The organism is Natronohydrobacter thiooxidans (assembly GCF_001884735.1).
Taxonomy (GTDB): domain Bacteria; phylum Pseudomonadota; class Alphaproteobacteria; order Rhodobacterales; family Rhodobacteraceae; genus Roseinatronobacter; species Roseinatronobacter thiooxidans_A.
In genome coordinates, this window is record NZ_MJAP01000010.1 from 108263 (window position 1) to 153931 (window position 45669).

Below are 45669 nucleotides of genomic sequence, written 5' to 3' on the forward strand. Positions count from 1 at the left end.
CATCGCCGCGATCACCTCGGCCCAGGTCTGATCGGCAAGGCGTGTGTCCAGATGCCGCAGCAGCGGCGAGGTCGTGGCGAGGGGCGGCAGATCCGGTTCCATAGGCCCACAGTAGCGCAGTTGCCTGGGCCAAACCACTGGCTTGTCATGTCTGTGGCCCCTCTCAGCCATGGCGATGCCGGTGCCCGGCGCCGTGATGGGGCGTCAGGGAATGGGGGACTTCCTGCCCATGCGCCTCCATCAGCCGCGCATTGCCCAGCACCTCGGGGGCGGGGCCATCAGCGCAGATTCGGCCCTGATCGATCACGATCACGCGCGGGCAGAGTTCCAGCACCAGTTCCAGATCATGGCTGGCGATCAGCATCGCCTGATCCATCCCTGCCAGAAGCGCGATCAACCGCCGCCGCTGGCGCATATCCAGCGCGGCAGAGGGCTCATCCAGCAGCAGCAGATTGGGCTGCATGACCAGCGCGCCCGCGATACAGGCCCGCCGCTTCTCGCCGCCCGAGAGGTGATGCACTGGGCGGTCCTCCAGTCCGGTCAGCCCGCAGACATCCAGCGCGTCACGCGCCCGTGCGGTGATCTCGGCCTCGGCCAGCCCCAGATTGCGCGGGCCGAAGCTGACATCCTCGATCAGCGTGGGGCAGAAAAGCTGGTCCTCGGCCTGTTGGAACACCAGCGCGGTTTCAGAGCGGAACTGCCCCGGCACTACGGCACGGCCCATGACCTGCACCGCGCCCTGCTGCGCGGGCAGCACCCCGGCGATGGTGTGAAACAGCGTTGTCTTGCCCGCGCCATTCGGCCCGACCAGCCCGACATGCGCCCCACGCGGCAGGGCGAAGGACAGACCCTTCAGCACCGGCGCATGTCCCGGCCAGCCGACCGAGAGGCTATGGAGATCCAGCGCGTTCACAGGATCCGGTCCAGCCATATCACCCCGCAGGCAAGGATTGCCGCCCCAGTGATTGCCGCCCAGTCGCGCGCCTGCAAGGGGGCAAGGGGCGGCGCCAGCCCCGCGCCATAGCCGCGCAGCCGCATCGCGGCCCAGAGCCGTTCCGACCGTGCCTGCGCGCGGATCAGGCTTGTCGCGAGCAGGCGGGCATGATCGGGCAGGGCATGCCAGCCCCCGCGCCCGCCGCGCAATTGTCGCGCCAGCTGCGCGCGGCGCAGGTCAGTTCGCACCTCATCGAGATAGCGCAGGGTCAGCAGCGCCAGATCGCTCATCAGCGCAGGCAGGCGCAAGCCCCGCAGACCCGCCACCAGTTGCAGTGGGGTAAGCGGGGCCAGCAGCGCCAGTGTGACCGCGACAATCGCCAGCAAGCGCCCCGCGATCAGGGCTGCGGCCTGCAAACCTTCGAGCCGCAGGGTGAGCGGGCCAAGCTGCGCCAACACCGCCCCGCCCGAAATCAGCGGCAGGACCAGTGCCAGCCCCAGCGCCAGAGCCGCAGGGCCGCGCATCCGGCGCAGCACCAGCCGCGAGTGACCGCAGGCCAGCACAACCGCGACCGCAAGCGCGATGACCCAGGGCAGCACCGCCAGACCCTGCACGGAGGCAATGCCAAAGGCCAGCAGCAGCGCGATCACCAGCCGCGCGCGGGGCGAAGCCTCAGCCATGCGGCACCAGCCGCGGCTCGACCCGGCGCAGCACGCGCAAGAGCGTCATCACGATCACGCCTTCGGCCAGTGCGAGCGGCAGATGCGCAGCGATCAGGACCAGAAGTGCCATCCGCTCGGCACCGGCGTCGATGACCGCAGGCAGCCCCGCCAGCACGATGGCAGCAAACAGCGCCAAGGCCGCCAGAACCGCGCCGCTGCCCGCGAGGAAGGCGGCGACGTCCGGCCAGCGCCCGCCGATCTGACGCCAGAGGCCAAAGGCCAGCAGCGCAGGCGCCCCGAGAATCAGGCCGTTCAGCCCCAGCGCCGTGATCCCGCCATGGCCGAACAACATCGCCTGCAGGAAGAGCCCGACCATGATGGCGGGGAGCGCGAACCAGCCCAGCATCACCCCCATCAGCCCCGCCAACATCAGATGCACGCTGGCAGGCGGCACCGGCACCGCGATCAGCGAGGCCGCGAAGAAGACCGTCGTCAGCATGGCCACGCGCGGGATCTCGGCCTGCGGGTCGGGCAGCGCCTTGATCCGGTGCAGCGCGAGCGCCACCAACCCCGCGCTGGCCGCATAGCCCGCCAGCGCCATGTCCACCGGCACGATCCCGTCAGGCAGATGCATTGCGGCCCCCTTTGCGGCGATAGACGAAAGCCGCCGTTCCCAAAGCCCCCCATGCGACCAGCGCCACCATCAGCAGACGCTGGCCCCAGCCCTGCGCGCTGCTTGCGGTCATGATCACAGGAGCATCCGCGCCAATCTCCATATGCACCATCGCGCCATGCCCGGACTGGCGGACCTGAAAGCTCCAGCGCCCCGGCTCGTTCCCCAGCACAAACTCCAGCCGCCCGTCGCGATCCGTAACCCCCTGACCCCAGGGGGTCGAGGGGTCGTCCGGCGCATAGATGATCACCTGCGCATGCGACATCGGCTCGCCGGTATCGTAGAGGGCATGCAGGCGGATGGCCTGTGCGGTCTCGGCCTCGATCAGCGCGGCATGGGAAAACGCGGAAAGCGGGGCACAAAGCCCCGCCGCGAATGCCGTTGCTGCAACACGCCTAAAGCATTGAGACATGGCAATGCCCTTCGCCGACATGACCGAGATGCAGCCCGTCCAGCGTAAACTCATGCACGCCCCCCGCCGCGAAAGGCTCAAACCCGAAAGCGGCAAGGTTCATCTCATCCGCGTCATCCTTGTCTGCGCGGCCGAAGAGGTGATCGAGATGCAGGGTGATTTCCAGATCGGCCCCGGTCGTGTCGGTCACGAAACCCTTGCGGGTGTCGCCCAGATATTCACTGCAGGCATGGGCCACGCTGTCGGCGCTGCGCAGGGTGAAAGGCACTTCCCGCACGTCCTTGCGCGCGATCCCCTCCAGCACCAGTGAAAAGCCATCGGCATCCGGGACCAGTGCCCATGACAGCGCATTGTAGTGACCGGGCGCGGCCTCGACGCGCAGCAGCGCCACGCGGTCATCCTCATCGGCATCGGTCAGATCCACCGTGAAGGGGCCTGCAATGAGCAGCGCCGTGCCGGTGATCGCGGGGCCATCGGCCATGAAGGGGGGATCGGTCTGCCACGCGGTGATCTGGTCGAAAGTGGCTGTGATGCGGGTGAATTCCAGCGCCCAGCCATCCTTGGTCAGTTGCGGGGCGGTAAAGCCCTCGGTCGCCAGATCCTCGCCACTGGCAAAGAGCGTCAGGCTGCCCGCATGAACGGAAAAACTGGCGCATATGGCCATTGTGGCAAGCGCGAAAACGCGGGTCATGGGCAGGATCTTTCCTTCGGTATGAAGAACTACAGCATTTGTCATACGCCCCTTGCGCCATCCGTCAAGCGCCCCGACGAGCGGCTGCATGCGGCGGCACACAGCGCTGTGGAAAGCCTGTTTCCGCTGCAAAATCATACTGGAAACCCCCTCACCGGGGCCGGGCCGGAGCTCTGCGTGCAAAGCTGCATCTTTTCAGCGCCTTATGCGACTGCACAGCAAACGGGCGTTTTTCCTGCCATGCCGCCCAAGGCTGAGGCATTTTTTTCAGGAATTTCGCAGTGCAGACCGGAGGAGGCCCGAAGACCCATGCCCGACACGCCAAATGACCGAATCGAAACCTTTTACGAGGTGATGCGCGCGCAGGGCATCTCGCGGCGCAGTTTCATGAAATACTGCACCCTGACCGCGACCGCGCTGGGGCTTGGTCCCGCTTTTGTGCCGAAAATCGCCCATGCGATGGAAACCAAGCCCCGCACCCCGGTCATCTGGCTGCACGGGCTGGAATGCACCTGCTGCTCCGAAAGCTTCATCCGCTCGGGCCACCCATTGGCCAAGGATGTGATCCTGTCCATGATCAGTCTCGACTATGATGAACTCCTGATGGCCCCGTCCGGGCTGGCCGCGCAGGCGGTGCTGGAAGAGACCATCGCCAAATACAAGGGCAACTACATTCTGGCGGTCGAGGGCAACCCGCCGCTGAATGAAGACGGGATGTTCTGCATCTCGGGCGGCAAGCCCTTCGTGGACAAGCTGAAACGCGTGGCCAAGGATGCGAAGGCGATCATCGCCTGGGGGGCCTGCGCGTCCTATGGCTGTGTGCAGGCCGCAAGCCCCAACCCGACGCAGGCCACGCCCATCCACAAGGTCATTACCGACAAGCCCATCATCAAGGTGCCGGGTTGCCCGCCGATTGCCGAGGTGATGACCGGCGTGATCACCTATATGGTAACCTTCGACCGCATGCCCGCGCTGGACCGGCAGGGCCGCCCGCTGATGTTCTATTCGCAGCGCATCCATGACAAATGCTACCGCCGCCCGCATTTCGACGCAGGCCAGTTCGTCGAGAACTGGGATGATGAGGGCGCGCGCAAGGGCTATTGCCTGTATAAAGTCGGCTGCAAGGGGCCGACCACCTATAACGCCTGCTCGACCGTGCGCTGGAACGAAGGTGTCAGCTTCCCCATCCAGTCCGGCCATGGCTGTATCGGCTGTTCCGAGGACGGGTTCTGGGATCAGGGCAGTTTCTACGACCGTGTGACCGATATCACCAAATTCGGGGTCGAGGCCAATGCCGACCGGGTGGGGCTTGCGGCGGCGGGCGTGGTCGGGGGCGCGGTGGCGGCCCATGCGGCCCTCTCGGCGCTCCGGCGCGCGCAGCAAAAGGCCGTGGGCCAGTCCAATGCGGCCAAAGCCGCCAAAGAGGAGGCATAATCCATGCTGGAAACACCGAATGGCTACATGATGGACAAATCCGGCCGCCGCATCGTCATCGACCCGGTGACGCGGATCGAGGGCCATATGCGCTGCGAGATCAATGTCGATGAGGATGGTGTGATCCGCAACGCAGTCAGCACGGGGACCATGTGGCGCGGGCTTGAGGTGATCCTCAAGGGGCGTGACCCGCGCGATGCATGGGCCTTTACCGAGCGTATCTGCGGGGTCTGCACCGGGACGCATGCGCTGACATCAGTCCGCGCGGTCGAGGATGCGCTGGGCATCGCGATCCCCGAGAATGCCAATTCGATCCGCAACATCATGCAGCTGAACCTGCAGATCCATGATCATATCGTGCATTTCTATCACCTGCACGCGCTGGATTGGGTCAATCCTGTCAATGCCTTGCGTGCCGATCCTAAAGCAACCTCTGAGCTGCAGCAGATGGTCAGCCCGGCGCATCCGCTCTCCTCTCCGGGCTATTTCCGCGACGTGCAGAACCGGCTGAAGAAATTCGTCGAATCCGGCCAGTTGGGGATTTTCAAGAACGGCTATTGGGACAACCCGGCCTATAGATTGCCGCCCGAAGCCGATCTGATGGCGACGACGCATTATCTTGAGGCGCTGGATCTGCAGCGTGAAGTGGCCAAGATCCACACCATCTTTGGCGGCAAGAACCCGCATCCGAACTGGCTGGTGGGCGGTGTGCCGTGCCCGATCAATATGGATGGCGTGGGCGCGACCGGCGCGATCAATATGGAGCGGCTGAATCTGGCCAGTTCCATCATCGACAAATGCATCGAGTTCAACAACAACGTCTATATCCCTGATGTCATCGCCATCGGCAATTTCTACCGCACATGGCTGCATGGTGGGGGGCTTTCGTCGCAAGCCTGTCTGGCCTATGGCGATATCCCGGAGAATGCCAATGATTTCAGCGCCGGTCAGTTGCACCTGCCGCGCGGGGCGATCATCAATGGCGACCTGTCGCAAGTGCATGATGTCGATCCGCGCGACCCCGAACAGGTGCAGGAATTCGTTGATCATAGCTGGTACACCTATGGCCAGCCGGGCCGGGGCCTGCACCCATGGGACGGGATATCCGAGGCGCAATATGTGCTTGGCCCCAATGCCAAGGGCACGCGCACCGATATCAAGGAACTGGACGAGGCCGCGAAATACAGCTGGATCAAGGCCCCGCGCTGGCGTGGTCACGCGATGGAGGTGGGACCGCTGGCCCGCTATGTCGTGGGTTATGCAAAAGGCCACGAGGATATCAAGGATCAGGTGGACGGGCTCTTGCGCACCATGAACCTGCCGCTGGAGGCGGTATTCTCGACGCTGGGCCGCACCGCGGCGCGGGCGCTGGAATCGGAATATTGCGGGCGCTTGCAGAAATATTTCTTCGACAAGCTGGTCGCCAATATCCGCAATGGCGACACGCATACGGCCAATGTGGAAAAATGGGATCCCAAGACCTGGCCCAAGGAAGCCAAGGGCGTCGGCATGACCGAAGCCCCGCGCGGCGCTTTGGGGCATTGGATCCGGATCAAGGACGGGCGCATCGAGAATTATCAATGCGTGGTGCCGACAACATGGAACGGCTCGCCCCGCGATCTGCAAGGCAATATCGGCGCGTTTGAAGCAAGCCTGATGAACACGCCGATGGAACGGCCCGACGAGCCGGTCGAGGTGCTGCGCACGCTGCACAGTTTCGATCCCTGCCTTGCCTGTTCCACGCATGTCATGTCGCCCGATGGCGACGAGTTGACCACTGTGCGCGTGCGCTGAAAGGGGGTGCGAGATGAATGTTCATTCCGATCCCGAACCCGGCGGGGATCTGGCGACCCCCTTCCACAAGGCGGGCACGCATAAGCAGACCTCGGTCTATGTCTATGAGGCGCCGGTGCGCATCTGGCATTGGATCAACGCTTTCGCAATCCTTGTCCTATGCGTCACCGGCTATTTCATCGGCAGGCCGCTACCCAGTTTCACGGGCGCCGAGGCCACCTATCAGTTCTTCTTCGGCTATCTGCGCTTCGTGCATTTCGCCGCCGGGATGGTGCTGACCGTGGGCTTCTTCGGCAGGCTATATTGGGCCTTTGTCGGCAACCATCATGCGCGGCAATTGTTCACCTTCCCCTTTTGGTCACGTCCTTTCTGGACCGAGGTCTGGTTTGAAATCCGCTGGTATCTGTTCATGGCGAAAGAGCCCAGGAAATATGAGGGCCATAACCCGCTGGCGCAGCTTGCGATGTTCTTCTTCATCACAGTGGCGACGGTCTTCATGATCATCACCGGTTTCGCGCTCTATGCCGAAGGGCAGGGGCAGGGCCATTGGATGTATCGGGCCTTTGGCTGGGTCATCCCGCTGGCCGGAAACAGCCTTGATGTGCATATGCTGCACCGGATGGGTATGTGGGCGATCGTGGTCTTTGTGATCGTGCATATCTATGTCGCGGTGCGCGAGGATATCATGTCGCGCCAGTCGATCATCTCGACCATGGTCTCGGGGCACCGCACCTTCAAGGATGATCGCCCGGACTGACGCGCCGGTGAATCACTGCGCCTGAGAACGGCCCTGCGGGGCCGTTTTTCATGGCGGATGCTGCAAGGCTTGTGATCGGTTTTTGCAATACTGGAAACCAGATGACCACCGCGCCGCGATGCGGTATGCCGCAGAATGCCCGTTTTATACATATCTTTCAGATGATTACGTTTTTCGTCCGGGAAGCGAAAAACCTGCATCCCCCTCGCATGGAAAGTTATACTCTGCCATCAGTCGCGGCTGCAAAGCTTGCGACCAGCCAGCCCGGCAAGAGGGAGGAACCCGTGGCCAGCGACAACACCCCCGCCCGCATTCTGGTGCTGGGCATCGGCAATCTGCTCTGGGCCGATGAAGGTTTCGGCGTGCGCTGCATCGAGTATCTGGCCGAGAACTGGGCCTTGCCCGAATGCGTGCATTTGATGGATGGCGGCACGCAGGGCCTCTATCTGCTGCCCTTTCTGGAACAGGCCGATGCGCTGATCGTCTTCGATGCGGTCGATTACGGGCTGGCCCCCGGCAGCATGAAGATCGTCGAGAATGACGAAGTGCCTGCATTCATGGGGGCGAAGAAGATGAGCCTGCACCAGACCGGGTTTCAGGACGTCATCGCCACCGCGCAACTGATGGGCTATTGCCCGGGCCAGATGCTGCTGATCGGCGTGCAGCCGGTCGAGCTGGAAGATTACGGCGGCGGATTGCGCCCGCTGACCGCCGCACAGATCGAACCGGCGGTGCAAATCGCGCTCCAACGGCTGCGCCATTGGGGCGTGGAGGTCCGACCGGGCCGCACCGCGACCGGTGATCTGGCCGACCCGTCCATCGCGCGCGACGCCTATGAGGCCGGGCGCCCCTCGGAAGATGCGGCCTGCCGGATCGGCGATGACCGTTTCTTTCCTGTGAAAGCCTGATCCGCATGTGTGTCGGAACCCCCATGCAGGTCATCGCGGTCAACGGGATCGCCGCCGATTGCTCGGATGGCGCGCGGCGCGAGACCGTGGATCTGTCGCTCGTGGGCGATGTCTCCCCCGGCACATGGCTGCTGACGCATCTGGGCTGCGCGCGCGAGGTCATCACCGAGGCGGAAGCGCGGCAGATCATGGCCGCGCTCGATGGTTTGCGCGCGCTGATGGCGGGCGATGCGCTGGGCGATGCCTTTGCCGATCTGGACGCCCGCGCGCCCAGCCTTCCCCCCCATCTTCAGGCCGCGCTTGATGCGGGCTGTTCCACTGGCTGAGGAGGCCCCATGTCCCACCCGCTTCTGACCCGCCTGACGACGGAATTCGGCTGGCCCTTGCTCGACAGCCCCGACGCGCTGGCCGCCCATCTGGCCCAACCCGGCCTGCATTGCCTGTTCATCCCCGGTGATCCGGCGCGCAATCTCGAAACAGCGGATGCCGCCGTGATCCTGCCGGAACTGCGGCAGGCGTTTCAGGGCCGCTTCGATTGCGCGCTGGTGGGAGATGCGATCGAGGCGGGGTTGCGCGAGGAAACCCGCGTGCTGAAAACCCCGTCCTTCCTGTTCTATGACGAGGATCAGTTCCTTGGCGGCATCGCCAAGATCCGCGACTGGGACGATTACCTGACCCGAATTCCCCAGATCCTGACCGCCAAAGCCGAGGTGTAGCCCATGCAAAGCCCCTTCACCCTGCCGCCCGCCGGTTTCGGCCCCGGCTCGCAATCGACTGACGAGGCACTGGAATATATCGCGCTGCCCTCGGGCATGCGTACCTATGTGCCCCATATGCCCGAGATCGAGGATCCCGACAGTCTGGCCCCGGCGCTGGCGGTGCTGGATCAGGTCGCGCAAGCCTGCGATCTGGTGGCGCGCGAGGGGGGGCGGGCGCAGATCGCGCTTGCGGGCCTTGCGGCCCCGGCGCGCAGGCTCTTGGCCGAAACGCTTGGTCATGGCGAGGTGTCTATGAGGCTGCGCGGGGTGCCTGCGGTGGCGGTGCAGGAAAGTGTCTTTGCGGGCGTCTGGGTGCTGCAAGGCGCGGACATTGATCTGATCGAGGTCGCGCCGGTGCCCGAACTGGCCGTCACCCGCGCCCATCAGCCCCACCGCGCCACGACCCCCGATGCGCCCCGCGCGCCCGGTGTGGTCAATGCGCCTGCGCTGCTGGCAGAACTTGGCGACAAGTCAGCGAGTTACCGGCCCGGCGCGGAAATCCATGTCGTGAACCTGACGCTCTTGCCGCATACGCCCGAGGATCTGGACCATATGGCGCGGGTGCTGGGCGAGGGTGCGGTCACGATCCTGTCGCGCGGCTATGGCAATTGCCGCATCACCGCGAGCGCCATGCCGCATGTCTGGCGGGTGCAGTTCTTCAATTCCTCGGACACGCTGATCCTCGATACATGGGAGGTCACGCAGATGCCCGAAGTCGCGATTGCCGGGCCAGAGGATATTGCCGACAGTGCAGACCGCATCCGCGAAGTCCGGAGGGCGATGGCATGACTACTCCGCGTTTCGAGGGCTCCTACCTTGGCGCAGGCGCGAAAATCTCTGCCGCCGCCGTGCTGGAATGCAAGATCTGCTGGCATGTCTATGACCCTGCGCTGGGCGATGAAACCCGCCAGATCAGCCCCGGCACGCCCTTCACCGCGCTGCCCCATGACTGGACCTGCCCCGGCTGCGGGGCTGCGGCCGAGCAATTCATGGTCCTGCGCGACGCAGGCGCGGCACCGGATGCGATGGAAGCCGCCGTCGCCCGGCTGGAAGCCGATTTCCGCGAGATCTATCACGGCAAGATGCGCGATGTGCCGCTCTGCAACCAATCGCTGCATGTGCAGGCCGTGGGCTTCCAGCCCTGGGGCGGGCATTTCTTAGGCGTGCTGATCGCGCCGTGGTTCATGAATCTGGTGCTGCTGGCGGGGCCGCAGGATAACTGGACAGCATTGCAGCCGGGCGCAAAGGAGTTGATCGGCTTTCCCTCTGGCCAGTATGAGTTCATCCATAACGCCCGCGAACAGGTGGGCGGCTACAAGGCCTGCTCGCTGTTTTCGCCGATGACTGAGTTCAACAGCCAGATGCAGGCCGTGGATGTGGCGCGCGCGGTCATGGTGGGGCTGTTCGACCCGAGCGCGCTGGAACGGCTGGAAGATGCCGCGCAACCCTTGCCGAAGTCTGACGTCCCGCAGATCGCGCCCCCGAAACTGGCGAAAGCGCGCCCGCTGGAGCGCCGCGCCTTCATCACCGGGCAGGTCTGACGCGATGGACGGGGCGCTGCAGATCACCTTTGACGGGCTGGGCTGGTCGTTTGACCTGCCCGACCCGCCTGCGCTGGGGGTGCTCTTGCATGGCAAACCCGCGGCGCAGGCCGCCGAGCTGTTGCCGCGCCTGTTCAACCTGTGCAGCGCCGCGCAGGGCATGGCCGCGCGCCTGTCGCTGGGCCTGCCCACTGCGCCCGATGCGCAAGAGAGCCTTGCGCGCGAGGTGCTGCGCGATCATCTGCTCGCGCTTTTCATCACTCTGCCGCGCGCTGCGGGTCTGCCCGCGCTGCCCTTGCCCCAGGGCTGGCAGAAAAGCCCCGATATCGCCTCTGCGCTCTGGGGTGGTGCGCGCCCGGTGCTGCTGGCGCAATGGCTGGCGTCAACGCAGGGGCTTGCGCCCTTGGTCGCGCGCATTTCGGCCCGCTTCGGGCAACAGGCGCAGGTTGATCCCTTGCCCTTTGTCACCGCCGAGAATGCCGACAGCATGGCCCCGCTCGAAAACAGCCCCGCCGCCCGACATGCCGGGAACGCCCTCCTGCGGCAGGCCGAGACACTGGCGGGGCGCGGGCCGCTCTGGCGTCTGCTGGGCCGCATCCTTGATGCCGAAGCCGCCGCCTGCAGCGCATTGCCCCCGCCCGCGATGCGCGCCGATGGCATGGCGCTGGTGCCCGCCGCGCGCGGCGTCTATGCGCTGCGGCTGGACATGGATCAGGGCCGGATCACGCGGATCTGCCGCATCACCCCCACGGATCACATGCTCGCCCCCGGTGGCAGCTTGCGCCGCACGCTCAGCGCGCTCGATCAGCCCGCGCTTGCGCCCTTGCTGGTCGCGCTGCATGATCCCTGCCTGCCGGTGAAACTGCCCGAGGTGGGCCATGCATGAAATGTCGCTCGCCGAAGGCATCCGCCAGATCATCGACGCGCAGGCCGCCGCGCATGGGTTCGAGCGCGTGACGACCCTGCGGCTGGAAATCGGGCGCTTCGCGGGGGTCGAGAAACCGGCGCTGGAATTTGCTCTGGACGTGGTGCTGCGCGGCTCCAGCGCCGAAGGGGCCGGGATCGAGATGATCGACCTGCCGGGCCGGGCGCTCTGCTACGATTGCGGCGAGACGGTCGAGATTGCCGACCGGCTGGACCCGTGCCCGCTTTGCGGCAGCGGCAAGATCATGCCGCAGGGCGGGGATGAGATGCGGATCAAGGATATGGAGGTGATCTGATGTGCACTGTTTGCGGATGCAGTTCCGGGCCGAAGATCGGTGGCAAGGCCCATGCCCATAGCCATGCACATGCGCATGACCATGGTGATCTGACCCATGCCCGCACGCATGAGCACAGCCACAGCCATGCCCATGACCACGCGCATGGCGATCATGACCACAACCATAGCCATGGCGCGGACCATGACCACCACCATTACGGGCAAGGCGCCGCCGGGGTCTCGGTGCCGGGCATGTCGCAGTCGCGCCTGATCCAGATCGAGACCGATATTCTGGCCAGGAACAACAGCTATGCCGCCTCGAACCGGCGCGTGCTGGCCGCGCTCCAAGCATTCGCCGTGAACCTCGTCTCCTCGCCCGGCTCCGGCAAGACGACGCTTCTGTGCAAGACCATCGAAGCGCTGGGCGATCAACCTTTGGCGGTGATCGAGGGCGACCAGCAGACCAGCCATGACGCCGAGCGCATCCGCGCGACCGGGGCGCGGGCGGTGCAGGTCAATACCGGCAAGGGCTGCCATCTCGACGGGCATATGGTGGGCCATGCGATGGATGATCTGCATCTTGCGCCACAAAGCCTGCTTTTCATCGAGAATGTCGGCAATCTGGTCTGCCCGGCGGCTTTTGATCTGGGCGAGGATGCCAAGGTCGCGATCCTGTCGGTCACTGAGGGCGAGGACAAGCCGCTGAAATACCCCGATATGTTCACCGTCGCGAAACTCGCGATCCTGAACAAGACCGACCTTGCGCCCCATTGCGATGCCGATCTGGACGCCTATGAGGCGAACCTCAGGCGCATCAATCCCGATATCACGGTGCTGCGCGTCTCGGCCCGCACCGGCGAGGGGTTGGCGGCCTGGCTGGAGTGGCTGCGTGCGGGGCTGCGCGTGAAAGCGCGGTCATGACCCGCTCGGCCCGCCCCGCGATCCTGCTTGTGGATGATGAGCCGCATTCGCTGGCCTCGATGCGCATGGCGCTGGAAGATGATTTCGACATCCTGACCGCGGACAGCGCCGATCAGGCGATGACGCTCCTGCGCGAGGAATGGGTACAGGTCATATTCTGTGACCAGCGCATGCCGGGGCGCACCGGCGTGCAATTTCTGACCGAGGTGCGCGAAAGCTGGCCCGAAATCGTGCGCATCATCGTGACCGGTTATACCGATCCCGGCGATATGGCCGAGGCGATCAACGCCGCGGGCATCTATCAGTTCCTGACCAAGCCCTGGCATCCGGACCAGCTATTGATGGCCGCGCGCAATGCCGCCGATCTGTTCGCAATGACGCGCGAACATGAACGCCTGTCGCTGGAAATGAAGCATCTGGGCACCACAGCCGAGACCAAACTGGAAAAGCGCCGCCGCGACCTGCGCGAACGGCAGGGGTTTGACGCGATCCTGCGCAGCCCGCAATCGCGCATGAATGCGGTGGTCGAGATGGCCCGGCAATATGCCAGTTTCGACATTTCGGTGCTGCTCTCGGGCGAGGCTGGCACGGGCAAACAGGAGCTTGCCCGCGCGATGCATCATGCGAGCTTGCGGGCGGAAAAGCCGTTTCTGGCGCTCAATTGCGCGGGACTGCCGGATGAGTTGCTGGAACTGGAACTGTTCGGCGCGCGGCGGGGCGCGGTGCCGGGGCTGGCCACGAACCGCATCGGGCTGTTGCAGAAGGCCGATCGCGGCACGCTTTATCTGGGGGGCGTGGAAAGCCTGAGCGCGAAAATGCAGATGGCGCTGATGCGGGTTCTGCGCGAGGGCGCATTTCTTCCCCTTGGCGGGCATGAAGCGATACGCAGCAATCTGCGCCTGATCTGCGGGCTGACCGGCGATCTGCGCGCGCTGATGGCCGAAGGGCGGCTGCGCACCGATCTGGGCTATGCGATTTCGGCGGGGGAAATCACCGTCCCGCCCTTGCGCGGGCGGCGTGGTGATGTCGCGATCCTTGCCACCGCCTGCCTGTTTGACGCCGCCAGCCTGCACGGCAAACAGGTTCGCGGCTTTGACGATGTGGCGCTGGGATTTCTGGAAAATTACGACTGGCCCGGCAATCTGCGCGAGCTGGAAAACGAGGTCACGCGCATGCTGATCTTCGCGCAGGATCCGCTTCTGGGGGCCGATCTGATCTCGCGCCATATCCTGCAGGCCGATCCCGGCGAGGATGGCGCCGACCGCGCGCTGGACCCGATCCTGACCCGCGAGGGCACGCTGAAGGACCGTGTGGAACTGGTGGAAATGCGCATCCTGCGCGAAACCCTGACCCGCCATCGCTGGAACAAAAGCCGCGCCGCCGCCGAACTGGGCCTCAGCCGCGTCGGCCTGCGCGCCAAGATCGAGCGTTACGGCATTGATGATCCCAGCGGCGCCAACGCAACCGAAGAGGAGGACTGACCCATGTGCCTTGGTATTCCCGGCCAGATCACGGCCATCACTGATGCGGCGCGCCTGATGGCCATGGCCGATGTCTCGGGCGTGCGGCGCGAGATCTCGCTTGCCCCTGTCGCCGACCGCCCGCTGGCGGAACTGGTCGGGCAATGGGCGCTGATCCATGTCGGTTTCGCCATGGCGATCATCGACGAGGAGGAAGCTGCGCGCACCTTGGAGGCGCTGCGCGATCTGGGCGAGGCGCAGGAAACGCTGGAGGCCATGGCCGAGGGCCAGAAGGCGCTGGAGGGAAGCCAATGAAACATGTCACCGAATTTCGCGATCCGGCCTTGGCGAAGGGTCTCTTGGCCGAGATTGCGCGGCTTTGCGAGCATATCGGGGCCACGCGCGAGAAGCCCGTCCATATCATGGAAATCTGCGGCGGCCATACCCATGCGATCTTCCGCTTCGGCCTCGACAAGCTGGTGCATGAGGGGATCGAATTCATCCACGGCCCCGGCTGCCCGGTCTGCGTGCTGCCCATGGCGCGGGTGGATGAATGTATCGAGATCGCCGAGCGACCCGGCGTGATCTTCACCACATTCGGCGATGCGATGCGCGTTCCCGGCACACGCGGATCGCTGATGCAGGCCAAGGCGCGCGGGGCCGATATTCGTATGGTCTATTCGCCGCTCGACGCTTTGGAAATCGCGCGGCGCAACCCGGAACATGAGGTCGTGTTCTTCGGGCTGGGGTTTGAAACCACCACCCCCTCGACCGCCTTCGCCATTCAGGCCGCTGCCCGGGAGGGGCTGGCGAATTTCAGTGTCTTCTGCAATCATATCACCGTGCCCGAGCCGATCCGCGCGCTGCTGGGGGATCCGCATATGAAACTCGACGGTTTCATCGGGCCGGGCCATGTCAGCATGGTGATCGGCACGCATCCCTATGATTTCATTGCGGCAGAGTTTGGAAAACCCATCGTGGTGGCCGGGTTTGAACCGATTGATCTCCTGCAATCCGTGGCGATGGTGCTGCGGCAGGTGTCTGATGGTCGGGCCGAGGTCGAAAACCAATATGCCCGCGTCGTGCCGGAATATGGCAATCCGGCCTCGCTGGCGGCCATCGCCGATGTCTACGCGCGCCGCCCGTCGTTTGAGTGGCGGGGACTGGGCGAGATCGATGCGAGCGGGCTGCGCATCCGGCCTGAATATGCCGGTTTTGACGCGGAAGAGAAATTCGGCGTGGGCTACGGGGCGGCGGGCCCGCGCAATGTGCCCGAACCCGAAGGCTGCGCCTGCGGGGCGGTGATGACGGGGCGGATGAAACCCACCTCCTGCCCGCAATACGGGCTGGGCTGCACGCCCGAGACGCCCCTGGGCGCGCTGATGGTCAGTTCTGAAGGGGCCTGTGCGGCCTATTGGCAATATGGCGGCGCGCGCGGGGGCGCGGCGGCGTGAGGGCCGACAGGTTGCATTGAGTATTTTTGGCAAGAAAATGAGGCAGGGATGGCATTGCGCGACAGCCATGTGACCATGGCCCATGGGGGCGGCGGGCGCGCCATGCGCGATCTGATCGAGGGGGTGTTCACATCCGTCTTTCAGCCCCCCGGCATGGAAGATCAGGCGCGGCTGATGGAGGCCGCGCTGCAGGAACCGGGCGCGCGGCTGGCCTTCACCACGGATGGCTATGTCGTGGCACCTCTGGAATTTCCGGGCGGCGATATCGGCAAGCTGGCGGTCTGCGGCACGATCAATGATCTGGCGGTGGGCGGCGCGCGGCCCCTGTGGCTCTCGGCTGCGTTCATCATCGAGGAAGGCTGCGACATCGCGCTTCTGCGCCGGATCGTCGCCAGCATGGCGCGCGAGGCCGAGGCTGCAGGCGTGCGCATCGTCACCGGCGATACCAAAGTGGTCGGGCGCGGCGCGGCGGATGGGGTGTTCATCACCACCTCGGGGATCGGGGTGATTCCGCCGGGGCGCGATCTGGGCGCGGCGCGGATCCGCGCGGGCGATGCGGTGATCGTGAATGGCAGCCTTGGCGATCATGGCGCGGTGATCCTGGCCGCGCGCGGAGAGTTTGCCCTTGAAACAAGGCTGGAAACCGATTGCGCGGCGTTGCATGGGGTGATGGCGGCGGCTCTCGCGGCCGCGCCCGGTCTGCGCGCGGCGCGTGACTGCACGCGGGGCGGGCTGGCATCCGCGCTGAACGAGATGGCGCTGGAGGCCGGTCTGGGGGTGATGCTGGAGGAAGACCGTATCCCCCTGCGCGCCGAAGTGCGGGGTCTCTGCGAGATCCTCGGGCTCGATCCGCTCTATCTGGCCAATGAGGGGCGGCTGGTGCTCTTCGTGCCCGAAGCGCAGGCGCAGGCCGTCCTTGCGGCGCTGCAGACGCTGCCCGAAGGGCAGGGGGCGGCCGTGATCGGTCATGCCGTCGCCGCCCATCCCGGTCAGGTGCGCATGCAAACCAGTTTCGGCGGAAGCCGCATCGTGGATATGCTGATCGGGGATCAACTGCCCCGCATCTGCTAGAGTATGTTGCGCAAAACTGGTCTCCGGTTTTGCGCATCAAAACATGCGACCACAATAAGTTATAGCGGGGTGCAGGAATGCCAATGAATGCAACCCGCTATAGCAGCTGCTGTGGGCAATGACCCCTGTGGTCAAGGATATCCGCGCCACAAGCCTTGAGGTCGCGCAGGCCCGCTGGCCGGGGGGCGACCACACCGCCCGCGTGCCCTTTGATCATCGGGTTTCATCCTGCCCCAAATACTCCGGGGCGGGCATCGCCGCAGGTGACGGGGGCAGTGCCCCCGCGCTCCTGCAAAATCTGTGCTGCGGCGCGGCTCCGGCCCCTCGTCAGGCGCAGGGCAGAACCGCGTCGAAACTCGCCCCTTCACCCGGCGACGAGCGGATGATCAGCCGCCCGCGATGGCGGCTCAGGATATGCTTGACGATGGCCAGCCCCAGCCCGGTGCCGCCACTGTCGCGCGAGCGGGCCTTGTCGATGCGGTAAAAACGCTCGGTCAGACGGGGAATGAAGATCGGGTCGATCCCCTCGCCATAATCCCGGATGCTGACCCGGATCGCGGGGCCGTCAAATCCGGGCAGGGCGGGCAGATGCCGCGCCGCGACATCCAGTCGTCCCCCGCCGGCACCATATTTCACGCCATTCTCGATCAGGTTCTGAAACACCTGCACAAGCTGGTCATAATCGCCGGGCACATCCGGCAGGCCCTCGGGCACATCATATTCCAGCCGGATCGCGGCCGCATCGATCTGCGGGCGCAGCGCGGCCAGCGTGGCCTTGAGCACCATCTCGATGGCGACGGGCGTGCGCGGACGGATCTTCTCCACCGCCTCGACCCGGCTGAGCGACAGCAGATCCGCGACCAGCCCGCTCATCCGCGCGGCCTGTCCGGCCATGATCTCCAGAAATTCCCGGCGCGTCTCGCCATCTTCGCCCGCGGGCCCCTGCAATGTCTCGACAAAACCCGACAGCACGGTCAGGGGCGAGCGCAATTCATGGCTGACATTGGCGACGAAATCGCGCCGCTGGGCCTCTGCTGCCTCAAGATCCGACACATCACTGAGCGACAGCACGAGAAGCCCTGCCTCGCTGCGCCGGGCAATGACTCTCCAGATCGTTTCACGACTGCCCGAATGCAGCACGAAACTCGAACTGTCCTCAGCCTTGCCCGCCAGCACACGCTCCAGCATGGCCGACACTTCGGGCTGGCGCAAATGTGCGCGGAGCTGCGCGCCGATGATGCGCTGTCCGAACAGATCCAGCGCCGCCGGGCTTGCGGCCTGCACGAAGCCATCGGGTTCCAGCACCAGAACCGGCTGCGGGAGCGCTTCAATCAGAGCAGAAATGGCCGTGTCCTGCATGGGTATCCGATCCGGTCCGATGTCTTTTTGTCTTCCCGCGCGGGTGGGGGCGCCGCACGAGCCTCGCGCCTGCCACAGGGCTAGCGCGGGGATGTGACAGTTTTATGACATGTCTGACCGATGAAATGAAACGCCCTCTTTCGAGGGCGCCTGATGTCACTGATCCAGAAAACTCCGCAGCTTGCGCGAGCGCGAGGGATGCTTGAGCTTCCTGAGCGCCTTGGCCTCGATCTGCCGGATCCGTTCGCGCGTCACGCTGAATTGCTGGCCGACCTCTTCCAGCGTGTGATCGGTGTTCATCCCGATCCCGAAGCGCATCCGCAAGACACGCTCTTCGCGCGGCGTCAGCGAGGACAGAACCCGCGTCGTGGTTTCGCGCAGATTGTCCTGAATGGCGCTGTCCAGCGGCAGGAGCGCGTTCTTGTCCTCGATGAAATCGCCAAGCTGGCTGTCTTCCTCGTCGCCGATGGGCGTTTCCAGCGAAATCGGCTCCTTGGCGATCTTCATCACCTTGCGCACTTTATCCAGCGGCATCTGCAGCTTTTCGGCCAGCTCTTCCGAGGTGGGCTCGCGCCCGATCTCATGCAGCATCTGCCGACCCGTGCGCACCAGCTTGTTGATCGTCTCGATCATATGCACCGGAATACGGATCGTGCGCGCCTGATCAGCAATCGAGCGGGTGATCGCCTGCCGGATCCACCATGTCGCATAGGTCGAGAACTTGTAGCCGCGCCGGTATTCGAACTTGTCCACGGCCTTCATCAGGCCGATATTGCCTTCCTGAATAAGGTCAAGGAATTGCAGCCCGCGATTCGTGTATTTCTTGGCAATCGAAATCACCAGCCGCAGGTTCGCCTCGACCATTTCCTTCTTGGCCTGACGGGCTTCCTTCTCGCCCTTCTGGACCTGACCGACGAAGCGGCGGAATTCCTCGATATCGACGCCGATATACTGGCCGACCTGCGCCATATCCGAGCGCAGATCCTCAACCTTGTCGCGCGAGCGCTCCATCAGCGCCTGCCAGCCGCGCCCCGGCTTCTCGGCCATGCGGTCGCACCAGGTCGGGTCCAGTTCAGCCCCGCGATATTCGTCGATGAATTCGCGCCGGTTGATGCGGGCCTGATCGGCCAGCTTCACCATAGCGCTGTCAATCGACATGATGCGCTTGTTGATCCCGTAAAGCTGATCAACCAGCGCTTCGATCCGGTTGTTATGCAGATGCAGCGAATTGACCAGTTCGACAATCTCGGCGCGCAGCTTCTGATATTGCGATTCCTGCGCGGCCGAGAAACGGCCCTCTTCCTGCATGGTCGCATGCATCCGCGCTTCCTGCATTTCCGACAGCAGGTCGAAATCATGCGCGATCCGGTCCAGCGTTTCCAGCACGCGCGGCTTCAGCGCGGTTTCCATTGCCGCAAGCGAGAGGTTTGACTGTTCGTCATCCTCATCTTCTTCCTCAGCCTTCATGATCGGGTTGCCATCGGCATCCAGTTCCGGCTCTGCGGAAGCGCTCTCGCGCTTGGCCGCGCCGCCGCTCTGTTCCGCCAGCCCCTCGCTCAGGGGCACGCCGTCATCTTCGTCCAGCGCATTGCCAAAGGTCGCTTCGAGATCGATCACATCGCGCAGCAGCACGTCTTCATTCAGAAGCTCGTCGCGCCAGATGGTGATGGCCTGAAAGGTGAGCGGGCTTTCGCAGAGCCCGGCGATCATCGTGTTGCGCCCGGCCTCGATGCGCTTGGCAATCGCAATCTCGCCCTCGCGTGACAGAAGCTCGACCGAGCCCATCTCGCGCAGATACATCCGCACCGGGTCATCCGTACGGTCAAGTTTCTCTTCGCCCGAGCCGGTGGAAATCGCCACCTCACGCGAGCCTGCGGTCTCGACCAGCTCGCCGCCCTTGGCCTCGGTCTCGTCACCCTCGTCATCATCCTCGATGATGTTGATGCCCATTTCCGAGAGCATCGACATCACATCCTCGATCTGCTCGGACGCGACCTGATCGGGCGGCAGCGCCTGATTGAGCTGCTCATAAGTGATGAATCCGCGCTCCTTGGCCTGGGCGATCATCTTCTTGATCGAGGCCTGAGAGACGGTTGCACCGCCATCCATGTCCTGATCGTCGTTTGGGGTGGTGTCAGTATCTTTCGCGGCCATGGGTGCTCCCGGTGCTGCATGGGCAGGGCTGGTGCGACTCAGCAGGCCGAATCACTCTGGGCTGCCGGATCAATGGCCCCTATCTAGGAAAGAAAAGCCGGGTTTTCCAGTTCCACAGCGCATTTTTCCCGTGTCTCTCGCGCGCTCCTGTTACGAATCAGTCACTTTTTGCGCTTCACCCAGACCTCTGATTCGATCAGACGCTGCAATGCCCCCGAGAGTGCGGCGCGATCCTCGCCCAGATCCGCCGAATCAGACAGGCGCGAGCGCTCCGCCCGGTTGCGCGACTCGCTGGCCTGCCGCAGCCGCCATGTCAGCCCCTCGTCACTGACATGGGCGACATCCTCTGCCGCTTCGCGCAATTCCTGCGCCACGCCCCGCCGTGCGAAGAGTTTCGCGAATTCCTCGGCCAGACAGGCGCGGGCGAAATCGGGGTCATCGGCCTGCCGCACCGGCGGCGCGATCCGCACATGCCCCAGATCCAGCAGCCGCGCCGCTTCCTGCCGCGCCGGTTCGGGCAGGGCATCGGGCTGCGCCCCGTTCATCAGCGCCAGACGCAGCGCCTCGGTGCCGGGCTCGCGCATCTCGGCGCGCTCCAGATCGGGCAGGAAAGCGGGCATGAGGCCCGGATGCGTCAAGAGGATCGCCAGAATGATCTCCTCGCGCATCCGTTCGGCCACATCCTCGCCCCCGCTTGCGGCCAGCAATGTGGCACGGGTGGCGGGCAGCGAGGTCGCCGGGGCATCGCGGCGCGGCCAGACCCCCTTGCCACCTGCGGCGCGTTTGGGCTGGAAGAAGGCCGCGCGCAGGCTGCGCAAGTCTTCCGCATAATGCCCGCGCAGCCCCGGATCCGCGATCTTCGCCAGTGCCGCGCGCAGCCGCTGGTCCAGAGCCGCGCGCCGCTCCGGGCTGTCAAAGATCTGACCTTCGGTCTCGCGCTGCCACAAAATCTGCACCAGCGGCAGTGCCCCCTCGATCAGCTTGCGCATCGCGCCCGCGCCCCCTGTGCGCAGCACATCATCGGGGTCCATCTTCTCGGGCAAAAGGCAGAAGCGCAGTGATTGTTCCGGCCCCAGATGCGGCAGCGCCAGATCCATCAGCCGGGTGCCCGCGCGCAAGCCCGCCGCATCGCCATCGAGCGCGATCACCGGCTCGGGCGAAAGCCGCCAGATCAGCCGCAACTGCTCTTCCGTGATCGCTGTGCCCAGGGGCGCCACCGCCGCCTCGAACCCCGCCATCACCAGCGCGATCACATCCATATAGCCCTCGGCCACGATCAGCGGCCCGGATTTGCCCGCCGCTCCGCGCGCAGGCCCGATATTGTAAAGCGACCGCCCCTTGTCGAACAAAGGCGTTTCAGGCGAATTCAGATATTTGGCGCGGTCATTCGGGTCCATCGCGCGGCCCCCGAACGCGATGCAGCGCCCGCGCCCGTCGCGGATCGGGAACATGATGCGCCCCCGGAACCGGTCAAAGGGCTGGCCGCCATCATCGGGCGCAATCGCGAGCCCCGCCTCGACGATCTTCGCCCCCGCCACCCCGGCCCCCGTCAGATGCTCCCAGAGCGCGCGGCGGGCAGCGGGCGCAAAGCCGATCTCGAAGCGTTCCAATGCATCGCCCTGCAGGCCGCGCCCGGTCAGATAGTCCCGCGCCGCATGGGCCGCGCCGCCACTGAGCTGCATCCGGTAGAAGCGGACCGCCGCCTCCATCACTGCGGCCAGTTCACTCAGGTGATCCGCCTTCTCGGCCGCGCGCGGATCGCGGGCGGGCATGGTCATGCCAGCCTCGCGCGCCAGCATCTCGACGGCTTCCATGAAACCGATATTCTCGGTCTCCTGCACGAATCTCAGCGCATCGCCCTTGGCATGACAGCCGAAGCAATAGTAAAATCCCTTGCGGTCATCTACATGAAAAGACGCGCTTTTTTCCTGATGGAGCGGGCAGGGGGCCCAGAAATCGCCCTTCGCCTGATTGGATTTGCGCATATCCCATACGACCTTGCGCCCGACCACGGAACTGATCGGGACACGGTTGCGCAATTCATCCAGAAAACCGGGGGGCAGACTCATGCCCGCCACAATGCCAGATTGCGCGCGCGGCGTGAAGCCGTGACCGCAGCCCCGGCGATAAATACGGTCGCGAAAAGGTGATGGCGCGGTTTTGAAACAAATCGCGCGAGATCACCCTATATCATTCCGTAAGCAACGGAGGTGGATGTGATGCAGAGACGTTCCTTTCTGGCCGCAGCAGGGCTGGCCATGTTCGGCACGCGCGCACTCGCGAGCGAGACGGGTTTTCCCTTTACCCTGACCGAGGCCGAATGGCGTGCCCGCCTGACGCCCGCGCAATTCGCCGTGCTGCGCGAACACGCGACCGAACGCGCGTTCTCCAACAGCCTCAAGGGGGAACGCTCGCCGCTGCTGGAAGAGGCGCGCGCAGGCACCTATAACTGTGCGGGCTGCGGGCAGGGCCTGTACCGGTCGGAAACCAAATATGACAGCCGCACTGGCTGGCCCAGCTTCTGGGAGGCGATTGAAGGGGCCGTGGGCACGCAATCCGACCGCCGCTTCTTCATGACCCGCACGGAAGTGCATTGCGCCAATTGCGGCGGTCATCAGGGCCATATCTTCGATGATGGCCCCGCGCCTACCGGCAAGCGCCATTGCATCAACGGGCTGGCGCTGACCTTCACCCCTGATGAGACCGGCGTGGTCGAGGGGCTTCCGGTCGGCGCATGATCTGGAAGCTGTTTCAAAGCCCCGCCCCGGTCGAGCCCCGCCCCGAGGGCGATCTCGCGCTGGCCATGCTCCTGGTACGCGCGGCCCGCATCGACGGCGATTATGACCCTGCAGAGGTGGATCTGATCCGCGCCACCCTGATCCGCCGTTTCGGGGCCACGCGCGGCGCTGCCCTCATGGCCGAGGCCGAGGCGAAAGAAGCGCAGGCAGGCGACACTGTGCATCTGACCCGCCCGATCAAGGAGCTCGTGCCGCTGGAAGAGCGCGGCGCGGTGTTGCAGGATCTGTGGCGGATCGTGCTGTCCGACAACCGCCGCGACCCCTATGAGGACGGGCTGATGCGGCTGGTCAGCAACCTTCTGGGCCTGTCGGATCGCGACTCGGCCTTGGCGCGGCAGGACGTGCAGCGCGAGGTGGGGTAGGGGGCAGGTCATGTTGGCGATGCGGGCTTGGGGGACACTCAAGATCGCGCGCGCAATCTATGCCTAAAGCCTCAGGTTGTTCGGGTTGGCGTCTTGACCTGGGTTCACCGGACCGCTACCTGATGCGCCTTTCGCAAAGCATGGAGGACGACATGACCGGGCAACTCCCTTCGGCGGAAGTATTCATCGCCACCAGCCTGGACGGTTTCATCGCGCGGGCCGATGGCGACATCGAGTGGCTTGTCGGTCGTCCGACGCCGGAAGGCGAAGATTTCGGCTATGCTGCTTTCATCGCGGGGATCGGGGCGATAGTGATGGGGCGGCAGAGCTTCGACAAGGTGTCTGGCTTTCCGGAATGGCCCTATCCGGTGCCGGTTGTCGTCATGAGCCGGTCGCCCGACGCGGTGAAGGTGCCGGAGGCGTTGCGGAACAAGGTCCGCGTCACCTCGGCCACGCCGCTGAACCTTCTGCGCGAACTGGACCAGCAGGGGGTTCGGCGAGTCTATGTTGACGGTGGCCAGGTCGTGCGCGCCTTCCTGGATAACGGACTGATCCGGCGGATCATTGTCACGTTGATCCCCGTCTTGTTGGGCCAAGGTCGCCCACTCTGGGGCCATGACGCGAGGGAAGTCGAACTGGATTTGGTCAAGGTACAGCATTTTTCGAACGGGTTCGTCGGGATCGAATACAGGGCCTGAGAAAAAGGCCGGAGGTCTCCCCGTTGCCCTGCCCGATGCGTAGGGCGGGCAATCTGCCTTCGTGTCGGTCACGCGGAAACCGAGCTCAACCCTCCACTATAGACTCAGACCGCCCCCAAAAACCAACAGGGCGCACCCAAAGGCGCACCCTGCCGCGCGTCGCTTACAACCCTTTCGCCCGGTAACTCGCCGCCACCCGTTCGATGGCCACGATAAAGGCCGCCGTGCGCAGATCCGTCACGTCATCGCGGGCATGCCAGACTTCCGAGATGTTCTGATAGGCATTGCGCATCGTGTCATCGAGGCCCGAGCGCACCAGCTGCAGCTCATCCGCCCCCTGCAGGTAGCGTTTCTTGAAATCGGGCGACAATTCCCAGCCCAGATCCTTGTCGGCCGAGAGCCGCTCCAGCTCGCTGACAAGGGCCAGCGCATGGGCTTCCTCATTGCGCCGCTGCATCCGGCCAAAGCGGATATGGCTCAGGTTCTTGACCCATTCGAAATAAGAGACTGTCACACCGCCCGCATTGGCATAGAGATCGGGGATGACGACAATACCCTTCTCGCGCAGGATCTCGTCAGCGCCCGCCGTGATCGGGCCATTCGCGGCCTCGATGATCAGGGGCGCGCGAATCTCGGCCGCATTGCCCATATGGATCACCCCTTCCAGCGCCGCCGGGATCAGGATGTCGCATTCGGCTTCCAGCACGGATGCGCCCTCGGCCACATACTCACCGCCCGGAAACCCTTTCACGCCGCCATTCTGCCCGATCCAGTCGCGCAGCGCGTCGGGGTCCATCCCGTCGGTATTCACCACCGCACCATCGCGCTCGATCACCCCGATGATGCGCGCATCATCCTCGTCGCGCAGGAATTTGGCCGCGTGATAGCCCACATTCCCCAGCCCCTGCACAATGATCCGCTTGCCTGCGAGGCTGCCTTTCAGCCCGGTCTTGGCCACATCCTGAGGGTGGCGGAAGAACTCGCGCAGCGCATATTGCACCCCGCGCCCGGTGGCCTCGACCCGGCCCTTGATCCCGCCCGCATTCAGCGGCTTGCCGGTCACGCAGGCGCGCGCGTTGATATCGGTCGTGTTCATCCGCGCGTACTGATCCGCGATCCAGGCCATCTCGCGCTCGCCCGTGCCCATATCCGGGGCGGGGACGTTCTGCGCCGGGTTGATCAGGTCGCGCTTGGCCAGCTCATAGGCGAACCGGCGGGTGATCTGTTCCAGCTCATGCTCTTCATATTTGCGCGGGTCGATGCACAAGCCTCCCTTGGAGCCGCCAAAGGGGGTTTCCACCAGCGCGCATTTATAGGTCATGAGCGCGGCGAGCGCCTCGACCTCGTTCTGATCAACCTCGGGGGCATAGCGGATGCCACCCTTCACCGGTTCCATATGTTCCGAATGGACCGCCCGGTAGCCCACGAAGGTTTCGATCTTGCCGCGCAGGCGCACGCCGAAACGCACCGTATAGGTCGAGTTGCAGATCTGAATCTTCTCGGCCAGCCCCGGCGGCAGATCCAGATGCGCCACCGCGCGCCGGAACATCAGATCCACATTCTCGCGAAATCCCGGTTCCTTGATGTCAAGCATGATCCTTGTCCCCTCCCTGTTTTCGCGGCGCTTTTGCACCTTATGCCTGTATTTCAGACTAGCAGGTAAATTATGTGCGGAAATCCCCCTTTTTTCGCGAAGCAGCGACATTGCTCTGCTCTGCCGGACCGATCCCTGCGCCCTGGCGGCAATCCCTCCTGATTTCCGCCACAATTCCGGGGGGTTTCGCCCAAATGCTGCCACAGGACAGCGGTAGCGTGATTTCCGAATTCCGTGCTGCGTGCCGTGGCACGGCGATACTGTGTCGGTTTGATGAAAATGGTGATCCTGATGGCCCGGTCCTGCGTGAAGACCCTGAAAGCTGATATCTGCGGCGCGCTGCAGCGCTATCGGCGCGAAGAGGACGGAGCGATTCTGATCTTCGGCCTGATCGCCTTTGTCCTCATCCTCATGGTCGGCGGGATCGCGGTCGACATGATGCGCTATGAAAGCGAGCGTGTGCGCCTGCAAGGCACCGCCGACCGCGCCGTGCTGGCGGCTGCCATGATGCGCGAAAACCCGGCGAACCCGGAAGCCGAGGATGTGGTGCGCTCGTATTTCGCCGCCGAAGGGCTGCAGGCCTATATCTCCGATCCGGACTCCATTGCGGTGATCTCGCATGATGGGGTGCGCGAGGTGCGTGTGGCGCCGCGGGCGCGGATGGACACGACTTTCATGCGGCTCAGCGGCGTCGATCAGTTGCAGATGAACCTGCTGGCGGCGGCAAGCGAATCCCTTGCCGAGATCCAGTTCGAGATCGTCATGGTCCTTGATGTGTCATGGTCGATGGATTCCAACAACCGGATGGCCAACCTGCGTCAGGCCGCCATCGATTTCGTCCAGACAATGCTGCCCGAAGACAATGACGGGCGTGTCGCGATCACCTTCGTGCCCTACAGCACCGAGGTCATCTTGCCGCCGGGGGTGCTGAACTATTTCCACAATCTGACGGATCCGCTCTCGGGCAACACCAACAACGCCTTCTGCCTGGATTTCGAGAACTGGACCGATATTACCAACAGCATTGCCACGCCCATGTTCCGCCGCACATGCTCGCTCGGGGTGGCCGAGCGCGGGCACCTGCCGCAATTCGTGTCGCTCGAAGATACCCCGGTCCGGCCCTATGTGCGCTCGCGCACCGAGGCGATCAACTATATCAACTCGCTGGGGCCAAGCTGGGGCACCTCGATCGATCTGGGCGTGCGCGTCGGCGGGCTGTTCTTCGACCCGACCCTGAACCCGGTGATCGGGCATCTGATCGACAACAATCAGGTCGCCCCGGTCTTCAGCAACCGCCCGTACGGCTGGAATCAGCCGATGGTCTATCGCGCCATGATCATCATGACCGATGGCGAAAACTGCTGCTTCCCGCCCGCTGTTCCCAGCTCTCATCCGGCGGTCCGCAAGCCCTCGCTTGCCGTTCAGGACGCCGATACGCTCAGCACCTGCAACGCGCTCAAGGCGCAGAGCGTGAACATCTATGCAGTGGCCTTCGAGGCCCCTCCGGCGGGTGAGGCCCTGATGGAAGCCTGTGCCTCGGCCCCGTCCTTCTATTTCAACAGCTCGGGCGAGGAACTCGTGGCCGCTTTCCAGAATATCGCGACCCATATCCAGACCCAGGCGCTGAGGCTGACACAATGACCCGCCTGAGTCAGATCGTGCAGGCCCTGACCCGCCGCTGGCGCCAGGAGGATGGCGCGGTCACTGTGGAATTCGTGATCGTCTTTCCCTTCGTGCTGTCCATCCTTCTGATGGCGATTGACGCGGGCGTCACGACCTTGCGTCAGACCTTTCTGAACCGCGCCGTCGATATCGTCATGCGCGATGTCCGTCTGGGCCGTCAGAACCAGTCGGACAGTATCAAGGAACTGATCTGCGCGCGCACATCGATGCTGCCCAACTGCCTGCAGAACATCACGGTCGAGATGCAACCCATAGACACGGTCAATTTCACCGGTCTGGACGACCCCATCCGCTGCATCAACCGCGAAGAGGATCTGATCCCGCAGGTCACATTCAACACCGGTGTGGCGGGCGGGCAGGAACTCATGCTGGTCAAGGTTTGTGTGGTTGCGGATCCGTTCATCCGTATCACCGGCTTTGTCAGCCACCTGCCGATCAATGCCGATGGCGACTACGTTCTGGTCGCCACCAGTATTTTTGTCAAAGAACCTTGAGTTAGCGACATGTCTCACCAGTCCCCAATACGCTTTCTGCTGAACCGGCTGCGCCGCTACCGCGACGACGCGCGCGGCTCCCTGAGCGTGGAAATGGTGCTGGTGCTGCCGATCCTGCTCTGGGCCTATTTCGCCATGATCATCTTCTTCGATGCCTATCGGGCGCGCATGGAGGCCCAGACCGCTGCGCTCACGGTCGCTGACCTGATCTCGCGGCAGACCGACATGATCAGAACTGATTATCTTGAGGGGATGAATGACGTCTACGATTTCCTGACCACGCGCGCGCAGGAGACCCGGTTGCGGATTTCCTCGGTCATGTGGGATCTGGACCTTCAGCAACCCGTGATCGCCTGGTCCTATGGTACGCGCGGGCTGCCGTCACTGCTGGATCTGTCCGATATGGTGTCCGACGTCGGCTATATCGGCGACGAGGGCGGAGGCGAGGGCGATGCGGGCGGCCTGCCCGACGGACCGGGCTTCGGCAATTTCGCGAACATGATCCCGCGCGAGGATCTCGCGCAGCGCATTCCCGCAGTACTGCCCGGCGAGGCGCTGATCCTCGTCGAGGCCTTCACGCTCTGGGAAAGCCCGATCCGAAGCTTGTTGGGCTTTCGGTTCCTCAATGACACGCGCCTTACGCCGATTGCGGTGACCCGCCCGCGTTTTTCACCCTTCATCCGTTCGGAATTCGACAATAACGTGTTTCCCGAAGGACCGCCCGAATATCTGCCACCTGTGGGCAACCCTCAGGGTCCGTCCGAACCCGAGCCCGAGCCTGAACCGGAACCGCCGGTCCCCACGACCGCGACCATTGTCGATACCAGTTTCAGCAATGGCGTGCCCCCCGGCTGGACGCGCACCACGGTCAATACCAGCGGCGCGAATGCCTTCCTCGGGCCTTTCGGTCGCGAAACCTGGCAGACCCCGCTGAACTATTCCGTCAATCTGGGCGAGACCTCGCAAACTGCGCTGATCGAGTTCGACCTCTTCGTGATCGACAGCTGGGACGGTTACGGCCCCCAATGGGCGCATCCCGAAGGCGAGTTCATGAGCATTCTGGTCAATGGCACATCCATTTCGCTGGAGGCGTTTCAGGCCGATCTTCCCGGCATGATGCGGCTTGAGCGCCGCACGGTCGCTTCGCGCGCCGAGGGGCGTTTCACCACCACCATGCAACTGATCCAGAGCGGTACCAACCTCTATGGCGCAGGCTGGAACGATCAGGTCTGGCGCGTGCGTATCGAGGTCGAGAACCCCGCGACCCAGTTCACGCTTGGCTTTGCCGCGCGCCTGGACGAGGATCTGAACAATGAATCCTTCGGCCTGCTGAATTTCCGCGTCACCGCAGAGCGCGGCAGCCATGGACCCGCGCATTTCGTGCCCAATGCCGCAAGCCTGATGGGAACCGACCCGCTGACGCGATTCTCGGCCTATGCCGGCTGCCCCAATCGCGACATTGCCGCGCATGCGATGTCGCTGAACAATTCCCATCTGGCCGCGCCAGTGCGGATGTGGCGCGCGGCGGGGGGGACGCAATGGGCCGGAAACTGCGGCATTTCAGGCGCGACGCGTTATATCCGCGCCTCTCCGACCATGGTGCTGCATTACACCAATGACACGAGTGACATAACGGGAAACCGGTTGCGCATCAGGACGCAGGACAACAATGCGGGCCGCAATTGTGACGCGTCGCTGCTGATCCGCGATCCCTTTGGCCAATGGTCCTATAATGACACTATCTCGACCTCGCTGCTCAGCCCCGATTACAATGCGCGGATCAATCTCGGCCATGCCGCAACCGGAGAATATCTTATCTGGATCGGCTCCTATAACAGTGGCACATGCCAGACGGATCTGCGCTTCGAGCGCTACTGACGGTCTCGCGTCTCAGGCCCCCACGGCCTTTCGCACCATGTCCCAGTAGATATCTTCGACCCGCTCCAGGCTGAGCCGCCCGCCCTCGCGATACCATGTATTGACGCCTGTCAGCATGGCAATCAGCGCAAATCCCGCCAGCTTGGCATCAGGCAGTGTGAACTGCCCCGCCGCCACCCCGCGTTGCAATATCCCCTCCAGATGCGCCTCATAGCTGCGGCGCATTTCCTCGATCCGGGCGAAATTTTCGGGCTCCAGATTGCGCAATTCCATATAGGCGATGAACACCGCCTTTTCGCGCGCCCGGTGAAAGCGGATATGAAAGCGCGTGAATTGCTCCAGCGCCGCGCATGCGTCAGGGCAGGGTGGCAATTCTGCCAGCGCGGCATGCAACTCGGCCAGATGCGCCTGCATCAGATCGAACAGCAAGGATTGCTTGTCGGGCGTATAGAGATAGAGCGCGCCTGCCTGCACGCCCACGCCTTGCGCGATCTGGCGCATGGACACCGCCGCATAGCCATGCTGCGCAAAAAGATCGAGCGCGACCGCGCGGATGCGCGGGCCGGTAATCTCGCCCGAGGAGTTCTTCTTGCGTGCCATCCCCTCTAATGCCCGCGAAAGGCACAGCGGCGCAAGCCTGCTTGCGCGCGCGCGCCCTGCATTCTAGACTTGCGCAAACCACGGATCGAGGGATGCCGAGTGCACGCGACTGTCACGCCTCAACGCTGCCTGCGCGCGCTTTTCCTCTGCGCGCCGCTGCTGCTGACCGGCTGCCTTGCGCCCCGGGATCTGCCGCCCCGCAGCGCGGCTGCGACCACCGCGCAAAGCCCCGGCCTGCTGCCGCTGTCGCAGATCGTCGCGCGCGCGGCTGACACGCCCGACACCCCGCGCCTGACCGCCGCCCCAGAGGCGCGCGTGGCAGCGCTTCAGGCCCGCGCCGCCCGCCTGCGTGGCCCGATCATCCCGGAAGCCGAGCGCACGCGCATGCTCAGCGCCCCGGACCGGCTACGCTGATCCGTCAATTTCGGCCAGCGCCTGTTGCTGCGCCTGCGTCAGATCCCCGCGCCGCACCTGCGCGGTATGGATCGAGAAGACCACCGCGCCGGTGCGTGGCAGCTTGAGCAGGCATTGCCGCTCCGAGCGGATGTACTCGCCATCTCCGGATTTGTCCTTGGGCGCGAATTCCGCGCGCGGCTGATAGAGGGCAGGGTTGGTGTAGCGCAGCAGATTGGCCCGCCAGAGCGGCTGCTCAGGCCGCATCAGATCGAACATGCGCTGCACCCGCGCGCCCAGGCCCGCATCATAGCTTGCCACTGGCACATGAATCCGCATCAGCGGTCGGCCCAGCTTCTCGCGCAAGGTCCAGCTAGAGGGAAAGCACAGCACCGCGCCCGTCAGCACATGCTCGCTGCCCTGTTTCTGCAGGATGCAGAAATCTTCCTGCAAGAGATGCCCCAGCGTCCAGAGCGGGCGTGAGGGATCGGGCGTGACGCAGATCCCATCGGGTCGCTTCACCTGCGCGCCGATCACCTCGAACCCATGCGCAGGCAGATCGCGCAGCACTTCCTCCAGCAATTCCCCCGCCGCCTCCGCCGCCTCGGGCAGCAGTGCCACCACCTCCTGCGGGCGCTCGTCCAGCAGTCGCGCGCGCTCGCGCATCTGAGGCGCATAGGCGTCATCGACCAATAGCCAATCGGCGCGCGGAAGCGGCATCACGCCGGGCAGGCGGCGCTGCGCGGGGTAGACCCAAGGGGCAAAGGGCAGGGTGGTGTTCAGGATCTCCATGACGCATCGCTACGCCGCGCCCGCGCCTGCGTCAATTATCTCTTGCGGGATGATCAGGCGGCGCTACTCTGGACGGATGGAATGCGCATATACCCTTGGCATCGAGGAAGAATATCTGCTGGTCGATATCGAGACCGGCAGCCTGACCGATGTGCCCGACGCGCTGATGCATGACTGCGTGGCGGCGCTCGGCGATCAGGTCTCGCCCGAATTTCTGGCCTGCCAGATCGAGGTCGGCACCGGGGTCTGCGCCAATCTTGATGAAGCGCGCCGCGATCTGGGCAATCTGCGCCGCGCCATCGCGCGCTGCGCCGGGGAATACGGGCTCGCGCCGCTGGCTGTCTCCTGCCATCCCTTTGCCGACTGGCAATCGCGCAAACATACCGAGAAAGACCGCTACAATGACCTCGCCCGCGATCTGGGCGGGGTGGCGCGGCGTATGCTGATCTGCGGCACGCATGTCCATGTCGGCCTGCCCGATGATGACCTGCGCATCGATATCATGCGCCAGTTTACCTATTTCCTGCCGCATCTGCTGGCGCTTTCGACCTCCTCACCCTTCTGGGGCGGGCAGGATACCGGGCTCAACAGCTACCGCCTGTCGGTCTTCGACAATCTGCCCCGCACCGGTCTGCCGCCTGATTTCATCAGCTATAGTGAATACCGCCGCTCCGTCGATATGCTCATTCAGGCGGGGTTGATCGAGGACACGACCAAGATCTGGTGGGATATCCGCCCCTCGGCCCGGTTTCCGACGCTGGAAGCGCGGATCTGCGATGTCATGCCGGTCATGGAACATACACTGACCATCGCCGCGCTGGTGCAGTCGATCACCCGGATGCTGGTCGAGTTGCGCCGCCGCAACCAGCGCTGGCGCATCTATGACCGTTTCCTGATCGCCGAGAACCGCTGGCGCGCGCAGCGCTATGGCCCGCGCGAGGGCCTGCTCGATATCGGCAAGGGTGCGCTCGTGCCGGTGCCCGAGCTTGTCGCCGAGCTGATCGAATTGCTGCAGGCCGATGCGATGGTGCTGGGCTGTCTCAATGAATTGCGCGGGGCGCAGGATATCCTTGCCTCAGGCACCAGCGCCGAGCGCCAGCGCGCGGTTTTTGCCCAAGTTCAGGCCGAAGGCGCATCGCGGGACGAGGCGCTGCGCGCAGTGGTCCACAGCCTGCGCCGCGAGTTTCTGCAGGGGCTCTGACTCCGCCCTCCGTAGGGTGCGTGCGGAGCCACGCACCCTACGCGAAGCGCCTCCCCGAGGCGCAGACAGATGCCTGCGCCGCGAGCACCATCTGCCGCGTGGCCAGCCGGTCCGCCTCGTCCTGCGCATGGGTGACAAAGACGGTTGCGGGGCGCTGTTCGGCGATCACGCTTTCGGTGAGTGCCAGCATCTCGCCCACCAGCGCGGCATCGAGCGAGACGAAAGGTTCATCCAGCAGAAGGATATCGGGCCGTGCCGCATAGGCACGCGCCAGCGACAGCCGCCGCTGCTGGCCCAGCGACAACTGACCGGGATAGAGCGCGCCCTTGCCCGCAAGCCCCACCCGCGCCAGCGCGGCGTCGGCCTGCGCCCGGTCCACCCCGGTCGTCAGCCGCAGATTGTCGCGCGCCGAACGCCAGGGCATCAGGGTGGGTTCCTGAAACACCATCGCGACCCGGCCTGCGCGCCGGACCTGCCCGTCGAAATCGCGGTCCAGCCCGGCGATGATGCGCAGCAGCGTCGATTTGCCGACCCCCGAGGGGCCAAGCACCGCCAGCACCTCGCCCGGCGCGACCTGAAAGACCAGATCGCGCAGCACCTCTGATGGGCCGAACCGTTTGGAGCGGAGCGCGACCTGCAGGCTCATGCCTCCCTCCAGCGGCGGGCGCGGGCCTCCAGCGGTTGCAGGATCAGCGTCTCGATGGCCAGCATCACCGCGATGAAACTCAGCGCATAGACCATCACCATGGTCACATCGAACATCTGGAAATGCAGATGGATCTTGAAGCCGACCCCCTGTCCGCGCCCCAGAAACTCGACCACCAGCACGATTTTCCAGATCAGGCTCAGCCCCGCCCGCGCCGTTGCCGCCAGATGCGGCGCAAGCTGCGGCAGCAGGATATGGCGCAGCCGGGCAAGGGGCGACATGCCGAAAACCTGCGCCATATCCGAGAGCGGCCCGCTCAGCGCCCGCGCCCCTTCGCGCATCATCGCTGTCACCAGCGGGATCTTGTTGATCGCGACCGCGACAATGGCGGCAGTCTCATTCAACCCGATCCACAGGAAGCAGAGCACGATCACCACCAGCGCGGGCAGGTTCAGGAAAAACACCAGCCAGGGGTCCAGCCAGCGGTTCAGCCGGGGCAGAAGCCCCATCAGCACCCCCAGCACCAACCCCAGCGACATGGCCGCAGCGAAAGCCTGCGCCACCCGCCCCAGCGTCGCGCCCAGATGCAGCCAGAGCGCGCCCGAGACTGCCTCGGACCACAGTCGCGGCAGCACCGCCTGCGGTCCGGGCAGCACCATCGGATCGGCCTTGAGCAAGGCCAGACCCCACCAGAAGGTCAGAAGGCCCAAGAGCGAGAGCACCCGCACCGCCCAGCCGGGCAGCGGGCGCGGCACCAAGGCGGTGCCGCGCCGCGCGATTGGTCCTGTCTCTTCGCTCACCGACATGCCGCTCAGGATCCGAGCGGCACGAAGACCCCGTCGGGCAATTCGGTCGCACTGCCCACCAGTTCCTCGCCGCCAAGCTCGCCCATCAGCCGGAACATCGCGCGGGCAGAGGCTTCGTCAACCGGCCCGTCGCCCGGAATACCGGCCCGGAACCCGGCCTTGAGGGCCGCGAATTCCGCGTCATCGGCGGCATTCATCATCGGGCGCAGCCGGTTCCATTCCGCGTCGCTGGAGCCCAGCAGCGCCTTGGCATCGCGCGAGGCGCTGGCAAAAGCCGCAACCAGTTCCGGCTGCTCCGCGACCATCGCCGATTGCACCACATAGCCCAGCAGCGGCATATCCGGGTCCATGCCCAGTGCTGTTGCGGCCTCTGCCACCGAAATCAGATGGCGCATGCCTGCCGCTTCCTGCTTGGCCATGAAATGCCAGAAATTGATCGCGCCGCCCAATTCGCCCGAACGGGCGGTCTGAAAGATCAGGGGGGGGGCGCCATAGACCTGTTCGGTTTCTGCCAGCAGGTCGAAACCCTGTTGCGCGGCATAGGCGCGCAGGATCAGCCAGCTTTTGTCATTCGGCCCGCCCGCGATGCCGATCTGCTGGCCTGCAAGATCCTGCAGCGTCTGCGCAGCGCTCTCTGCCGGCACCATGACCCCGCCGACGGCGCGGCTATAGGGGATGAAGGCGATATCCTGCCCCGCCGCGCGCTGGCGGGCGACCCAGATCCAGTCATCGACGATCACATCCGCCTCGCCGCCCTGAAAGGCGATCTGTCCCGCCGATTTGCCCGCAACCTCCAGGATCTCCAGCCGGAAGCCATTGGCCTCGTCCAGCCCGTGATGGCGGATCGTGTCCAGTTCCCAGGCGACAGTGCCCCCGGCCTGACTGGCCAGCGTCAGCACCGGCAGATCGGCAAGGGCAGGGGCCGCCGCAATGCTCAGCGCAAGGGCTGCGTGTCTGATAGATGTGAAAATACTCATGCGCTCTCCTCCCGGCATATGCGGAACAGCCTATGCCGGGAGCCCCGCGCAGCCTATTCGACCAAAGGCCAAATCAGGCGGTTTTGCCTTTGCACAAAGGTCGTAAGACGAATGGCCAATTTCGCGCCCCGCAGCCTTTCGCAATACTTCCCGGCACTGATCTTGCCGCGCCTTGCCGATGTCCGGCCAAGCCCGGCCTTTTGGGAGGAAGAAGGATGAACAGATTTCTGCTGGCCGTTTGCGCCGGGCTCATGGCCGCACCCATGGCTGTCGCGCAGGTCACTGAAGCCGATCTTGCCAGCGATGACGTGGTGACGACCAGCGTGCTGACCAATGGCATGGGCCGCCATATGCAGCGCTACAGCCCGCTCGATCAGATCAACAAGGACAGCGTGCAGAACCTGTTTCCTTCATGGTCCTTCAGCTTCGGCGGCGAGCGCCAGCGCGGTCAGGAAAGTCAGGCGCTGGTCTATGACGGGGTGATGTATGTGACCGGCTCTTACAGCCGTGTTTTCGCGCTGGATGTGAAAACCGGGGCGAAGCTCTGGCAATATGACGCGCGCCTGCCCGAAGGGATCCTGCCCTGCTGCGACGTGATCAACCGGGGCGCTGCGATCTATGGCGACAATATCTATTTCGGCACGCTGGATGCGCGGATCGTTGCCCTGAACCGCCACACGGGCGCTGTGGTCTGGAACCAGCGCTTTGCCGATTACCGCGAGGGCTATAGCTATACCGCAGCCCCCCTGATCGTGAATGGTCTGGTGATCACCGGCAACTCGGGCGGTGAATTCGGCATCGTGGGCGCGGTCGAGGCGCGCAATGCCGAGAATGGCGAACTGGTCTGGCGTCGTCCGGTGATCGAGGGCCATATGGGCATGCTCGATGGCGAGGAAACCACCATGACCGGCGAGCTGAACGCAAGCTGGCCGGGCGATATGTGGCAGACCGGTGGCGGCGCGACCTGGCTGGGCGGCACTTATGACGCCGAGACGGACACGCTGATTTTCGGCACCGGCAACCCCGCGCCCTGGAACAGCCATCTGCGCGAAGGCGACAACCTCTATGCCGCCTCGCGGATCGGGCTGGACCCTGCGACCGGCGAGATCAAATGGTATTTCCAGACAACCCCTTGGGAAGGCTGGGATTATGACGGCGTGAACGAAGTCATCCCCTTCACCGATGCCGAAGGCAACGGGCGTCTGGCCACGGCTGACCGGAACGGCTTCTTCTACATCCTGAACCGCGAGGATGGCAGCTTTGTCGATGCCATGCCCTTTGTCGAGGAAATCAGCTGGGCCAGCGGCATTGACGAGACCGGCCGCCCGATCTTCAACCCCGATAACCGCCCCGGCAACCCGGCGGAGTCGGCGGATGGCCAGCGCGGCGAAGTGGTCTGGGCGGTGCCCGGCTTCCTTGGCGGCAAGAACTGGCAGCACATGGCCTATTCGCACAACACGGGCTATTTCTATGTGCCCGCGAATGAATGGGGCATGGATATCTGGAACGAGCCGATCACCTATCGTCAGGGTGCGGCCTATCTCGGTGCGGGCTTCACCATCAAGCCCTTGTTCGAGGACCATATCGGCGCGCTGAAGGCGATTGACCCGAACACGATGGAAATCAAGTTCCAGGTCAATAATGCCGCGCCGCTCTGGGGCTCGGCCATGGCGACCGCAGGCGGGCTTGTCTTCTACGGCACGCCCGAGGGCTATATCAATGCCATTGACGACGAGACCGGCGAGATCCTCTGGCAGTTCCAGACCGGCTCGGGCGTGGTCGGCCAGCCGATCACATGGGAAGACGAGGATGGCGTGCAATATCTCTCGGTCGTCTCGGGCTGGGGCGGGGCCGTGCCGCTCTGGGGCGGCGAGGTCGCGCAGCAGGTGGCCTATCTCAATCAGGGCGGTTCGGTCTGGACCTTCCGTATTCCCGACGCGCTGCTGGCCTCGGCCCAGTAATCCGCGCGCGATATCCTAAGCTTGCAGGAACCCGGCCCCGTGCCGGGTTCTTCATTTGCGTGCGGGACTTGGGCGAAAGTCGCATATCCGCAGGCGCTGGCCTTCAGTATCGTGCCCTGCATGATCCCGATTCTGCGCCTGTTTCTGCTGTGTGTCCTGCTGGCCTTGCCCGCCCGCGGGCAGGTGCTTTCCCCGCAGGAAATGCTGGCCTATGTGCCCCCGCCTTTTGGCTTGGGCGCGGCATTGAATGACAAGGGCCTCTATCAGGTCGTCAATTCGGGCGGGGCGCCCGCCGGGTTTGTCTTCACCACCCAGCCCTATGCGCCCTTGCCGGGATTCGCCGGCGCCCCGGTCAATGCGCTGGTGGTGCTGGACCGGGATGGCACCTTCGTCACCGTGCGCCTTGTGCATCATAACGAGCCGATCTTCATTTCCGGCATGGGCGAGGCCCCGTTTCTCGCGTTTTTCGAGCAATATGCCGGGAAATCCATCTGGTCGCCCATGCGTATCGGCACGCCCTATGGCGGCGCGGATGCCGGATCCTCGCTCATCCATCTCGACGGGATCACCAAGGCCACGGCCTCGGTCCGCATCGCGCATGAGTCGATCATGGCCGCCGCCCATGCGGTCGCGCGCGAACATATGCAGGGCCGTGTCGCCGCGCCTGCCGCGCGCCCGGACCCTGACCATGACGAGGCGCTCACATGGGCCGATCTGGTCGATCAGGGGCTGGCCAGTCATCTGCGCGTCAGCAATGCGGAGATCGATGCTGCTTTTCAGGGCACGCGCTGGGCCTATGCGGACCCGGAAGCGCAGGCAGACCCGGACGGGGCCTATCTCGACCTCTGGCTTCTCGATGTGTCCCCGCCCGCACTGGCCCGCGCGGCGCTTGCGCCGTCCACCATCGCGCAGATGGCGCGGTTTCAGGGTGTTGCACCCACCGATGAGTTTCTGCTGCTGATCGAGGCCGGGCGGCACGGGCTGGTCAGCGAGAGCTTCGTGCGCAATACCGCGCCCGATCTGATCAAGGCCGAACAGGGCGGCTTTCCCATCGCGCTGCGCGATGCCGATTTTCAGGTGGATCTCGCCCCCGATGCGCCCGAAGGCACCGCGATGATCCTGCGCACGGATCGACGGTTGGGTTTCAACCCTGCCGAACCTTTCACCCTGATCATCGAGGCCCTGCGCGAACATGGTTTCATCACCCCTGAAATCGGGCGCGTGGAGCTGCAACTCGCGCATCAGACCGATGAACGCTTCTTCCTGCGCGAGCGCGTCATCACCCCGCCGCCGCCATGGCTGGAAGCGCTGCAAAACCGCCAGATTGACCTGATCCTGCTGGCGCTTGGTCTGGCCGCGCTGGTCTGGGCGCTTGGCGCAAGGATGAACCGGTTTGCAGGCTGGCGGCATTTCACCCCCGCGCGGTTGCTGATCCTTGCCGTGATGACCGGCTTTGTCGGCTTCTGGGGGCAGGGGCAATTGTCCATCGTCACACCCCTGGGTGTCTTGCGCACAGCGCTTGAAGGCGGCTCTTACCTTTTCCTGCTCTATGACCCGTTCTCGCTGATCCTCTGGGCCGCTGCGATTCTGGGCTTTGTGCTCTGGGGCAGGGGGCTCTTCTGTGGCTGGCTGTGTCCCTTCGGTGCGCTGCAGGAATTCGCGCATCATCTGGGGCGCCTGCTGCGCCTGCCGCAGATCGAGCCATCCGCAGCTTGGGACAAGCGGCTGAAATCGCTGAAATATATCGCACTTGGTGGGCTGGTGGCGCTGGTGGCTTTCGCGCCCCAGCATGTCGATACCGCCGCCGAGATCGAGCCCTTCAAGACCGCGATAACCATGTTCTTCATCCGCGACTGGCTCTATGTCGCCTATGCCGCATTCTGGCTTCTCTTGGGCATGGTGCTCTTCAAGGGCTTCTGCCGCTATCTCTGCCCATTGGGTGCGGTCATGGCGATTGGCGGGCTGATCCGGGGCCGCGACTGGATTGCGCGGCGCGCGGAATGCGGCAGCCCCTGCCAGCTCTGCCGCGTCAAATGCAGCTATGGGGCCATCGAGAAAAGCGGCAAGATCGCCTATTCCGAATGTTTCCAATGCCTTGATTGCGTCGCGATCCATGATGACGAAAAACGCTGCGTGCCGCTGATCCTGGCCGCGCGCAAATCCACCCGCCCCATACCGGTTCAGCCCGCGCCCGAACCGAAACCGCAAGAGGCGCCGGCATGAGCGCGCTCACCCGCCGCCGCTTCCTGACCATCACCGCCTGCATGGCGCTGGCCGGCTCCTCCCGCCCAGATGCGCCCGCGCCGCGCGTGACATGGCGCGGCGCGGCACTCGGGGCTGATGTCAGCATCACGCTTGACGGCCCCGACCACCTGACCCGCCCGCTACTCGCCCGCGCAAGGCTGGAGATTGAGGCGCATGAGGCCCGCTTCAGCCTGTTTCGTGCGGATTCGGATCTGGTCCGGCTGAACCGTCAGGGCCATCTGCCCGATCTGGACCCGCGCTGGCGCGACCTGCTTGCCCTCTCCGACCGGTTGCACCGTGAGACGGGCGGGGTGTTCGACCCCAGCATCCAGCCGCTCTGGCTGGCCCATGCGACGGGCGGCGACCTGGCCGCCGCGCGGGCGCTTGTCGGCTGGACTCGCGTCACTCTGCCAAGCGCCACCCGGCGCGGTTTGCGGCTGGCGAGGGGGCAGGCGCTCAGTTTCAACGGCATCGCGCAGGGCGCGGCCACGGATGCGGTGAGGCGCCTGCTGCGCGCGGGCGGCCTGACCCGCGTCATGGTCGATATCGGCGAGACCGCGACGCTGGGCGGCCCGTGGCGTCTGGGCCTTGCCGATCCCGCGCAGGGGATTTTCGCGACCGTCGATCTGTCCGATGGCGCACTAGCGATCTCCAGCCCCGCTGCCTTGTCCCTTGGTCGCGGCGCAGATCACATCCTGCATCCGGCGGGCCAGGGGCAGGCGAAATGGTCCAGCGTCGCGGTCATCGCCGAGGATGCGGCCCTTGCGGACGGGCTGTCCACCGCCGCCTGCTTCATGAGCAGCGATGCGCTACGCGCCTGCGCGCAGCGTCTGGGCGGGATCAGCCGTATCGTGCTGCTCGACAGGAATGGCCGCTCAGAGTCGCTCTCGATTCCGCTCTGATGCGATGCGACCCGGAAATGCCTGCAAAATATGAGTTTCGGCAGCGGTGCATGCCGCAGCGCAGCGGCTCTGAGGTTTATTGACTGATCAATCAAACATATATCTTGACGGTTACAAATCTTTTCTCTCTATTCTTCCGGGATGGCGCATGTAGTATTTCTGTTACAAGATGCGCTTAGTGGCAGCGGTCAGGGGCAAGCTATGGATCGCTTGCAACCAAGAAACCGCAACAGGGAGAAACGCAACATGACCGACAGATCTCATCACACAGGCATGACCCGTCGCGGGCTTCTCAAAGGGGCAACCGCGCTGGGGGCTGCCGGGCTGATCCTGCCCGCCAGTTACCGCAAGGCGCAGGCCGCGCCGAACAAGGGCGGCACGTTCCGCATTGGTCTGGGTCACGGCAACTCGACCGACGGCTATGATCCGGGGCTTTGGGACAACCTCTATGCGCAGGTCTTCGCCGCCGCGCGCCACAACCAGCTGATCGAGGTCGATGCCGATGGCCAGCTTATCCCGGAAATCGCAGAAAGCTGGGAATCGCCGGATGGCCAGACCTGGATTTTCCGCATCCGTCAGGGTGTCACCTTCCATTCCGGCAAGAATCTCACGGTCGAGGATGTCATCGCCTCGCTGAACCACCACCGCGGCGAGGATGCGACCTCGGCCATCAAGCAATTCTTCGACCCGGTGCAGGATATCCGCGCCGATGGCCAGAATGTCGTGGTCACGCTGGACGCGCCGAATGGCGATTTCGCCTATCTGATGTCGGATTATCACCTTGCGATCATGCCAAGCGCGGATGGCAGGATCGACCCGAGCTCGACCGATGGCTGCGGCCCCTATATCGTCGAAAGCTACGAGCCGGGCGTGCAGGCCAGCCTGAACCGCAACCCGGATTACTGGAAATCGGACCGCGCCCATTTCGACCGTGTGGAAATTCTCGCGATCCTCGATTCCGCCGCCCGCCTGAATGCGCTGATGACCGGGCAGGTCGAACTGATCGACCAGATCGACCCGGCGACCATCGGCATGCTCGAAGCGCGTGGCGTCGCCAATATCCTCTCGATCCCCGGCAATGCGCATTATGTCTTCCCGATGGATGCCCGCGCGGCGCCTTTCAGTGACAATAATGTGCGGCTCGCGCTGAAATACGCCATCGACCGCCAGCAGATGGTCGATACCATTCTCGGCGGGCATGGGGCTGTGTCCAATGACAACCCGATCGGCCCGGCCAACCGCTATTTCTATGCAGATATGGAACCCAAGAGTTTCGACCCCGACCGCGCGCGCTTCTACCTGCGCGAGGCGGGCATGGACAGCCTGACGGTTGATCTGCATGTCGCCGATGCGGCCTTCTCTGGGGCCGTCGATGCCGGTGCGCTTTTTGCTGAAACCGCCGCGCAGGCGGGTATCAATATCAACCTGATCCGCGAACCCAATGACGGCTATTGGGATAATGTCTGGATGCAGAAACCCTTTGTCGCCAGCTATTGGGGCGGACGTGCGGTCGAGGACCATATGTTCACCACCGGTTACGCAGCCGGTGCCACATGGAATGACAGTTTCTGGTCGCATGATCGCTTCAACGAGCTTCTGGTGCAGGCGCGGTCCGAGGTTGACGAAGATCTGCGGCGCGAGATGTATCAGGAGATGCAGCGCATCGTGTCCTTCGAGGGATCGGTCATCATCCCGATGAACAACAATTTCGTCATGGCGACAGCCACGAATGTGGCCACGCCGGAACAGATTTCGGCGAACTGGAACCTTGACGGGTTCCGCTGCGTCGAACGCTGGTGGTTTGCCTGATCGCTTCGCCCCGCCCCCGAAACGGGGCGGGGTTTTCGCCTGTAAAGGCGCAATAAAGACATAGGGGGACGGATGCACGCAGTTGTCGTGATGATCCTGCAGCGCCTCGCACTCGGGGTTCTGACACTCTTCGTCGTTTCGCTGGTGATTTTTGGCGCGACCGAACTTTTGCCCGGCGATCTGGCCTCTAGCCTGTTGGGCCAGTCCGCAACGCCCGAAACCGTCGCCGCGCTCCGCCGACAGATGGGCCTCGATCTGCCTGCGCCGGTACGCTACTGGGACTGGCTGACAGGCGTGCTGCAAGGCGATTTCGGGGTCTCGCTCGCCACCCGCCGCCCGATTGCCGATATGCTCTCCGCGCGTCTGGGCAATACGGTGTTTCTCGCACTCTATGCCGCTGCCATCGCCGTGCCGCTCTCGCTGATCCTTGGTGTCCTCGCGGCGCTGTGGCGCAATTCGATCTTTGATCGCGTCGCCAATGCCGGTGCGCTCTCCGCCATTTCCTTCCCCGAATTCTTCGTCGCCTATATCCTGATCTTCCTGCTGGCCCAGAGCGGCTATTTCCCCTCGATGACGCGCCTTTCGCCCGCCATGAGCCTTGGCGACAAACTCTATGTCACCTTCCTGCCTGCGCTCACGCTGACGCTGGTCGTCACCGCCCATATGATGCGCATGACCCGCGCGGCGATCATCAACCTGATGGCCTCGCCCTATATCGAGATGGCGCGCCTCAAGGGCCTGTCGCCGCTGCGTATCGTGCTGCGCCATGCCCTGCCCAATGCGCTGGCCCCGATCATCAATGTGATCGCGCTGAACCTTGCCTATCTGATCACCGGGGTTGTGGTGGTCGAGGTGGTCTTCGTCTATCCGGGGCTTGGGCAGTTGATGGTCGATAGCGTGTCGAAACGCGACATTGCCGTCGTGCAGGCCATCGCGCTGATCTTCGCCTCGGCCTATGTGCTTCTCAACTTGACAGCGGATGTGCTCTCGACACTCACCAACCCGCGCCTGATGCGGAGGAAATGATGGCTGTCCTGATCTTCCTCGCCGCCTTCATCGCGGCCAGCATCCCGCTTTCATGGCTGTTCCGTGCCGGGCTTGCCCGCGCCCTGCCGCGCCATATGGCCGTGGTCGCACGCGACATGCCGCTGACCGCCGCTTTCGGTCTCTGGGTGATCGCGCTCTATATCCTTGTGGCCTTCTTCGCGCCGCTGCTTGCACCTTTCCCCGAACGCGCGGTCGTGGGCACGCAATTCCAGCCCTGGGACAGCGCGCATTGGCTCGGTACGGACCGGCTCGGCCGCGACATGCTCTCGCGGCTGATCTATGGCGCGCGCAACACGGTCGGCATCGCTTTTGCGACCACCGCACTGGCCTTCATCGTCGGCTCGCTCCTGGGGATCTGGGCCGCGCTGCGCGGTGGCTGGCTCGATCAGGTGCTTTCGCGCTTCGTCGATGCGCTGATGGCCATCCCCTCGCTGATCTTCTCGCTTCTGCTGCTCACGATCTTCGGCACCACGGTCATGACCCTGATCTTCGTGATCGCCGCAGTGGATGCGACCCGCGTCTACCGCATCGCGCGCTCTGTCGCCCAAGGCGTCGTGGTCATGGATTATATCGAAGCCGCCCGCCTGCGCGGCGAGGGCAACTGGTATCTGATCCGGCGCGAGATCCTGCCCAATGCATTGGCACCGCTGGTCGCGGAATTCGGGCTGCGCTTCTGCTTCGTGTTCCTCACCATCTCGTCGCTGTCCTTCCTCGGTCTTGGCATTCAGCCCCCGACCGCCGACTGGGGCAGCATGGTGCGCGACAATGCGACCCTGATCACCTTCGGCGATGTGACCCCGCTGCTGCCGGCCGGCGCCATCGCGCTCCTGACCGTGGCGGTAAATTTCGTCGTGGACTGGCAGCTTTACCGCGCATCCGGCCTGAAGGAGCAGGGATAATGGCAGATGTGCTTCTGACCATCAAGGATCTGAGGATCGAAGGCCGCGCAGGCGATGACTGGCTGCCGATCATCAAGGGCGTCGATCTGACCCTTCATCGCGGCGAGGTTCTGGGGCTGATCGGCGAATCCGGTGCGGGCAAATCCACGCTGGGGCTGGCCGCGATGGGCTTTGCCCGCGATGGCTGCCGTATTTCGGGCGGCGAGATCAATTTCGACGGGATCGACCTGCGCCGCGCCTCCGAGGCGAAAAAGCGCGCCCTGCGCGGGCGGCGCATCGCCTATGTCGCGCAATCCGCCGCCGCCAGTTTCAACCCGGCCCATAAGCTGATCGACCAGTATAGCGAAGTGCCGGTGCTGGGCGGCATGGGCCGGTCCAAGGCCGAGGCCGAGGCGAAAACCCTCTACCGCAAGATGCAGCTGCCCCATCCTGACGAGATCGGCTTTCGCTATCCGCATCAGGTCTCGGGCGGCCAGTTGCAGCGCGCCATGACCGCGATGGCGATGGCCAGTCACCCCGATCTGATCATCTTTGACGAACCCACCACCGCGCTCGACGTGACCACCCAGATCGAGGTTCTGGCCGCGATCCGCGACATCGTGCGCGACTACAACACCGCGGCGATCTATATCACACATGATCTGGCCGTGGTGGCGCAGATGGCTGATCGCATCAAGATCCTGTTGCGCGGCGATGAGGTGGAAGAGGCCGACACCCGCACCATGCTGTCCGCCCCCAAGGCGGATTATACCAAAAGCCTCTGGGCCGTGCGCAGCTTCGCGCGCCCCGACGCCCCCCCGCCCGAAGGCGCGCCGCTGGTCTCGGTCCAGAATGTCCGCGCAAGCTATGGCAAGATCGACATTCTGCACGATGTCAGTTTCGACATCCATGCCGGGCGCACCTTGGCGGTTGTGGGTGAAAGCGGGTCGGGCAAATCGACAGTGGCCCGCGTGATCACCGGCCTTCTGCCGCCGCGCGAAGGGCAGGTCGTGTTCGACGGCACGCCGCTGCCGCCCGATTACCGCGCCCGCAGCCGCGATCAGTTGCGGCAATGCCAGATGATCTATCAGATGGCCGACACCGCGCTGAACCCCAAACTGCGCCTGCGCGAGCTGATCGGGCGTCCCGCCTATATGTATCTGGGGCTGCGCGGGCGCGCGCTGGACGCGCGGATCCGCGAGTTGCTGGCGCTGATCGAACTGGAGCCGGACAAATATATCGACCGGCTGCCCTCGGAACTCTCCGGCGGGCAGAAACAGCGCATCGGCATTGCCCGCGCGCTTGCCGCAGAGCCGCGACTGATCATCTGCGACGAGGTGACAAGCGCGCTCGACCAGATCGTGCAGGAAGGCATCCTGAAGCTTCTGGACCGGCTGCAACGCGAGTTGAATCTGGCCTATATGTTCATCACCCATGACCTCTCGACCGTGCGCGCCATCGCCGATGAGGTGGTGGTCATGCAAAAGGGCCGCGTGATCGAGCAGGGGCCAAAACCCGAGATGTTCGCGCCCCCGCATGAACCCTATACCGAATTGCTGCTCTCCTCGGTGCCGCAGATGGACCCGGACTGGCTGACCCGGCTACTGGACGAACGCGCAGGCCATCGCTGAACTGGTCTCGGGCGGGCATATCGACCCGCCCGGCAGCACGCTTGCGCAAGGCGTGGCATTTGCCGCGCATTAGAGCGTGTCGCGTTTAATC

General features: G+C 64.3%; 45 protein-coding genes (1 of these 45 running past the window's edge). 30 read left to right on the top strand and 15 right to left on the bottom strand.

Features of this window, described 5'->3' with window-relative positions; genetic code table 11:
* The 6 genes from BG457_RS07285 to BG457_RS07310 all read right to left on the bottom strand — a co-directional run.
* On the bottom strand, nucleotides 1–3 hold the start of the coding sequence (locus BG457_RS07285) for a sensor histidine kinase (protein WP_245770951.1). It extends 1254 nt beyond the left edge of the window; the window shows 3 of its 1257 coding nt (coding positions 1–3); it begins with the start codon at nucleotides 1–3; its stop codon lies off the left edge, out of view.
* Between the two features lie 160 nt (nucleotides 4–163).
* On the bottom strand, nucleotides 164–931 hold the full coding sequence (locus BG457_RS07290) for an energy-coupling factor ABC transporter ATP-binding protein (protein WP_071796361.1): 768 nt from the start codon (nucleotides 929–931) through the stop codon (nucleotides 164–166).
* Nucleotides 910–1614, bottom strand: a complete 705-nt coding sequence (locus tag BG457_RS07295) for an energy-coupling factor transporter transmembrane component T family protein (RefSeq protein WP_071796362.1) — start codon at nucleotides 1612–1614, stop codon at nucleotides 910–912. Before BG457_RS07295 ends, BG457_RS07290 begins: the two co-directional genes overlap by 22 nt.
* Entirely contained in the window at nucleotides 1607–2230 is a 624-nt protein-coding gene (cbiM, locus tag BG457_RS07300) for a cobalt transporter CbiM (protein ID WP_071796363.1), read from the bottom strand. The genes BG457_RS07295 and cbiM overlap by 8 nt, the downstream gene beginning before the upstream one ends.
* Nucleotides 2217–2681 (bottom strand): hypothetical protein, encoded by a 465-nt coding sequence (locus tag BG457_RS07305; protein ID WP_071796364.1) that lies wholly within the window; start codon nucleotides 2679–2681, stop codon nucleotides 2217–2219. The genes cbiM and BG457_RS07305 overlap by 14 nt, the downstream gene beginning before the upstream one ends.
* On the bottom strand, nucleotides 2665–3372 hold the full coding sequence (locus tag BG457_RS07310) for a hypothetical protein (protein WP_139257603.1): 708 nt from the start codon (nucleotides 3370–3372) through the stop codon (nucleotides 2665–2667). Before BG457_RS07310 ends, BG457_RS07305 begins: the two co-directional genes overlap by 17 nt.
* A 309-nt stretch (nucleotides 3373–3681) precedes the next feature.
* On the opposite strand from BG457_RS07310, the gene BG457_RS07315 reads away from it, so the two are divergent.
* The 15 genes from BG457_RS07315 (at nucleotide 3682) to hypE (ending at nucleotide 16671) form a co-directional block, all read left to right on the top strand.
* Nucleotides 3682–4806 (top strand): hydrogenase small subunit, encoded by a 1125-nt coding sequence (locus tag BG457_RS07315; protein ID WP_071796366.1) that lies wholly within the window; start codon nucleotides 3682–3684, stop codon nucleotides 4804–4806.
* Between the two features lie 3 nt (nucleotides 4807–4809).
* Nucleotides 4810–6600 carry a nickel-dependent hydrogenase large subunit gene (locus BG457_RS07320; RefSeq protein ID WP_071796367.1) on the top strand — a complete coding sequence of 597 codons (1791 nt, stop codon included), beginning with the start codon at nucleotides 4810–4812 and terminating at the stop codon, nucleotides 6598–6600.
* 13 nt (nucleotides 6601–6613) lie between these two features.
* Complete coding sequence (gene cybH / locus BG457_RS07325) at nucleotides 6614–7357, top strand: Ni/Fe-hydrogenase, b-type cytochrome subunit (RefSeq protein ID WP_084657526.1); 744 nt, start codon at nucleotides 6614–6616, stop codon at nucleotides 7355–7357.
* Between the two features lie 284 nt (nucleotides 7358–7641).
* Nucleotides 7642–8265 (top strand): HyaD/HybD family hydrogenase maturation endopeptidase, encoded by a 624-nt coding sequence (locus BG457_RS07330; protein ID WP_245770949.1) that lies wholly within the window; start codon nucleotides 7642–7644, stop codon nucleotides 8263–8265.
* Nucleotides 8266–8270: 5 nt separating this feature from the next.
* Entirely contained in the window at nucleotides 8271–8591 is a 321-nt protein-coding gene (locus tag BG457_RS07335; RefSeq protein WP_071796368.1) for a HypC/HybG/HupF family hydrogenase formation chaperone, read from the top strand.
* 9 nt (nucleotides 8592–8600) lie between these two features.
* Entirely contained in the window at nucleotides 8601–8981 is a 381-nt protein-coding gene (locus BG457_RS07340; RefSeq protein ID WP_071796369.1) for a thioredoxin domain-containing protein, read from the top strand.
* A 3-nt stretch (nucleotides 8982–8984) separates the two neighbouring features.
* Entirely contained in the window at nucleotides 8985–9812 is an 828-nt protein-coding gene (locus BG457_RS07345) for a hydrogenase expression/formation protein (RefSeq protein ID WP_071796370.1), read from the top strand.
* A complete protein-coding gene (gene hybE / locus BG457_RS07350) occupies nucleotides 9809–10564 on the top strand; it encodes a [NiFe]-hydrogenase assembly chaperone HybE (RefSeq protein WP_071796371.1) in 756 nt (251 codons plus the stop codon). Before BG457_RS07345 ends, hybE begins: the two co-directional genes overlap by 4 nt.
* A gap of 4 nt (nucleotides 10565–10568) precedes the next feature.
* Complete coding sequence (locus BG457_RS07355; RefSeq protein ID WP_084657527.1) at nucleotides 10569–11450, top strand: hypothetical protein; 882 nt, start codon at nucleotides 10569–10571, stop codon at nucleotides 11448–11450.
* The gene (gene hypA, locus BG457_RS07360) at nucleotides 11443–11784 is read left to right on the top strand and encodes a hydrogenase maturation nickel metallochaperone HypA (RefSeq protein ID WP_071796372.1); all 342 of its coding nucleotides are present in this window, start codon (nucleotides 11443–11445) and stop codon (nucleotides 11782–11784) included. The genes BG457_RS07355 and hypA overlap by 8 nt, the downstream gene beginning before the upstream one ends.
* Nucleotides 11784–12686: a hydrogenase nickel incorporation protein HypB gene (gene hypB, locus BG457_RS07365; RefSeq protein ID WP_071796373.1), complete on the top strand. Its 903-nt coding sequence runs from the start codon at nucleotides 11784–11786 to the stop codon at nucleotides 12684–12686. The genes hypA and hypB overlap by 1 nt, the downstream gene beginning before the upstream one ends.
* Nucleotides 12683–14167: a sigma-54-dependent transcriptional regulator gene (locus BG457_RS07370; RefSeq protein WP_071796374.1), complete on the top strand. Its 1485-nt coding sequence runs from the start codon at nucleotides 12683–12685 to the stop codon at nucleotides 14165–14167. Before hypB ends, BG457_RS07370 begins: the two co-directional genes overlap by 4 nt.
* Nucleotides 14168–14170: 3 nt before the next feature.
* The gene (hypC, locus tag BG457_RS07375; RefSeq protein WP_071796375.1) at nucleotides 14171–14461 is read left to right on the top strand and encodes a HypC/HybG/HupF family hydrogenase formation chaperone; all 291 of its coding nucleotides are present in this window, start codon (nucleotides 14171–14173) and stop codon (nucleotides 14459–14461) included.
* Nucleotides 14458–15600 carry a hydrogenase formation protein HypD gene (hypD, locus tag BG457_RS07380; RefSeq protein WP_071796376.1) on the top strand — a complete coding sequence of 381 codons (1143 nt, stop codon included), beginning with the start codon at nucleotides 14458–14460 and terminating at the stop codon, nucleotides 15598–15600. Before hypC ends, hypD begins: the two co-directional genes overlap by 4 nt.
* A gap of 48 nt (nucleotides 15601–15648) precedes the next feature.
* Nucleotides 15649–16671, top strand: a complete 1023-nt coding sequence (gene hypE, locus BG457_RS07385; RefSeq protein WP_071796377.1) for a hydrogenase expression/formation protein HypE — start codon at nucleotides 15649–15651, stop codon at nucleotides 16669–16671.
* Between the two features lie 327 nt (nucleotides 16672–16998).
* On the opposite strand, the gene BG457_RS07390 is transcribed toward hypE, so the two are convergent.
* From BG457_RS07390 to dnaG, 3 genes are all read right to left on the bottom strand, one after another.
* Nucleotides 16999–18030 carry an ATP-binding protein gene (locus BG457_RS07390; RefSeq protein ID WP_071796378.1) on the bottom strand — a complete coding sequence of 344 codons (1032 nt, stop codon included), beginning with the start codon at nucleotides 18028–18030 and terminating at the stop codon, nucleotides 16999–17001.
* Nucleotides 18031–18186: 156 nt separating this feature from the next.
* A complete protein-coding gene (rpoD, locus tag BG457_RS07395) occupies nucleotides 18187–20184 on the bottom strand; it encodes an RNA polymerase sigma factor RpoD (protein WP_071796379.1) in 1998 nt (665 codons plus the stop codon).
* A gap of 161 nt (nucleotides 20185–20345) precedes the next feature.
* Nucleotides 20346–22253: a DNA primase gene (gene dnaG, locus BG457_RS07400; protein WP_071796380.1), complete on the bottom strand. Its 1908-nt coding sequence runs from the start codon at nucleotides 22251–22253 to the stop codon at nucleotides 20346–20348.
* A 150-nt stretch (nucleotides 22254–22403) separates the two neighbouring features.
* Here dnaG and msrB point away from each other — a divergent pair, with 150 nt between their 5' ends.
* The 3 genes from msrB to BG457_RS07415 all read left to right on the top strand — a co-directional run bounded on the left by msrB (nucleotide 22404) and on the right by BG457_RS07415 (nucleotide 24042).
* On the top strand, nucleotides 22404–22922 hold the full coding sequence (msrB, locus tag BG457_RS07405) for a peptide-methionine (R)-S-oxide reductase MsrB (RefSeq protein ID WP_071796413.1): 519 nt from the start codon (nucleotides 22404–22406) through the stop codon (nucleotides 22920–22922).
* Nucleotides 22919–23344: a tellurite resistance TerB family protein gene (locus tag BG457_RS07410; RefSeq protein WP_071796381.1), complete on the top strand. Its 426-nt coding sequence runs from the start codon at nucleotides 22919–22921 to the stop codon at nucleotides 23342–23344. Before msrB ends, BG457_RS07410 begins: the two co-directional genes overlap by 4 nt.
* Nucleotides 23345–23496: 152 nt before the next feature.
* Entirely contained in the window at nucleotides 23497–24042 is a 546-nt protein-coding gene (locus BG457_RS07415) for a dihydrofolate reductase family protein (RefSeq protein ID WP_071796414.1), read from the top strand.
* A 163-nt stretch (nucleotides 24043–24205) separates the two neighbouring features.
* Here the strand turns inward: BG457_RS07415 and BG457_RS07420 are convergent, their stop codons facing one another.
* Nucleotides 24206–25636 (bottom strand): Glu/Leu/Phe/Val family dehydrogenase, encoded by a 1431-nt coding sequence (locus BG457_RS07420; protein ID WP_071796415.1) that lies wholly within the window; start codon nucleotides 25634–25636, stop codon nucleotides 24206–24208.
* 273 nt (nucleotides 25637–25909) lie between these two features.
* On the opposite strand from BG457_RS07420, the gene BG457_RS07425 reads away from it, so the two are divergent.
* From BG457_RS07425 to BG457_RS07435, 3 genes are read left to right on the top strand one after another with little or no spacing between them, the layout of a single operon-like run.
* A complete protein-coding gene (locus BG457_RS07425) occupies nucleotides 25910–27277 on the top strand; it encodes a pilus assembly protein TadG-related protein (RefSeq protein WP_071796382.1) in 1368 nt (455 codons plus the stop codon).
* The gene (locus tag BG457_RS07430; RefSeq protein WP_071796383.1) at nucleotides 27274–27813 is read left to right on the top strand and encodes a TadE/TadG family type IV pilus assembly protein; all 540 of its coding nucleotides are present in this window, start codon (nucleotides 27274–27276) and stop codon (nucleotides 27811–27813) included. The genes BG457_RS07425 and BG457_RS07430 overlap by 4 nt, the downstream gene beginning before the upstream one ends.
* 9 nt (nucleotides 27814–27822) lie before the next feature.
* Nucleotides 27823–29691 (top strand): TadE/TadG family type IV pilus assembly protein, encoded by a 1869-nt coding sequence (locus BG457_RS07435; RefSeq protein WP_071796384.1) that lies wholly within the window; start codon nucleotides 27823–27825, stop codon nucleotides 29689–29691.
* 12 nt (nucleotides 29692–29703) lie between these two features.
* Here BG457_RS07435 and BG457_RS07440 read toward each other — a convergent pair whose 3' ends face one another.
* Nucleotides 29704–30291, bottom strand: coding sequence for a TetR/AcrR family transcriptional regulator (locus BG457_RS07440; RefSeq protein ID WP_071796385.1), 588 nt, complete (start codon nucleotides 30289–30291; stop codon nucleotides 29704–29706).
* Between the two features lie 99 nt (nucleotides 30292–30390).
* Between BG457_RS07440 and BG457_RS07445 the strand changes: the two genes are divergently transcribed.
* Nucleotides 30391–30705 (top strand): hypothetical protein, encoded by a 315-nt coding sequence (locus tag BG457_RS07445; protein WP_071796386.1) that lies wholly within the window; start codon nucleotides 30391–30393, stop codon nucleotides 30703–30705.
* Here the strand turns inward: BG457_RS07445 and BG457_RS07450 are convergent.
* Nucleotides 30697–31476, bottom strand: a complete 780-nt coding sequence (locus BG457_RS07450; RefSeq protein ID WP_071796387.1) for a heme-dependent oxidative N-demethylase family protein — start codon at nucleotides 31474–31476, stop codon at nucleotides 30697–30699. The genes BG457_RS07445 and BG457_RS07450 overlap by 9 nt on opposite strands.
* A 76-nt stretch (nucleotides 31477–31552) precedes the next feature.
* Here BG457_RS07450 and BG457_RS07455 point away from each other — a divergent pair, with 76 nt between their 5' ends.
* Nucleotides 31553–32677 carry a carboxylate-amine ligase gene (locus BG457_RS07455; RefSeq protein WP_071796388.1) on the top strand — a complete coding sequence of 375 codons (1125 nt, stop codon included), beginning with the start codon at nucleotides 31553–31555 and terminating at the stop codon, nucleotides 32675–32677.
* Between the two features lie 37 nt (nucleotides 32678–32714).
* On the opposite strand, the gene BG457_RS07460 is transcribed toward BG457_RS07455, so the two are convergent.
* The 3 genes from BG457_RS07460 to BG457_RS07470 are packed head-to-tail and all read right to left on the bottom strand — an operon-like array spanning nucleotide 32715 to nucleotide 35106.
* Nucleotides 32715–33323 carry an ABC transporter ATP-binding protein gene (locus tag BG457_RS07460; RefSeq protein ID WP_071796389.1) on the bottom strand — a complete coding sequence of 203 codons (609 nt, stop codon included), beginning with the start codon at nucleotides 33321–33323 and terminating at the stop codon, nucleotides 32715–32717.
* A complete protein-coding gene (locus tag BG457_RS07465; protein ID WP_084657528.1) occupies nucleotides 33320–34129 on the bottom strand; it encodes an ABC transporter permease in 810 nt (269 codons plus the stop codon). The genes BG457_RS07460 and BG457_RS07465 overlap by 4 nt, the downstream gene beginning before the upstream one ends.
* Nucleotides 34130–34134: 5 nt before the next feature.
* Nucleotides 34135–35106, bottom strand: coding sequence for an ABC transporter substrate-binding protein (locus tag BG457_RS07470; protein ID WP_071796390.1), 972 nt, complete (start codon nucleotides 35104–35106; stop codon nucleotides 34135–34137).
* A 215-nt stretch (nucleotides 35107–35321) separates the two neighbouring features.
* Between BG457_RS07470 and BG457_RS07475 the strand changes: the two genes are divergently transcribed.
* The 7 genes from BG457_RS07475 (at nucleotide 35322) to BG457_RS07505 (ending at nucleotide 45578) form a co-directional block, all read left to right on the top strand.
* A complete protein-coding gene (locus BG457_RS07475) occupies nucleotides 35322–37067 on the top strand; it encodes a PQQ-dependent methanol/ethanol family dehydrogenase (protein ID WP_071796391.1) in 1746 nt (581 codons plus the stop codon).
* Between the two features lie 120 nt (nucleotides 37068–37187).
* Nucleotides 37188–39290 carry a 4Fe-4S binding protein gene (locus BG457_RS07480; protein WP_071796392.1) on the top strand — a complete coding sequence of 701 codons (2103 nt, stop codon included), beginning with the start codon at nucleotides 37188–37190 and terminating at the stop codon, nucleotides 39288–39290.
* Complete coding sequence (locus BG457_RS07485) at nucleotides 39287–40213, top strand: FAD:protein FMN transferase (protein ID WP_071796393.1); 927 nt, start codon at nucleotides 39287–39289, stop codon at nucleotides 40211–40213. The genes BG457_RS07480 and BG457_RS07485 overlap by 4 nt, the downstream gene beginning before the upstream one ends.
* A 246-nt stretch (nucleotides 40214–40459) precedes the next feature.
* Nucleotides 40460–42022, top strand: a complete 1563-nt coding sequence (locus BG457_RS07490) for an ABC transporter substrate-binding protein (protein ID WP_071796394.1) — start codon at nucleotides 40460–40462, stop codon at nucleotides 42020–42022.
* Nucleotides 42023–42094: 72 nt separating this feature from the next.
* The gene (locus tag BG457_RS07495) at nucleotides 42095–43048 is read left to right on the top strand and encodes an ABC transporter permease (RefSeq protein WP_071796395.1); all 954 of its coding nucleotides are present in this window, start codon (nucleotides 42095–42097) and stop codon (nucleotides 43046–43048) included.
* The gene (locus BG457_RS07500; protein ID WP_217649499.1) at nucleotides 43048–43968 is read left to right on the top strand and encodes an ABC transporter permease; all 921 of its coding nucleotides are present in this window, start codon (nucleotides 43048–43050) and stop codon (nucleotides 43966–43968) included. Before BG457_RS07495 ends, BG457_RS07500 begins: the two co-directional genes overlap by 1 nt.
* On the top strand, nucleotides 43968–45578 hold the full coding sequence (locus BG457_RS07505) for an ABC transporter ATP-binding protein (RefSeq protein ID WP_071796396.1): 1611 nt from the start codon (nucleotides 43968–43970) through the stop codon (nucleotides 45576–45578). Before BG457_RS07500 ends, BG457_RS07505 begins: the two co-directional genes overlap by 1 nt.
* Nucleotides 45579–45669 lie beyond the last annotated feature (91 nt).

Excerpts from the sequence above, each read along its gene's own strand:
- BG457_RS07290 (WP_071796361.1), bottom strand. The coding sequence starts at position 931 with ATGGCTGGACCGGATCCTGTGAACGCGCTGGATCTCCATAGCCTCTCG.
- BG457_RS07295 (WP_071796362.1), bottom strand. The coding sequence starts at position 1,614 with ATGGCTGAGGCTTCGCCCCGCGCGCGGCTGGTGATCGCGCTGCTGCTG.
- cbiM (WP_071796363.1), bottom strand. The coding sequence starts at position 2,230 with ATGCATCTGCCTGACGGGATCGTGCCGGTGGACATGGCGCTGGCGGGC.
- BG457_RS07305 (WP_071796364.1), bottom strand. The coding sequence starts at position 2,681 with ATGTCTCAATGCTTTAGGCGTGTTGCAGCAACGGCATTCGCGGCGGGG.
- BG457_RS07310 (WP_139257603.1), bottom strand. The coding sequence starts at position 3,372 with ATGACCCGCGTTTTCGCGCTTGCCACAATGGCCATATGCGCCAGTTTT.
- BG457_RS07315 (WP_071796366.1), top strand. The coding sequence starts at position 3,682 with ATGCCCGACACGCCAAATGACCGAATCGAAACCTTTTACGAGGTGATG.
- BG457_RS07320 (WP_071796367.1), top strand. The coding sequence starts at position 4,810 with ATGCTGGAAACACCGAATGGCTACATGATGGACAAATCCGGCCGCCGC.
- cybH (WP_084657526.1), top strand. The coding sequence starts at position 6,614 with ATGAATGTTCATTCCGATCCCGAACCCGGCGGGGATCTGGCGACCCCC.
- BG457_RS07335 (WP_071796368.1), top strand. The coding sequence starts at position 8,271 with ATGTGTGTCGGAACCCCCATGCAGGTCATCGCGGTCAACGGGATCGCC.
- BG457_RS07340 (WP_071796369.1), top strand. The coding sequence starts at position 8,601 with ATGTCCCACCCGCTTCTGACCCGCCTGACGACGGAATTCGGCTGGCCC.
- BG457_RS07345 (WP_071796370.1), top strand. The coding sequence starts at position 8,985 with ATGCAAAGCCCCTTCACCCTGCCGCCCGCCGGTTTCGGCCCCGGCTCG.
- hybE (WP_071796371.1), top strand. The coding sequence starts at position 9,809 with ATGACTACTCCGCGTTTCGAGGGCTCCTACCTTGGCGCAGGCGCGAAA.
- BG457_RS07355 (WP_084657527.1), top strand. The coding sequence starts at position 10,569 with ATGGACGGGGCGCTGCAGATCACCTTTGACGGGCTGGGCTGGTCGTTT.
- hypA (WP_071796372.1), top strand. The coding sequence starts at position 11,443 with ATGCATGAAATGTCGCTCGCCGAAGGCATCCGCCAGATCATCGACGCG.
- hypB (WP_071796373.1), top strand. The coding sequence starts at position 11,784 with ATGTGCACTGTTTGCGGATGCAGTTCCGGGCCGAAGATCGGTGGCAAG.
- BG457_RS07370 (WP_071796374.1), top strand. The coding sequence starts at position 12,683 with ATGACCCGCTCGGCCCGCCCCGCGATCCTGCTTGTGGATGATGAGCCG.
- hypC (WP_071796375.1), top strand. The coding sequence starts at position 14,171 with ATGTGCCTTGGTATTCCCGGCCAGATCACGGCCATCACTGATGCGGCG.
- hypD (WP_071796376.1), top strand. The coding sequence starts at position 14,458 with ATGAAACATGTCACCGAATTTCGCGATCCGGCCTTGGCGAAGGGTCTC.
- hypE (WP_071796377.1), top strand. The coding sequence starts at position 15,649 with ATGGCATTGCGCGACAGCCATGTGACCATGGCCCATGGGGGCGGCGGG.
- BG457_RS07390 (WP_071796378.1), bottom strand. The coding sequence starts at position 18,030 with ATGCAGGACACGGCCATTTCTGCTCTGATTGAAGCGCTCCCGCAGCCG.
- rpoD (WP_071796379.1), bottom strand. The coding sequence starts at position 20,184 with ATGGCCGCGAAAGATACTGACACCACCCCAAACGACGATCAGGACATG.
- dnaG (WP_071796380.1), bottom strand. The coding sequence starts at position 22,253 with ATGAGTCTGCCCCCCGGTTTTCTGGATGAATTGCGCAACCGTGTCCCG.
- msrB (WP_071796413.1), top strand. The coding sequence starts at position 22,404 with ATGCAGAGACGTTCCTTTCTGGCCGCAGCAGGGCTGGCCATGTTCGGC.
- BG457_RS07410 (WP_071796381.1), top strand. The coding sequence starts at position 22,919 with ATGATCTGGAAGCTGTTTCAAAGCCCCGCCCCGGTCGAGCCCCGCCCC.
- BG457_RS07415 (WP_071796414.1), top strand. The coding sequence starts at position 23,497 with ATGACCGGGCAACTCCCTTCGGCGGAAGTATTCATCGCCACCAGCCTG.
- BG457_RS07420 (WP_071796415.1), bottom strand. The coding sequence starts at position 25,636 with ATGCTTGACATCAAGGAACCGGGATTTCGCGAGAATGTGGATCTGATG.
- BG457_RS07425 (WP_071796382.1), top strand. The coding sequence starts at position 25,910 with ATGAAAATGGTGATCCTGATGGCCCGGTCCTGCGTGAAGACCCTGAAA.
- BG457_RS07430 (WP_071796383.1), top strand. The coding sequence starts at position 27,274 with ATGACCCGCCTGAGTCAGATCGTGCAGGCCCTGACCCGCCGCTGGCGC.
- BG457_RS07435 (WP_071796384.1), top strand. The coding sequence starts at position 27,823 with ATGTCTCACCAGTCCCCAATACGCTTTCTGCTGAACCGGCTGCGCCGC.
- BG457_RS07440 (WP_071796385.1), bottom strand. The coding sequence starts at position 30,291 with ATGGCACGCAAGAAGAACTCCTCGGGCGAGATTACCGGCCCGCGCATC.
- BG457_RS07450 (WP_071796387.1), bottom strand. The coding sequence starts at position 31,476 with ATGGAGATCCTGAACACCACCCTGCCCTTTGCCCCTTGGGTCTACCCC.
- BG457_RS07455 (WP_071796388.1), top strand. The coding sequence starts at position 31,553 with ATGGAATGCGCATATACCCTTGGCATCGAGGAAGAATATCTGCTGGTC.
- BG457_RS07460 (WP_071796389.1), bottom strand. The coding sequence starts at position 33,323 with ATGAGCCTGCAGGTCGCGCTCCGCTCCAAACGGTTCGGCCCATCAGAG.
- BG457_RS07465 (WP_084657528.1), bottom strand. The coding sequence starts at position 34,129 with ATGTCGGTGAGCGAAGAGACAGGACCAATCGCGCGGCGCGGCACCGCC.
- BG457_RS07470 (WP_071796390.1), bottom strand. The coding sequence starts at position 35,106 with ATGAGTATTTTCACATCTATCAGACACGCAGCCCTTGCGCTGAGCATT.
- BG457_RS07475 (WP_071796391.1), top strand. The coding sequence starts at position 35,322 with ATGAACAGATTTCTGCTGGCCGTTTGCGCCGGGCTCATGGCCGCACCC.
- BG457_RS07480 (WP_071796392.1), top strand. The coding sequence starts at position 37,188 with ATGATCCCGATTCTGCGCCTGTTTCTGCTGTGTGTCCTGCTGGCCTTG.
- BG457_RS07485 (WP_071796393.1), top strand. The coding sequence starts at position 39,287 with ATGAGCGCGCTCACCCGCCGCCGCTTCCTGACCATCACCGCCTGCATG.
- BG457_RS07490 (WP_071796394.1), top strand. The coding sequence starts at position 40,460 with ATGACCGACAGATCTCATCACACAGGCATGACCCGTCGCGGGCTTCTC.
- BG457_RS07495 (WP_071796395.1), top strand. The coding sequence starts at position 42,095 with ATGCACGCAGTTGTCGTGATGATCCTGCAGCGCCTCGCACTCGGGGTT.
- BG457_RS07500 (WP_217649499.1), top strand. The coding sequence starts at position 43,048 with ATGGCTGTCCTGATCTTCCTCGCCGCCTTCATCGCGGCCAGCATCCCG.
- BG457_RS07505 (WP_071796396.1), top strand. The coding sequence starts at position 43,968 with ATGGCAGATGTGCTTCTGACCATCAAGGATCTGAGGATCGAAGGCCGC.